The sequence below is a fragment of the Lentzea sp. NPDC051213 genome (assembly GCF_044455585.1).
Taxonomy (GTDB): domain Bacteria; phylum Actinomycetota; class Actinomycetes; order Mycobacteriales; family Pseudonocardiaceae; genus Lentzea.
The window spans coordinates 903,737-961,407 of sequence record NZ_JBITEX010000001.1 but is presented as its reverse complement, the minus strand read 5'-3'; the positions used below and the strand labels follow the sequence as shown (position 1 = coordinate 961,407).

Genomic DNA, 57,671 nt, shown 5'->3' with positions numbered 1-57,671 from the left:
GGTCACAACGCTCCTCCCCCGGGACTGAGGCCAGATGCGCTGGGCTCCGAAGCCCAGCGCATCCCGCCGCCGCGTCTTAGACCGGCTTGACGTTGTACTGCGAACACGCGGCCGCCGTGAGGCGAACCGGGCCCACCTTGCGAATCGTGATCTTCTTCATCTTCGGGGTCGTCTTCTCCATGATTGATCCTCCTCCCTAGTGCGATACCAACACCGGAGAGTCTGCCCGCGCCCTCCAACAAATCTCCAAAGGCGTTCCAAAATCAATTCGAGACGCCAATTTAATGACAATCAGGGGAATTCCGCTTTCACGGCACGGTGATGACGACCTTGCCGACCACGCCGTGGCGCTGGTGGTGAGCGAACGCCTTGGGCGCGTCATCGAAGTCGTGGACGCTGTCCAGGATCGGGTGGATGTCGTGCCGCTCCAGGTACGCCACCAGGTCGCGGTGGTGCGCCGCGGTGCCGACCGCCACGCCGCGCAGCGAGCCACCGGAGAGGAACAGTGGCATCGGGTCGAGTGGTTGCGGCTCCTGCGTGAACAGGCCGACCAGGGCGACTTCTCCCTGCCACGCCAAGGACTTCAGCGACTCGTTGATCGTGGCCGAACCGACGGTGTCGACCACCTTGTGCACCCCGCCGGTCTGCTCCCGCACCGTCGCACCCCACTGCGGGAAGTCCGCGCTGTTGACCACTCCGGCCGCCCCGGCGCCGAGAAGTCGCTGTGCGGACGAGGGACGGCGCACGATCCCGATGTACTCGGCACCCGCCGCCACGGCGAGCTGCATCGCGTACATGGCCACGCCGCCCGTGCCCAGGGAGGCCACCTTCTGGCCCGCCACCACCTCGTGATCACCGAACAGGGCGTTCCAGGCCGTCACCCCGGCGACCGGCAGCGTCGCGGACTCGGCGTGGTCCAGGTGTGCGGGCGCGCGGACGACCTGGTTCACCGGCAGGACGACGTGCGTGCTGAGCACTCCGGGTGCGTCCAGCGCGCCGAGCCCCAGCGGCGGGGTGGGCACGGGGGCGTCCTGCCAGTGCAGGTTGGTCACGGCCGCACCCGGTGCGAACGCGTCCACGCCGGGGCCGACGGCGTCCACGACCCCGGCCACGTCCGACAGCGGCACGAGCTCGCGGCCGGGGATCCGGCCGAACGGCCCGCGCAGCACCATCTGGTCGCGGCCGTTGAGCGATACGGCGTGCACGCGGACACGCACCTGGCCCGGACCGGGTTCCGGCACCGGAACCTCGCGCAGTTCCATGGCTTCCGCGGTGCCCGCGTCGGCGGGAATCACCCATTGGCGCATCATCGGTTCCACTCCAGACGGGTCGTGCCGATGCCGCCGTCGACGGCGATGGTGGTGCCGTGGACGAACGCCGCGGCGGGGGAAGCGAGCCACACGACCGCGTTGGCGATGGCGTCGGTGGTGGCCGGGCGGCCCGCGGGCGTTCCGGCGGTGATGCGGGCGGCGACCCCGTCGCTGTCGTCGTCACGGGTGACACCGGGCGCGATGCCGGCCACGCGGACGCCGTGCGGCCCGAACTCGGCCGCCCAGCTGCGCGTCAACTGCTCCTCGGCCGCTTTCGACGCGCTGTAGAGCCCGGCGAACGGGGTGCCGGTCGAGGCCATCCACGACCCGATGGTGATCACCGTGCCCGACCCTCGCTCGATCATGCCGGGAACCGTCGCGGCCACAAGGACATGCGGGGCACGGACGTTGACCGCCAGCGTCGCGTCCAGCGCCTCGTCGGACAGATCGGGAGTCGTGGTCGGCGGGCAGATGGCCGCGTTGTTGACCAGCAGGTCGATGCGCCCGTCGAGCGCGTCGTGGGCGCGGCCGGCGAACGCCCGCAGGTCGGCGGGCGGTGCGGTGAGGTCGCAGGGCAGGAAGACGGCGCCGATCTCCTCGGCCAGCGCGGTCCCCCTGGTCCCGTCGCGGCCGGTGATCACCAGGCGGGCACCGGACGCGGCGAGCGCTCGTGCGGTGGCCGCGCCGATCCCCGAGGTGGAACCGGTGATGAGTGCGTGTGTTGCCATGCCTTCAGCTCACCGGTCCGCCGGCACCACAACCAGTGCACGTCCACCCTGGGCACGGCATGACCAGGTTGTCCGGCGCCCGCGCCCTTACGCTGACGACGTGAGCCGAGACCGTGCCGCGCTGGGAGCGTTCCTGCGCGCCTGCCGCGACCGCCTGACCCCGGCCGAGGCGGGCATCGCCGCCTTTCCTGGCCGGCGCCGGGTGCCGGGGCTGCGCAAGGAGGAGGCGGCGCTGCTCGCGGGCCTGAGCACGGACCACTACAGCCGCCTGGAACAGGGCCGCCAGTCCCGCGTCTCCGAGGACGTGGTCGACGCGCTGGCCAGGGCTCTGCGTCTCACCGAGGTCGAGCACGAGCACCTGCGTGACCTGGCCGCGCCGACGTCGCGCAGGACCACGGGCGCCTGGTCGTCGGCCCAACGCCCGGAACCGGGTCTGCTGCGGGTGATGACGAGCCTGGACCACCTGCCCGCACTCCTGCTCGGCAGACGGTCGGAAGTGCTGGCCCGCAACGCCCTGCTCGTCGAGGTGCTGGGCCACGACATGCCCGCGGGCACGTCGTTCCCGAGATACCTGTTCACCGACCCCGATGCCCGCGAACGCATCACGAACTGGCACGACTTCGCCGCGGCGGCGGTCGGCGGCCTGCGCCTGGAACTGGGCAGGAATCCCGACGACAGGCTGCTGACCGCCCTCGTCGGCGAACTGCGGGCGGCCGATCCCCAGGTGACGCGGTGGTGGGACGAGCAGGGCGTGGCGGACCGCACGTCCCTGCTCAAGCAGATCGCCCACCCGGTGGCGGGCCCACTGCGATTCCACATCGAGGCGGTCACCGTCCCGCAGGCTCCGCACCAACGTCTGGTGATCTACACGGTCGAGCCGGGTTCCCACACCGCGCAGGTGCTGCCGATGCTCGCGTCCTGGAGTTCTCCCGCGGGGTCGGTTCGCTGAACCGGTCATGCCCGACTCGTCACGGCCGGCTGCCCCTTCGAACATTCCACACTGGACAGGGAAAATTGTCAGAGCGTGTCATCGTTCTGCTGCCGTAAACTCCGCCGTGGTCGCGCTCTCACAGCGACCCGTCCAGCACGAAGTTCCTTGGCACGCCGGACCGGCGTGTTCCCCTGCACCAAGGAGAAAACGTGATGACACCAACCACTCGGCTCTCCTCGATAATCGCCGCCGCCCTGCTCGGCGCCGCGGTCGCACCGATGCCCGCACTGGCCTCGGACACCGCGACCGACACCGCCCAGCTCGCCTCGACGCTCAGTGACCAGTTGGGCGACCGCACCGCGGGTGCTTATCAGGACGCCACAACGGGCAAGTTCATCGTCAACGTGACCGATGCAGCCACCGCCCGCGAAGTGCGCGAGGCCGGCGGCACGCCTCGGTTCGTCGCCCGCAGCGCGGCCGTCCTGCAGGCCGCGACCGACGAACTGAGCCGCGAGGCGACCATCCCCGGCACCACCTGGTCGGTCGACCCGGTCACCAACCAGGTCAAGGTCTCCGCCGACAGCACGGTGACCGGTGCGAAACTCGCGCAGATCCAGGGCGTCGTGACGAAGCTCGGCGACGCCGCCAGGCTCGAGCGCCTGTCCGGCACGCTGAGCACGACGATCACCGGTGGCGACGCGATCTACGGTGGCCCGTACCGGTGCTCGCTCGGCTTCAACGTCAACCGCCCCGGCACCAGCGAAGCCTTCTTCCTGACCGCGGGCCACTGCGCGAACGCGGCCGCAACCTGGTCCGCGGGCGGCGGGCAGGTCATCGGCTCCCGCGTCGGCAGCAGCTTCCCCGACAACGACTACGCGCTGATCCGCTACACCTCGTCCATCGCGCGCCCCGGTGCGGTGAACCTCTACAACGGCACCACGCGCGACATCGCCAACTCCGGCAACGCTTTCGTCGGCCAGAACGTGAATCGCAGCGGTAGCACCACCGGGTGGCGCACCGGCAGGGTGACCGCGCTCAACGTCACCGTGAACTACAGCGACGGCACGACGGTCCGCGGCATGATCGGCACCAACGTGTGCGCCGAGGGCGGCGACAGCGGCGGCTCGCTGTTCTCCGGCAACACCGCACTCGGGCTCACGTCGGGTGGCAGCGGCAACTGCTCCAGCGGCGGGCAGACCTTCTTCCAGCCCGTCGTCGAGGCGCTGAACGCTTACAACGTCCGCATCTACTAGTTGTTGGGTGAGTGGTGCCGTCCCTCGGGGCGGCACCATCGCGGTCAGGAACCGGTCAGGAACTGATCAGGCCTCAACGGGCGGGCGACGATGCGGGTGTCACCGATCCCGCCGTAGAAGCCCTGCCCGTACCGCAGAGCGAACTGAGTAGCACCGATCACGAACGGCCTGCCGAGCGTCGTGATGCCCCTGGACTCCTCGGCGGCGTTGCGCGCGATCTTCGCGCCGTCGACGTACATGATCGTGCGGCGCCCGTCGTTCACCACGGCGACGTGGGTCCACCGGCCGATCGGGATCGCGTGGCTCCACGACGTCGGGTCGGCGTCGACCGGTACGGGGTAGACGACGAACTGCAGGAACCGCTCCCCCGAGACGTTCAGGCTGCACGTCGGTTCCTCCGGCGACCAGCCGCTCTTCTTGCCCGCGTCCCCGCTGCGGCCCTCCCAGCTCAGCACACCCATGAAGGCGTGGTCGCCGACGAACGGGTCGGGCAGCCGGAGGAACGTCTCGATGGTGTAGCCGGACTCGAACTTCATGGCGTTGATCGGCGCGTTGGCGGACGTGCGCAGGATCGCCCCGCGGTCGGGCCCCTTGCCACCGGCGAACGACAGGCTGGCGTGTGCGGGTGCCGCGTCGTGGTGCTCGCGCGACCAGGTCAGCACGTCGGGCGCGCTGTTGTTCAGGTGCTGCACGGTGAGGTCGTTGCCACGGCCGCTGAGGTCGCGGGCGACGGTACCGGCCGGCACCGCTCCCCCACCCGCGGCCGGCAGCCCTTCGGCGTCGAAACGCCAGTACGCCACCGTGTCCCTGACCAGCACGGCACTCGCGGGCCGTGGTGCGGGCAGGACCGGCGGCGCGAACCCGGCGAACCGGCGGCGAAAGTCGATCTCAACGGTGAACCTGTCGATCTCCCCGCTCAGCTGGGCCGTTTCCGCCTCCGGCACCGTGCCGCGGCGGGTCAGCAGCCACGGTGAGAAGGTCTCCACGTCGATCACGCCGCGCACCAGGTCGAACGAGTAGAACCGGACCATGCCCGCGCCACCGTAGTAGCGCTCCTGGTAGTTGGTGATGTGCAGGTGCACGTCGTTGCCGTGGTCGTTGGTGAGCGTCGTGCGCCCGGCCGGCCAGTAGTGGCCGTTGAGCGTGAGGAAGATCTGGTCGTTTCGCCGGATCAGCCTGTCCCACAGGCGCTTCCCGTGCTCCGACAGCGCTGCCTGCGGAGAGCCGCCGACCAGGTCGTGCGTGGTGAGGATCGCCGGCAGGGTCCGATGGTCGTCGAGAACCCGTTGTGCCCACTGGATTCCCTTGTCCGACACCCGCCAGTCCAGCGCGAGCAGCAGCCATCGCCGGCCACCCGCGGTGATGACGTGAAAGCTGTTGTAGCCCTCGGGCGCGAAGCCGCCGAACGTCTTCATCCTGGCGAACCGGTCCGGCCCGAACGTCCGCGAGTACGGCGTGGGACCGCGCTGGTCGTCGGTCCTGGACGGGATGTCGTGGTTGCCCGCCAGCACGCTGTAGGGCAGAGCGTTCCCGAGAGCACCGAAGACCGAGCCGGCGAGGCTCATCTCCCGCTCGGTGCCGTGCTCCGTCACGTCACCCAGGTGCGCCATGAACACGATGTTCGCCTCAGCGCGGCGTTTCGCGAGTGCGCGCAACGCTTCCCGCACCGGCTCCGGGTCCGAACCGCCTTCGTCGAGCAGGTACTGCGTGTCGGGCAGCACCGCGATCGTGAAGCGGGGACTGCCCGTGTCCGCGGAAGCCCCGGCCGCGGCCTCCGGTGTGCCGAGCAACGCGGCCGCGGCAGGTGCCGCGAACGCCGCCTGCAGCAACGTGCGGCGCCCCAGCCCGGCTGCCTCGAAGTCCTCTGCCATCTCGTCCTGCCTCCCGCTGCCCGACGACCTGCGCCAGCATGCCGAATCCGGGCGGGCTCGATGTTGAACAGTCACTGCACAGGGGTTGAAGGTTTGAGAGCGCTCTCACCGGGCTTGTGCCGCTCGGCGTCGCAAACCGTCACGAGGGTCTCCGCCAACGGCCCGGCCGGCACGAAGTGGCCGAAGGTGTCGTTGGCGAAGAAGGACACCCCGTCGACGAACGCCGCCAGCCCGGGCAGGATCTCCCGCTGGTACAGGTAGGTCCGCCGATCGTCGAGGTGCGTGCGGTACCAGTACCAGGGGTCCACGAAATCCAGCCCGAACAACAACTTCGGGTCCAGCCCGGCCTTGCCGCGCACGTTCGGCTCGATCTCGGTGCGTTCCACGAGGACGGCGAAGGTCGAGATCAGAATCGCGTCCAGGGTGGCGTAGCAGGCGTCGGACATGGCCCACCGGTCGCGTTCGACGTCCGCGCGCCAATAGGTGTCCATCCAGTACACCAGCCCCTCCCCCATGGCCGAGCGCAGCTGGGTGAAGAACCGCTCGACCCCGGCGGCACGCGATGGAGTGGGTGGCGGGGCGTTGTCGGGATGCCAGAAGCCCACGAGCCCGAACTGGTTGCCCAGGAAGATGCCGTCGAGCTCGAAGTCGGCCACGAACGCGGCGGCCTGCCTGGCCACGAAGTCACCGGCGGCAAGTCCGGCTGGGATGCCGCTGGGATACGCCGCGTACCGGTGCGGGTCGCCGGCCAGCGGCAGCGTCACGTCGATGACGCCGGGCACGACGTGGCCGCCCGCGTCGGCCGCGGCCGCGGAGACCTCGGGATGGCGGGTGGTCTTCCAGTCGCTGCGGCAGAACTCGGGGCCGGGTTCGAGATATTCCAGCAGGGTCAACGCAATCCCGCGCGCCTCGGCCACGGACCTCAGCGCCGCGTAGATCCCAGCGAGCAGGTCGTAGTCCATCTCCTGCTCGCTGAGCACGAACATCGGGCCCGCCGAGTACGGGTTGTACGAGCGCTCGCCGCCTTCGCGGACCCGGCTCAGCCAGTCGAGGTTGTGCCGGCGGGCCAGCGCGTCCGGGCCGCCGTCGCCGAGCGCGAAGCAGTTGTAGCGCGCCCAGTCGAAGCGGTCCGCGCGGTGTGCCCGGCCCGCGTAGTTCAGCACGTGGTCACCGTTGGACGCGGCGAAGACCAGGGTCAACGGGCGCCCCTCGCACCACTCGCGGTGGTGGTCGAGGAACGCTTCCACCGCGGGCACGGGGTCGGCGAGATCGTCGAAGATCTTCGGCGTGAGCCAGAGACAGGCTTCGAGACCGGTCACCTGGCGGCCAGGTCCAGACCGCGTTCGAGGAGCTTCTCCAGCCGTGCCACGTGCTCCGGCGCCGGGTCCAGCAGGGGTGCGCGGACCCCGCCGACGGCGAGGCCGCGCAGCCGGACGCCGGCCTTGATCAGCGACACGGCGAATCCGGGGCTGATGTCCCGCAGTTCGACCAGCGGTATGAAGAACTCGTCGAGCAGCACGCCGGTCGTCGCGGTGTCCCCCTCGTCGAGCGCGCGGTGGAAGCGCTGGGAGATCTCCGGCGCGAACGCGAACACCGCCGACGAGTACAGCGGGATGCCGATGCCCCGGTACGCGTGCGCGGTGAGCTCGGCGGTCGGCAGGCCGTTGAAGAACTCGAAGTCCGGCCGGACGGCACGGATCCGCCGCACGATCCGGTGCAGCCGCTCGAGGTCGCCGACACCGTCCTTGAGCCCGGCGACACCGGGGATCGTCGCCAGCACCCCGGCCGTTTCCGGGGTGAGCACGGCGTTCCCGCGCTGGTAGAAGATCACCGGCAGGTCCACCGCGTCGGTGATCGCGCGGACGTAGGAGAGCAACCCGGCCTGCGCGGCGCCGACGAGGTACGGCGGCAGCAGGAGCAGGCCGTCGGCACCGGCCTCCGCGATCACGTGCGCCTGTTCGAGCGCGAGCGGCAACGGTCCGCCCGCCGCCCCGAACACCGGCACCCGTCCGGCGGCGGCCTTCACCGCCACCTGCGCGCAGCTACCCACCTCAGCCACGGACAACGCGTGGAACTCGCCCGTGCCGCAGCCCGCGAAGACCCCGCCCGCACCCGCCGCGACGCCCCGCGCGATGTGCTCCGCGAGGACGCCCTCGTCGAGCGAGCCGTCCGCGGCGAACGGAGTGACCGGGAAGAAGAGCACCCCTTCGAAACGCTTCAACATCCACCCTTCGTCGCGTAGTCGGCCGGGCCCGACGGGCCGAACACCTCGAACTCCCAGATCGAGTAGCCGTAGCCGGTCCCCCGCTGCAGACCGTTCATGCGGACGTACCTGGCACTCGCGCGCGGAAAGTTGATCTGGTCGGTACCGCCGTCGCCCGCGGTCGTCGAGAACGCCGTTCGCCAGTCGGTTCCGTTGTCGGACAGGAGGATCTCGTAGGACCTGCCGTACGCGGCCTCCCAGCCGATCTTCGCGCCGTACACCACCCGGCGATAACCGAGATCGACCTGGAGCCACTCGCGTTCGGTGCGCTCGGATCCCCAGCGGGTGTCCGGCCTTCCGTCGAACGCGTTGGCCACCGGGCGGGGCTCGGTGGAGGCCGATCCGGGCTTGCGCAGGGCCAGGTTCGCCGAACCGTAGACGTGCAAGCCCACGACCTCGTACCCGCCGGCGGTTTCGCGGCCGCTCGCGGCGAGACGGATGTAGCGCCCGCTGACGGTGTCGAAGTTGGCCTCGTCACGGCCGCCGTCACCGGTCGTGGCCGAGTGGACCGTGCGCCAGTCGGTGCCGTTGTCGGACAGGCGCACCTGGTAGGCGCGGCCGAACCCGGCGCCCCAGTCGATCCGGATCCCGTTCACGGCTCGGCTCGTCCCGAGATCGGCCTGCAGCCATTGGGCGTCGCTCGCGTTCGAGGTCCACGCGGTGGCATCGTCGCCGTCGAACGCCCCGGACGCCGTCCCGCTGGAGGCCGAGCCGGGACGGCCCGCCGCGAGATCGGCCGACTCGTAGACCTCGAACTCCCAGATCGAGTAGCCGTACTTCGTGCCGCGTTGGGTGGCCGTCATCCGCACGTACCGGGCGGCCACCGTGCTGAAGTCGATCTCGTCGATCCCGCCGTCCCCGGTCGAGGTGCCGTAGACGTCACGCCACGACGTGCCGTCGGCCGACACCTGCATCTTGAAAGCCTTGGCGTAGGCCACTTCCCAGTAGATCTTGACCCCGTTGACCGCACGGACGGCGCCGAGGTCGACCTGGAGCCATTCGTTGTCGGTCCGCGCGGATCCCCAGCGGGTGTTCAGCTTGCCGTCGAAGGCGTTGGCCACCGGGCCGGCCGCGGTCGAGGCCGAACCGCTCTTGCCCAGCGCGAGGTTGGGCCGTTGCTCGGGTTCCGGGCGCTGCACCGGCAGGATGCGGACGGGGGTGTGGTTCGCCCGGTCGATGACGTTCAGCTCGACGAGCGTCGACGCGGGCTGGGCGAGGCCGGGCATGCGGACGTTGTCGAAGGTGACGTTGCGCATGGGCTGCTCGGGCTTGAGGCCACGCATGACCGCGTAGCTCTTTCCCTTGTCCCGCACGGTGATGTTCTTGACCGTGACCCCGTCGACCGTGCCACCGCCGGACTGCTGCGGATCCTCCGCGATCAGGCGGAGCCAGGTCTGGTCGCCGACCAGGTTGTGCGAGATGCGCTCGATGTCGATGTTCTCGAACCGGATGTTGCGCGCCGTGGCGCGGCCGTAGCGGTGATGCACACCGAGCCCGACGGCCGCGTCGTAGACCACGCCGTTGCGGAAGGTCACGTTCGACTGGTCCTGCAGAACCCCTTGCCCCACCTTGAATCCGTAGCACACCGTCCATGAGACGAGGTCGTCGAAGGTCACGGTGTCGAGCGGCTGCGGCTGGCCGGGCCAGCTGCGCGCGATGTCGGTGTCGGCCGCCCAGGTCTTCGTCGAGAACGGGTCGTCGAGCGCGATGCCGATGGCGTTGCGCACGTTCACCCGTTGCGACTCCATGACGTCGATGCCGTCGTCCTCGCCGGTGTCGAACCGGTTGAAGATCTTGAGGTTGGTCAGGGTCGCGTCCTGGGAGCGGATCGGCGTGATCGCCCAGGAGCCGGAGTCGCGCACGGTGAGCCCGTCGAGCACGAACCCGCTCGTGGCGATCGGCACGATCAGGTTGTTCGCGATCTTGCCGACGCTGGTCGACTCGTGGCCGTAGCCGTCCAGCACGCCCCGGCCGAAGAACTTGACGTTGGTGGAACCGAAGGCGGTCCGCACCCACCAGGTGACGTCGAGGTTGATGGAGTTCTTGTGCCAGTGGGTGAGGTAGTCGGCTTTCCTGCCGGTGAACCGGAACACCGCGCCGGGTTCGAGGTACAGCGCCACGTTGCTCTTCAGTTCGAGATTGCCCATCAGGTACAACCCCGCGGGAACGTAGACGGTGCCTCGCCGCGACGCTGTGCCGAACGCCGCCGCGTCGTCGATCGCGCGCTGCAACGCGGTGGTGGCCAGGGACGCGCCGGTGTTGTCCGCGCGGTACTCCTCGGAGAGGACGTTGAAGATCCCGGTGCCGGACGAGGCGGGGCGGTCGGTCTCCGGCGGGTCGGCGGCGATCACTAGCTCCTTCTTCTGGTCCACCTTGACGATCAGGTACTCGTCGCGCTGGATCTGGAAGGTGAGCCGGTTGCCGGAGACCGTGCCGGTGATGCCGAGCTTTCTGGGGCTGACCTGGTAGGCCGTGATCGCCGACTGACCGAGCGCGGTCACCTCGACCGTCCGCGTGCCCGCCGCGACGGCGAGGTTCGCGTAGTCGTAGCCGGTGTAGCGGACGACCGGCACGTCGACGGTCTCCACCCGGAGCGCGAAGTCGGTGGAGCGCGGATAGAAGGCCGGCACGGGATAGGCCGTGACGTCGCCCGGAGCCGGTGCGGCGCTCGCGGCCACGACCGGCGTCGCGACGCCGAAGACGGTCAGGAGTGCACAGACCAGGGTCAGCGCCTTTGTCAACGTTGACAGAGCAGCTCTGGACATCGCGTTCCTCCACGGCGAACGGGCCGCACAGCAGTTGCAGAGACTGTGCGGCCCGTTGTGCCAACAGGGTTTAGAACGGAGTGAGGATGACTCGCGCGGAACGCGGGTTCGGGTCGTACACGAGCGACTCGAAGCCACCGACGTCGTCGAATGCGAAGCCGTACGCCTTGCCGTCCACCATTTGCGCGTGGATCTTGCGCGAGTAGTGGTCGGTGATCCCCCTGGTGTAGAACTCGGCAGGGTTGTAGGTCGGCGCGGTGTGGATGTAGCCCAGCGTGGACCGGTGCAACGCGGCACACAGCGACCGCGCGATCTCACCGACCACACCGTCCGGGGCCGCCAGCCGGCCGTCACAGCCGAAGACGTCCCTGGTCGACGGCCGCTGGAACGACGCGACCTGGGCACCGGAGGAGTTGGTGAACCGCATGACTCCCGAGCCGTCGACCCGGCCGGTGTACTTCTTGTTCGGCTCGTCCCGGATCGGCACGACGGTCAGCGTGGTGTTCTTGTACGTGTTCCACACCTGCGTCGTGTAGCCGTCGAAGTAGGTGTTGCTGAACGAACCCGACTCGATGCCCAGCCGGGGCGCGAAGGCCCGCAGCACCGTCCCGTCGGAGCGGGTGTTGATCAGCTTCGCCCAGTCGCCGGGCTGGTTGCGCAACGCGTTGAAGAAGTTGTTGCGCCCGTTGGACTTCAGCTCACCGGTCCGCTTGGTCGAGCCACCGCTGGTGGTGACCTCGACGGCGTGCGGCACGCTGAACATGTCGACCTGCGAGGAGTTCAGCCAGATACCGAGGCTGTTGTAGGAGAACTCGCTCCAGTCGAACAGGATGTTGCGGTTCGGGTCGCTGGGGTTCCACGGCGCGGGCTGCACGAGCCCGTTGGGCGTGAGGAAGAACTTCAGCTTCTCCCCGAACGACATGTACAGCCGTCCGCTGCCGAACCCGATCGGGATGTTGAGCTGCCGGGAGGCACCTCCGCCGGGCCCCGGGATGGACACGTCCGGTGCGGGAGTCGGCGGATTGCCCCCGCCGGGCCACGCGGCGAACTGCCCGGAGGCGTTGAGGTAGCCCATCCGGCCGTTGTACTGGCCGAGGACGTACAGGTGGACCTGTTCGCCGCGACCGGAGTTGTTCGTGACCGTCAACGGCAGCATTGCCGGGCCGGCGGCCTCGGCCGGAGCAGCGGCCGCCGGGATCAGGATGACGGGAACGGCTGCCACGATCGCGGCAAGCCAAGACAGCAACTTCTTACGCACTGGCGGCTCCTCGTTGAGCCCTGACGCCTGACGCAGGGTTGGAATGTGCAGGGTGTGCTCTCACAAGCAGGGGGTGTGAGAGCGCTCTCATCCTGAGTGGACTTCCGGCGGGTTGTCAATAGTTGAAACGTCTCAAGCCATTCGGTCCGCTAGACCGTAACTCCGTTCTTGACCATTCGACCCGAGCAGGTACTTTCGGGCACACCGCGAAGTCGAACGGGCACATTTCCTGGTTGACGCTCGCCCTAAAACGTTCTAATCATCGGCCTGGGCCCGAGCGTCACCACGGGATGACGCCTGACATCGTTGTCAGCAAAGGAAGTGCTCCAATGAGGATCTCGTCGGCCAAGAAGGCGGCAACCGCCCTTTCCGTGCTGCTCCTGGCCGGAACGGTGAGCGCCTGCGCGGGCAAGGACAGCGGCGCCGACGACGGCACACCGCTGGAGGTCTGGTCGCGCAGTGCGCCCGATCCCGCGAAGACCTACCAGGAGATCATGACGGCCTTCACCAAGAAGACCGGGATCCAGGTCGACTACAAGGGTGTCATCGAGTTCGACACCCAGCTCCAGGCACGTGCCTCGTCGAAGGACATGCCGGACGTCCTGATCAACGACGCGGGCCAGCTGGGCTACTACCAGTCGCAGGGCTACGTGACGAAGGTGGAGAAGGCCGACATCGCCGGCGGTGACCAGATCTCCGACGAGACCTGGGCGCAGAACCAGGGCCTCGACGGCGCGACCTACGGGGTGCCGTTCTCCCGCCAGGCGTTCGCCACCCTGGTCCGGTCGGATTGGCGGAAGAAGCTCGGGCTGCCGCAACCGAAGACCTGGGACGAGCTCGCCGCGCTCGCGAACGCGTTCGCGACGAAGGATCCAGACGGCAACGGCAAGGCCGACACCTACGGCATGGTGGTTCCCGGCTCGAGCAAGCGCGGCTACATCGGCTGGTGGGCCTCGTCCTACATCTGGCAGGCCGGCGGCGACATCATCACGAAGTCCGGTGACGCCGCCTACCGGTCGGTGATCAACTCCCCGCAGACCAGGACCGCGCTGGAGTGGATCCGCACCCAGTTCTGCACGCCGGGCAACGTGGTCCCGGGTTCCCTGAACATGACCACGAGCGACACTCCGTTCTTCGGCGAGGGCACAGCCGGCATCTACCTGACCCTGCCCCACACCATGGCCGGGTACGACAACCAGCTCGGCAAGGACAAGTACGAGGTCATCCCGATGCCGAAGGGCCCGGCGGGCGCGACGGCGCTGGCCGAGGGCGAGAACATCTACTTCGGCGCGGGCTCGAAGAAGGCCGCCCAGCAGAAGGCGCTGGCCGAGTTCATGATCTCGGCGGAGGCACAGCAGATCGGCCTGGCCGTGAACGGGACCACCCCGGTCGTCCGGCTGCCGGTCAACAAGGCGCTCGACGCCGGCACCGCACGCAACGACCCGCGGTGGAAGGTCTTCCAGGACGCCTACAACGGAGACTCCAAGGCGTTCGTCTGGTCGATCAACTTCCAGCCGATCCGCCAGGCGCTCGGCGAGGGCGTCAACAAGATGATGTCGAGCTGCGACAGCGACCTGAACGCGGGCCTGAAGTCGCTCGACGACGCGATCAACGCCGAGCTCAAGTCCCAGGACCTCGCCAAGTGACGTCCGGGCGACGCGGGTCGTCCCTGCTGCCGTGGGCGTTCCTCGCGCTGCCGCTGTTGTTCGCCGTGACGTTCAAGTTCTTCCCGATGCTGGAAGGCGTCCGGATGAGCCTGTACCGCGTCCAGCCGTTGCTCGGCGACGAATGGGTCGGGCTGGGCAACTACACCAAGGTCCTCACCGACCAGCGGTTCCTCGACGCGCTCGGGCACACCCTCCTGCTGGGCGTCGGCCAGACCGCGGGTGCGCTGGTCGTCGGGTCCGGGCTCGCGCTGCTGCTGGAGGGGCAGGCCCGCTCGCTGTGGGTGCTGCGGACCGCGGTGTTCCTGCCGGTGGTCACCGCGGTCGCCGTGATCGGCGAGGTCTGGCGGATCCTCTACTTCCCCACCGAGACCGGGTTCGTCAACGAGGTCCTCGGCGCGGTCGGGATCGGGCCGTTCGGCTACCTGAGCGATCCGGACTCGTCGCTGTGGTCGGTGATGGCGGTCGGCATCTGGACCGGCGCGCCCTACGACATGGTGATCATCCTCGCGGGGCTGGCCGGGATCGACAGGACGCTCTACGAAGCAGCCACAATGGACGGTGTGAGCCGCTGGCAACGGTTGCGCCACATCGTGCTGCCAGGTTTGCGGCCCGCGCTCACCGTCGTGCTGACGCTGGCGGCGATCAGGGGTCTGCGGATCTTCACCGAGGTCTACGTGCTCACCGGCGGCGGTCCCGCCGGATCGACCGAGGTCTGGATGACCAGGGTCTACTCGCTCGGCTTCGAGCGCAACGACCTGGGCGTCGCCTCGGCCGCGTCGATGCTGCTGCTGTTCGTCACCGTGATCCTCACGCTCGGCGTGCGGCTGGCCACCAAGAGCCGGGAGGCACGATGAGCGACCGGACCACGCGTTTCGACACCGCACTCGCCTGGGCACCGCGGTTCGGTCCGGCGATGGCGCTGCGGCTCGTGTTGTGCGCAGTGGTGTTGTTCGTCTTCGCCGCGCCGTTCCTGATCATCATCTCCGGCGCCTTCAACGCGACGACCGACTCCACGCAGGTGAGCGTCATCCCGTCCGACCCGACGCTGCTCGGGTTCAAGATCGCCACGGACCTGGGGATCTGGGGCTACTTCCTCAACTCGCTGCTGATCGTCGGTGGCGGGCTGCTGTTGCAGGTCGCGATGTCCGTGCTCGCGGCGTACGCGTTGGCACGGCTGCGGTTCCGCGGCCGGACGGCCGTGCTGATGCTCTTCCTGCTGACGATGATGCTGCCGGAGGAGGTGATCGCGATCCCGCTCGCGCAGGTCATCGCGAACCTGCCGCTGCTCGGCGTCAGCCTGAAGGGCAGCGTGTTCGGCGTGATCCTGCCGGTGGCGGTCTGGGGGTTCTCGATCCTGGTCATGGCGGAGTTCATGAAGGAGATCCCGGCGGAGATCGAGGAGGCTGCCCGGATCGACGGAGTCGGCGAGATCAGGATGCTGTGGACGATCGTGCTGCCGTTGTGCAAGCCGGTGCTCGGCGTCATCACCATCTTCGGGTTCATGATGATCTGGAACCAGTACCTGCTGCCGTTGATCGCGGCGAACGAACCCAGCGACTACACCCTGACCGTGGCGCTGTCGTTCCTGCGGTCCGACGGCGACGTCGGACCCGGTGTCCTGCTCGCCGGCGCGTTGATCGCGCTGCTGCCGAGCCTGATCGTCTACCTGGTGATGCAGAAGTCGATGATCCGCGGCATCACCTCCGGCGCGATGAAGGGCTGAGAAAGTTGAAGACCACGCTCGTGCGGACCTATCCCCTGCCCTCGATCTACCCCACGTCGGAGGACTTCACCGTCACCGTCGACGGGCAGCCGGTGCCGGTCACCGCGTTCGCGCCGGAGCCGGGCAGCGGAGTCGAGTACCACTACGCGCACTTCTCCTTTGTCGGCAAGGTGACCGTCGAGATCGACACCAGGAACCGGATCTCCACCTACTCCGTCAGCCCGCTTGCGTTCGAGATCCCGGCCTGGGTGCGCGGGAACAGGCTCACGTTCGAACTCGACCGCAGCCGCTACCTGATCGTGAAGATCGACGATCTGCGGGAGCTCGTGATCCTGGCCGACCCGGAGGAGCGAGCCGCGCCGGCGGCGCAGGGGCCCTGGATCTTCAACGTCGCCGCGGACTTCGGCGCGGACCCGACCGGCACGATCCTGGCCACCGAGGCCGTGCAGGCGGCGATCGACGCGGCGTACACGGCCGGCGGTGGCGTCGTCTACGTGCCGGAGGGCGTGTTCAGCATCGGCAGCATCGTGCTGCGGTCACGGGTGCACCTCTACCTTGCCGGTGGGTCCGTGCTGCGGGCCACGGCCGATCCGGCCGACTACCTGACGAAGTTCCACCACGACAGCCTGGGCATGGACGGCACCTGGTTGATCTCGACCGCGCCGGGGTCCTCCGGCATCACCATCTCCGGCCGCGGCACCATCGACGGCCAGGGCGCCAGGATGCGCAAGGAGAGCCGCTACCTGAACCACCTGCTGGTTCCCGTGGGGACCAGGGGTTTCACCGTCAACGGCGTGATCGGCCGCGACTCCGGCTCGTGGGCCTTCCTGCCGAGCCGCTGCTCCGACGTGACCATCACGCACTACAAGGGGTTCCAGACCCAGCTCCAGTTCGAGAACGACGTCATCGACATCAACGAGTGCCAGGACGTGACGGTCCGGCACACCATCGCGATCTGCGAGGACGACCCGTACTCCACCAAGGCGTGGGCCGAGGACGCCAACATCGCGCTGAGCTGGCCCCGTCCGCGGCAACCGGTCGAGCGGGTGCTCTTCGACGACGTGGTCGCCTGGACCCACTGCGCCGCCTTCAAAGTCGGCAACGGCCACTACTCGCACCAGCGCGACATCACCTACCGCAACGGCTACGTCTACAACGCCACCCGCGCGATCGCCGTCGACCCCTGTTACGGCAGCGAACCCTGCACGGACATCCGCTACGAGGACATCGACATCGAGTCGCTCGACCACGACCGCGGCAACCAGAACTGGCTGCTGATCCACACCCGCGAACGCGGCCTCGGCATCGGGCCGGTGTCCGGCGTGCGGATCAGCCGCGTCAACGTCCGCCGTCAGGGCACGATGAAGCCACTCGTCGCCGCGGGCAACGCCGAGGGCGCCATCAGCGACGTCGTGCTGCGAGACGTCGTCATCGAGGGAAGTCCACTGCGGACGTTCGACCAACTCGGCATCACGCTCGATGCGCACGTCGAAGAACCGGTGGTCCAGTACGGTGACGCCTGATCGGCCACCGTCAAGGTGCCACACCGATGCTCGTGCAGAGCCTGCTGCCCACGGCGGTCGCCAGCTCATCCAATGTGGACAGAGCGTCGCCGGGTCCGCGCGTGCCCACGACGACGCCGACGATCCCCGGCTCTCCTTCCGACACCTGCCCGGCCACGGCCGCGGCGAGGTGTCGCGGTTCGCCGGCCCGGCTGTCGACCACGAGTCGGCGCGGCAGTCCGGCGATGTCGAGTCGTGCCAAGGCATCCGTGGTGGCGCATCGATCGAAACCGTTCCACCGCACGACGAGGTGCGCGTCGTGGTTGACCACGCGGTCGCCGAGTTCTGGTCTCCACCTGGCCGCGGCATACCCGATCGCGCCGATCGTCTCCGCGAGGTCGTGCGGGCAGCGGCTCTCGCAGCCGATCGGCAGTCGCGGCCGCGACGCGGTTCGCCCGCAGGGACTCGACAAGCCGTACGCGAGCGCGTCCAAGGGGATCGGCGCATCGGCCAGGCGCGCGACCAGGGGCAGGCCGACGTGTACAGCGCCGAGCCTGGTGTACAAGGCGATCAGCAACTGGTTGCGGTAACCCGCCGCCAGGCTCGCGAGTTCTTCGGCGTGGTCGAGCGCGGCGTTCATGTCCTGGGCCACGCCAGGATCTATGACCACCAAGAGGCGGTGGTCCTGTCCGTCCAGCACCTGCCGGATCGCGGCGCGTTGACGGTTGACGACGCGGCACTCGATCACGCCCTGCCGGTGGTCCACGAGGTGGAAAGGTAGTGGTCGGCCGATGAAGGAACCTTGAAGATGGCGTCAAGTGATCATTGAGCTCGCATCGCGCCAAGGCGAAGCGTTGACCGGGGCCTCTGGAGCCCGCAGTATGAGAGCGTTCTCACAGCCTGCCCTGTGGAGATGACAACGATGTCGAAGTTGTTGGCTGTCCTGGTATTCCTCCTCCCCCTGCTGCCTGCACCAGCGCATGCCGCGCCGGACAGATGGACGGTCTTCGGTCCGTCATCGGTCACCGCGACGGTCCAGCTGGACAACGGCACACCGACCTTCTCCGCCTCACGCGGCGGCCGGGTCGTGCTCGCGCCCGCGCCGATCGGGATCCGCACGACCGCCGCCGACCTCACGCGAGGGTTGCGCGCGATCGGCCGATCCGACCGCGTGGTCACCGAGAACTACTCGATGACCACGGGCAAACGGCTGCAGCGGTCCGCGGTGATGACCGAGAGCACGTTCACGTTCGAGGGCGCGAACAGCGTGCGGTTCGACGTGGTCGTGCGCGTCGCGCCGGACGGTGTCGCCTTCCGCTACGTGCTGCGCGCTCCGGCGACGGTGACCGGTGAGGCGTCGTCGTTCCGGCTGCCCGCCGACGCACCGGCCTGGCTGTTGCCCTACAACGCCTGGTACGAGGCGAATCGGGTGCGCACAACGGCGGGCGCGGCCAACGGCGAGTTCGGTTACCCGTCGCTGTTCCGCGTCGGCACGGACTACGCACTGCTCACCGAGTCCGATGTAGATGGACGGTACTCGGGCAGCAGGCTGCGGCACTCCACCGGCGACTACCAGGTCGTGCTGGCCGACGCGCAGGTCGGGGCCGTGACCAGGACGTCGTGGCGCACGGCGATCATCGGCGATCTCGCCACCGTCAGCACCTCGACGCTCGTGGACGACCTCGCCACTCCCTCGCGGCTGACGGACACGTCGTGGATCAAGCCCGGCAAGGTCGCGTGGTCGTGGTTGAGCGAGCACTCGAGCCCGAGCGACTTCGAGCGGCAGAAGCAGTACGTCGACTTCGCCGCCCGCAACGGGTGGTCGTACTCGCTGGTCGACGAGGGCTGGAGCTCGGCCTGGGTGCCGGAGCTGATCCGGTACGCCCGCGCGAAGGGCGTGGAGATCCTGCTGTGGGTGCACTGGAACAACCTCGACACGCCGGCCGAACGGGACGCGCTGCTGCCGAGGATCAAGCAGTGGGGCGCCAAGGGCGTGAAGATCGACTTCATGGAGTCCGACTCCCAGGCGCGTTACCAGTGGTACGACGCGGTGCTCGCCAGGACGGCCGAGCTGAAGCTGATGGTCAACTTCCACGGCTCGACGATTCCGCACGGCCTCGCCCGCACGTGGCCGCACGTCATGACCATGGAGGGCGTGCGCGGCGCGGAGAACTCCCCGCCCGCCGCGAACAACCCCGTGCAGTTCTTCACCCGCAACGTCGCCGGGTCGATGGACTACACCCCGGTGTCGCTGGAGGTCGGGCCGAAGCAGGCGTCGATCGGCCACGAGGTCGCGCTGCCGGTGGTCTACGAGTCCGGCTGGACCCACTTCGCCGACAAACCCGAGGCCTATGAACGGCATCCGCAGGCGTTGCGCTATCTGAACCAGGTGCCGACGACGTGGGACGAAACCCGCCTGCTGAGCGGTGATCCCGACGCGCACGCCGTGGTGGCGCGCCGCAGCGGCGACCGGTGGTTCCTCGGTGCGATCGCCACGGGGCAGGCACGCACCATCCAGGTGCCGCTGAGCTTCCTGGGCACCGGTCAGTGGCTCGTCGAGACCGTCCGCGACGATCTCTCGCAGGCACGCGCGGACGTGAAGCGAGACGCCCAGACTCTCTCCACGTCGCAGACGCTGTCGGTGGCCGTGCCGCGCGACGGTGGTTTCGCCGCGATCATCTGCCGGCCCAGGACGACCTGCGACCAGCCGATCCCCAAGGTGCCGGCGACCACCCTCAACGTCACGCCTGCCGGGCTCGACGCGGCGAAGGGCACGTCGTTCGAGGTCAGCGGCACGTTCAGCAGCAGCGCGGACGTCTCCGACGTCGTGCTGACAGTGGCACCGCCCGCGGGCTGGACGGTGACCGGCGCCCCCGTCCGGCGCACGACGCTCCGGGCCGGCGAGACGATCACCGGCCGGTGGCAGGTACGGGTGAGCAGCACCAGCCCCGCCGGAGTCGTGGACGTGCCGGTGTTCGCCGAGTTCCGCGCCCACCAGGTCGTGCACGTCGAACGCGCGGTGCAGGCGTTCGTACCGCCGCCCGTCCCGACCGGCACACCGTTCGCGAGCGACCTGCCGTTCATCAGCGAGACGAACGGCTGGGGGCCGATCGAACGGGACCGGGCCAACGGTGAGACCTCCTCGGGTGACGGCGCGCCGTTGCGCATCGGCGGTGTCGCCTACGCCAAGGGGATCGGGACGCACGCACCCTCGGAGGTCACGATCTACCTCGGCCGCAATTGCCGCGCCTTCACGGCGTCGATCGGCCTGGACGACGAGACGATCGCACCCGGCTCGGTCGTCTTCCAGGTGTTCGGTGACGGCAGGTCGTTGTACGACAGCGGTGTCGTGCGCGGTGGCGAGCCCGCCAGGGCGATCTCCGCGGACACCACGGGCGTGCGCATGCTCAGCCTGCGGGTGACCGACGGTGGCGATGGCCGCAACTACGACCACGCCGACTGGGCGCAGGCAGCCCTGAGGTGCTGAAGTACTGAGCAGTCCTCAGTGGACGTGACAAATCGGACATAGCGGTGGCCGCTGGGGACAACCTCGGCGGCTCCTGCTGGTGTCCGCGTTCTCCGTGTCTGACGATGACCGCCATGCGAGACGAACAGCGAGCACGCACACCGAAGGCGAGACTGGTCGACACGGCCAATCCCTCCGAGACGCTGACCACGGCCACCACCAGCAAGTGGCCGGACGAGCCCGGAGACGAACCGGCCACACGTCCGAGTGATGTCCACTCAGGATCGACGGCCTAGCCGGGATTCAAAGGCAACTTCATCGTTCCTTCACAGCTCACGGCCCGGTGGTCAGGCACAATCCGTGCCGTGACAGCGCGCATCCTGGTGGCCGAGGACGACCCGAAGCAGTCCAAACTGCTCCAGGCGTATCTGGAACGTGAGGGACACAGCGTGCTGGCGACCGACAACGGTCGCGCGGCGCTGGAACTCGCGCGGGCGCGCCGGCCCGACCTCATCGTGCTGGACGTGATGATGCCCGAGGTCGACGGCCTCGACGTGTGCCGCGTGCTGCGCGCGGAGTCGTCCGTGCCGATCCTGCTGCTCACGGCGCGGTCCACCGAGGCGGATCTCCTGCTCGGCCTCGACCTCGGTGCCGACGACTACGTCACCAAGCCCTACAGCCCGCGGGAGCTGACAGCCAGGGTTCGCGTGCTGCTGCGGCGGGCGGGGACGAGCCACACGCCGTCCGGCCCCATCCGCGTGCTCGACGTCGAGATCGACACCGTCCGGTACGAAGCGCGTATCGCCGGGCAGCAGGTCGCGCTGACCGTCAAGGAGTTCGACCTGCTCAGGGTGCTCGCGGCGGCACCGGGCCGGGTGTTCACCAGGGCGCAGCTGATCGAGCAGGTGTTCGGCTTCGACAACCACGTGCAGGAACGCACGGTCGACGCGCACATCATGAACCTGCGGCGCAAGATCGAACCGGATCCCGCCCGGCCGGGCTACGTGCTCACCGTGCCCGGTCGCGGCTACCGGTTCGCCGAGCCCGAGCCCGGAACGTGACCAGGACGAGCTTTCGCGCACGGGTGTTCCTGCTCGTGATCGTGGTCGCCGCGGTGGCGGCGGGCGCCACGGCGTGGCTGACCGTCTGGCAGGCCTCCCAGCAGCTCACGCGGGCGAGCACGATCGCGCACAAGGACGTCGACCGCGTCGTCTCCGAGATCACCACCTTCGGGTTGTTGCAGGGAAGCTGGCACAACGCGGACACATTGGTCCGTGAGCAGGCGGCACGCATCGGCGAGCGCGTGCGGCTGATGACGACCGACGGCGAGCAGCTCGCGGACAGCGACCCGTCAGCCAGCGCCACACCGCCCCATCAGACCGTCACGATCGACACGCACCGGGCTCCCCCGCTCACCGGCTTTCATCCCGAGAACCGCTCACTCGCCGCTGCCTACGCACTGAGCCGCTACAGGTCCATTTTGGACTACGCGAGGTGCTGGCAGCGGCACGGGTTCGAGGTCGTGGCGGTGCCAGACCCCGATGGCTCCTACGACTTCGTCCAGCCACCGCAGGTGAGCACCGGGGAGGCGTGCACGACGGAGGCGTTGATCACGCCCACGGACTTCGAAGAAGTGTTCGCCACCGCGTGTGGACCCGATCAAGAGATCGCGTGCCTGCGCGACGCGTACGTCGAGCAGGTCTCCACGATCACGCCGCCGCCCGTACTCGTCCTGATCGGAGCGCTCGACCAGCCGAAACCCGCCGAGATCCCGCTCAGGCCCGCGCTGGCCGCCGCCGCGTTCGTCGCGTTGATCGTCATGGCGGTCTCGTTGCTGATCAGCCGGCGGGTGCTGCGGCCCATCGGCGCACTCGCGTCGGCGTCCCGCCGGCTCGGCGAAGGCGATCTGACCGAACGCGTGCCGGAACGGGGCCGCGACGAGCTCACCCAGCTCACCCGGTCGTTCAACCGCATGGCGGAGTCCTTGCAGCGCAGCAAGGACCAGCAGCACAACATGATCGCCGACATCGCCCACGAACTGCGCACACCACTCGCGAACATCCGCGGTTACCTGGAGGCGTTCAAGGACGGCGTGTTCCCGCCCGATCCGGAGTCCCTCGCGTCCCTGTACGAGGAGGCCATGCTGCAGCAACGCCTCCTCGACGACCTGCAGGAGCTCGCGCTCGCCGAGTCGGGCTCGCTCGTCTACCACCCGAGCCGCACCGATCTGACCGAACTCCTGCAGGCCTGCCGCACCGCGCACGCGTCCTCGGCGGCCGTGCGCGAGGTCGTGATCGATGTGAGCGCTCCCAGCACGGTCGTCGCGGTCATCGACCCCGAACGGATCCGGCAGGTGCTCGGCAACCTCGTCACCAACGCGCTGCGTGCCACCCCGGTGGGCGGCCGGATCACGCTGAGCCTGCGCGCGGAGCGCGGGTTCGCGGTGATCGAGGTGGCCGACACCGGCAGCGGCATCGCGGCAGACGACCTGCCGCACGTCTTCGACCGGTTCTGGCGCGCCGACACCGCACGTGGCCGGGAAACCGGGGGCCGGGGTCTCGGCCTGGCGATCGCGCGCGAGATCATCGCCGCCCACCGGGGCACGATCAGCGTGACCAGCACCCCGGGGACCGGCACGGTGTTCACCGTACGCCTGCCCCTGGATCAGTCCACTTCGGACGACGCCGCGCGTGCCGTTGTCAGATGACGCCGGCGCGCAGTGCGTACGCCACCGCGTGCGGCCGGTTGCGGAGCTTCAGCCGCTGCAGGAGAACCGTGATCACGTTCTTCACCGTGCGCTCGGAGTAGCAGAGCTCGGCCGCGACCTCCGCCGTCCCCCGCCCGTCTGCTATCAGGCGCAGGACGTCCACCTCGCGGGTGCTCATCCCGGCCGCGTTCATCGCCTTGCGGGCGGGCTGGTCGTACTGGAGGCGCTCCACGTGCAGCAGCACCTCGCCGAGCATCGCCGCGGGCAGCACGCCGCCACCAGCGGCGGCCGTGCGGATCGTGTCCAGCAGGACGTCGACCGTCGCGACCGCCCTCGGCAGGACCGCGACCACGCTGGACTCGATGGCGGCCAGCAGCTGAGCCTCGTGCAGCCGCTGCACCACCAGGACCACCGGCACCCGCTTGGTCACCGCGGCGCGGCGCAGCAGGGACAGCAGGTCCGGGGTCACCGCGTCGGCCACGACCACCCGCACGTCGGCGTCCTCCTGCACGATCTCGATGCCGTCGAGGGCGCCAAGCAGGCTGGTCAGGCCGGCGTAGGTGAGCGGATCCGCTGCGTGCAACACGACGTGAAGTGCCGCTGAAGCGTTTTCCCCGATCGGACTCACCACCGCTGATCCCTTGTTCCGGAATTTCACGCTGAAGCTAGAAGCAGGCCTGTGAAGGAACGACGAAGAAGCCGTGCGAAACCCGTGGAACCGAAACCGGCCGTCGATTCGAGAATCGGTCGGCGATGCGGCAAGATGCGCGCGGTGCAGCGACGTGCCTCGCCCCTGGTCGGCTTTCGCGCCAGGGTGTTCCTGCTCGTGGTCGCGGTCGCGGCGACCACGGCGGTCGCGACCGCGTTCCTCATCGTGGTGCTGGCGACCAGCGCGGCCACCAGCCCCACCGCCCCGTTGCTGACCTCAGAGGACCTCGATCGGGTCACGCAGAAGGTCACCGTGCACGGCATGGTGCACCGGAACTGGGACGACACGGCCGGCCTCGTCCAGGAGCTGGCGGCCGAGACCGGCCAGCGGATCCGTCTCCAGTCGGCCGACCGGACGCTCGGGGACAGCGAGCCCACCGCTGGTGACGTCCCGGCCCAGCAGACCGCGGTGATCGAGACCCGCCCGGCCCTGCGGCTCGAGGGCATCCCCCAGAGCCAGTACCCCGGCGCGGCGGTCGAGGCGCTGTGGGCCTACCGCGACAACCTGCGGCTCGCGGGCTGCTGGCAGAGCCGCGGCGCCACGCTGAACGTCACCACCACACCCCTCGGCATCCGGCTGTTGTCCCCCACCCCGCAGCCCGCGGACACCTGCGTCGCAGAGGCGTTGGACGGCCGAGTCCTGGCCGACGAGGTCAACGGGATCGCGCAGCTCTGCGCCACCGCGACGGACAGCGGCTGCGTGCAGAACGCCTTCACCCAGCGGTTCATCGCCCTCACGCCACCTCCGGCCGTCCTGCTCGTCGGCATCGCCGCGGAGCCCGCGCCACCCGCGGGAGTGGAGCTGACACCCGCACTGATCGCCGCCGGGGTGGTCGCGCTCATCGTCGTGGCGGCGTCGCTGCTGATCAGCCGCCGGGTGCTGCGTCCCATCCGCGCACTCGCCACCGCGTCACAGCAACTCGGCCGCGGCGATCTCTCCGGTCGCGTGCCGGAGCGGGGCCGCGACGAGCTGACCGACCTCAGCCGCACGTTCAACCGCATGGCGGAGTCGTTGCAGCGCAGCAAGGAGCAGCAGCACAACCTCATCGCGGACATCACCCACGAGCTGCGCACCCCGACCACCACCATCCGCGGCTACCTGGAAGCGCTGCAGGACGGTGTGTTCCCGCCGGACCAGGAGCTGTTCCGCTCGCTGTGCGAGGAGGCGGTGCTGCAGGAACGCCTGATCAACGACCTGCAGGACCTCGCGCTGGCCGAGGCGGGCGACCTGGTCTACCACCACGACGTCGCCGACCTCACCGACCTCCTGCGGGCCGTCCGCACCGCCCACAGCTCCGCGGCCGCCGAGCGCGAGGTCAGCCTGGAACTCGACGCCCCGGCCCCGGTGCCCGCCGTAGTCGACGCCGACCGCCTCAGGCAGGTGATCACCAACCTGATGACGAACGCCCTGCGCGCCACCCCGGCCGGTGGCGTGATCACCCTGCGTGCCTACACGGCAGGCGGCGCCGTCATCGAGGTCTCCGACACCGGCTGCGGCATCGCGGGCGACGACCTGGAGCACGTCTTCGACCGGTTCTGGCGCGCCGACGGCGCTCGCGGCCGGCACACCGGCGGGCGCGGCCTCGGGCTCGCCATCGCACGCGAGATCATCGCCGCGCACCACGGCACCATCACGGTCGCCAGCACCGTCGGCGCCGGCACCACGTTCACCGTGAAGCTGCCGCTCGAACAGCCCTCCTGATCGCCTCGGCGCATTCTTCTCGTATAGCCGATCGCCCCTTCATCGCACCTTCACTCCGATCGCCACGAAATTGGGCAGCATGCGATCAAGCCCCATTTCACGGAATCGAGAGGACAACGATGAACAGGACGGCAACGCTGTCGTCGGCCGGAGCCGCACTCGTGCTCACCGGAGCCGCACTGCTCGCCGGCCCGGCGTTCTCGGCGGACGACCCGGCCTCGAACGCGAGCCCGCGGACCGTCACGTCGAGCTCCACCCCGGTGCCCGCCGACGTACCGCCCGTGCCCGCGACAGTCGGGCACGCCGCCGAGCTCACCCAGCAGCTCGCCAAGGTGAAGGACGTTCTCGCCGCCTACCAGCTCACACCCGCCGTGATGACCGGCAAGGAAGGGCGGCAGGCGGGACCGCTGGAGTTCTACCCCATCGGAGAGAACAGCGCCGAGGGCTACAAGGCGACCACCGTCCTCGCCGACGGCGCGGGACGGGCCACGCTGTCGGTGTACGTGCGGTCCGCCACCAAGCCGATCGAGTGCACGCCGGCGAACAACTGCGTCATGGGAACTCCGGTGCCCCACGGGGACGGAGCCACGTCCTCCGACTCGACCGTGCGTGCTGCTGACGGAACCGAGGTCCTGGTGACGCGCGGCGTCAGCGCGAACGGCAAGGTCACGTTGCTGGCCGCCCAGGCGAAGCTCGCCGACGGCACGGTCGTGACGGCCAACGTGCGGGCCGAGGTCGATGCGGCCACCGGCAGTGTGACTACGCGGGACAGCGTTCCGCTCAGCGAGCAGCAGCTCGTGGACGTGGTGGTGCGGCCGGGATTCCGCCACTGACACACCCCTGAGCGACTGGGCACCAGCGGGTTCAGCGACTGCTGCTGAGTCTTCGAGGTGCAAGGCGTGCTGTGTCGCGGACACGTCGTGACCAGGCGAGCAGGGAGCAACCATGACGACCGCCGGCGAACAGGTCCACGAGTTCCCCATGGCCCGCACGTGCCCGTTCGCGCCGCCCGCCTCCTACGCCGAGATCAGGGAGCAACGTCCGATCGCCCCGGTGCGGTTGCCGGGCGGCGGGCAGGCGTGGGTGGTGAGCCGGCACGAGGACGTGCGGGTGGTGCTCAGCGATCCGCGGTTCAGCGCCGACCGGCGGCAGCCGGGGTTCCCGCACCTGATGCCGGGAGGCCAGGTGCTGCCGGAGGAGGACGCGGAGCCGTCGATGGTCTCGATGGACGGGGCCGAGCACGGGCAGGCACGCAGGTCGGTGCTGAGCGAGTTCGGCTTCCGCCGGATGGAGGCGTTGCGGCCGTCGATCCAGGAGATCGTGGACGCCCGGATCGACGCGCTGCTCGCCGGGCCACGGCCCGGCGACCTCGTCGAGACGGTGTCGGTTCCGGTGGCGTCACTGGTGATCTGCGAGATTCTCGGGGTCCCGTACGCCGACCGCGACGTCTTCCAGGCGGACCCCGGGAAACTCGCCCGGATGTCCACTCCGCTGGAGGAACGGCGCGCGGCGAACGAGGCGGTCTGCGCGTACCTGAGCGGTCTCATCGCGGACAAGGAGGCGAACCCACCGGATGATCTGCTCGGGCGGCAGATCATCCGGCTGCGGGACGAGGGAACCTATCGGCGGGAAGCACTTGCCGCGCTTGCTGTTCTGCTGCTCTTCGCGGGATACGGGACGACCGCGAACATGATCTCGCTGGGCGCGCTCGCCCTGCTGCGCAACCCGGAGCAGCTCGCCGCGCTGGCGGCCGATCCGAGCCGCACGCCCGGTGCCGTCGAAGAACTGTTGCGGTACTTCACGATCAGCGACCTGTCGATCCAGCGGTTGTGCGTCGAGGACGTCACCCTCGGCGGGCAGCTGATCCGGGCCGGGGAGGGCGTGCTTCCGCTGACCTATGCGGCCAACCGCGATCCACGTGTCTTCGACGACCCGGACGCGTTGGACATCGGCCGCGGCAAGCTCACCCACCTCGCGTTCGGCTACGGGCCGCACCAGTGCCTCGGCTCCAGCCTGGCCCGGCTGGAACTGCAGGTCGTGTTCGACACGCTGTTCCGCCGGGTTCCCGGGCTCGCGCTCGCCTGTGCTGTCGACGAGTTGCCGTTCAAGGACGGCGGGATGGTGTACGGCCTGCACCGGCTGCCGGTCACCTGGTGACGGTCAGTCCCACTTCGCCAGGAACGACGCGATCGTGCGCATGTAGTCCTGCCGGTCCTCCCACATCGACATGTGCGCACTGTTGGGGAATTCGGCCCTCTCGGCGCGGGGAAGGTGCTGCTGCAACGTGTCCGTGCAGTCCACAGTGAACTCGTCGTAGCGGCCGCGGGTCAACAGCACCGGGTTGCGGATCTGACACACCTGCGCCGTGCGGTCCCACGACTTCAGGTTCCCGGTCATCACGAACTCGTTGGGCCCGTTCATCGTGGCGTACACCTGGTTGCCCTCGACGTTGGCGGCACTGCGCAACAGCGCCTCCGGGTACGGGTCCAACCGGCAGAAGTAGTTCATGTAGAACACTCCCACCGCCTCCAGGTACTCCGGCGCCGTGTACTCGCCCCGCGCCTCGTAGTAGTCCAGGACGCGCTGCACCTCGGCCGGCAGCAGCGAGCGCAGCTGCCGGGTGCCCGCGACGAACTGCGGTGCGCCGGCCGAGGTGCTGGCCAGCACGACGGCGCTCGCCGCACGCGGGTGGCGCAGCAGGTACTCGATCGCGAGCCAGCCGCCCCACGAGTGCCCGTACAGGTGGAAGTTCCGCAAGCCGAGAGCGCGCCGGACCGTCTCGACCTCGGTGACGAACCGGTCGACCCGCCACAACGAGGGGTTGTCGGGCTTGTCCGAACGGCCGCAGCCCAGCTGGTCGAAGAACACCACGGGTCGGTCGGCGGCCAGGTCGCCCAGGGACTCGAGGTAGTCGTGCCCGGCACCCGGTCCGCCGTGCAGCACCAGCAACGGGGTCCGGCTGCCGCCACCGACGACGTTGGTCCAGACCCGGCCGCCGGGGACGTCGACGAACCGCTCACCGGGCCGCAACACGGGTCCGGCCGACGCTGTCGCGGGCAGGAGCAAGGGACTCAAGCCGGCGACCGCCTTCAGCACACTACGACGGTTGATCATCGTGACAGAACCCTCTCGTGGATGGAGCGATCGACCGGTCAGCCACCGGTGATGACGTCGACGCGCAGCTGTCGCGAGCTGCTGATCTCGCCCGGCGTGTAGCGCTCGGACACCCACTGCTTGCGGGCGAACAGCCGCGTCTGGTCGTTGTGGTGCGGCGAGGTCGGGTCGGTGGACTGCGAGTAGGTGAGCAGCGTCGCGGTGCGAGGGCCGGTCGCGGTCAGTTCGGTCGCCATCACGAAACTCGCCCCGAACGTCACCGGCGGGAAGCGGCCGTCCGCGCCCAACGGGCCGGTCGGCAGGCTCCCGACGACGTTGTAGCAGCCCTCCTCGCCCGTGCAGCCCGGCACGGGCAGCGGCGTCCCGCCGATCTCCGTCCGTTGCGCGGCGGACAGCGGTGCATCGAAAGGCAGGCCGAGGTCCGTCATGCGCTGCACCGATGCCACGAGGGCCTGCCGGACGCCGGCGGTGTTCAGGGTGTTCGGTGTGGTGGCCGGACGCGCGGGATCGAACGGCACCGTCCACAGGCCGGGTGTCTTCACCGCGCGAAGCCAGAACTCCCGCCACAGCACGGCACCACGGCTGTCCGGGTCGGCGCGCAGATCCCAGCCGGCGAGCGCCGCACAGGCCGAGGCAGGCAAGGGCTCCGTCCGGCACAGCGCCACGACCGCGTCCCGCGCCTGCTCAGCGCTGTGGTTGCGGTCGCCGTAAAAGAGCCGCTGCATGCTGTTGAGATCGAACTTCGCGGGGCCGAGCCCGTCCGTGCCCTGGAGGCGGCCGGTGATCTGGTCGAGGCCCAGACGGGTCCGCAGGGTTCGCGCGGTGGCGACGTCGCCGTAGATGCGGGGGTAGGTCAGCGGCGCGGCCGGGTTCGTCAGCCACAGGCTGTCGTTGCTGTTCGTGGTGAAGTCCCTGCGCGTGAGCGAGGGAGTCGCGCGCGGGCCGAAGATCCCCGGCTCGATCGCGTCAGGATCGCTCCCCCAGGCGCAGGCCGACGCCGAGCCGTCGAGCACGGTCTGGGCCGGGTACAGGGCTTTCCCCAGCGGTGAGTTGACGCACCGGGCGGCGTGCTCGTCGGTCACGTGCGGGACGACCGACGCGTCAGCGGTGTAGGCGACGCCGGCCGAGTCCACCGCGACCGTGTTCAGGAACGGCACACCCTGGTACCGCTCCTGCGCCGACCGCAGCTGGGCCACGCTGTTCGCCTGGCCCATCTCGAGCCATTCGTTGAGCGCGCGGACGTTGCCGGTGTTGGCGCCCTTGAACGCGAGCGCGCTCGTCGCCGTCCAGTTCGAGGCGACGAGCGGGCCGTACCGCGACGAGTACAGCACTCGGGTCACGGTCGACTGCCCGCCCACGGGCACCGTGATCTCCTTGCGCGTCATGGCTTCCGGCTTGCCGTCGACCAGGTAGGTGGTCGGGTCCCCCGGCGTGAGCGAGAGCTGGAACATCGTGAACCGCTGCGCCGTCGAGACGGTGTGCGACCAGGCGAGGTGGCGCGTGTGACCCATGCCGACCAGCGGCGAGCCGTAGAGGCTCCCGCCGCTGACGTCCATCTTGCCGGGGATGGTCAGCTGCACCTGGTAGAACCGGGCGTCGCCGGCCCACGGGAAGTGCGGGTTGGCGAGCAGCACACCGTTGCCCGCCTTGGTGCCGGCACTGCCCACGGCGATCGCGTTGCTCCCGGCGCTCGCGGATTCCGGCAGTGCCGGCGGCGGCGCGGTCGTACCTGGCGCCGCGTTCGCGATCAACGGCTTCACCGCACCCGTGCCGCCGAACTGGACGAACGCGTAGGCGAGGCGGTACACGTCGAGCTCGGTGATCGGGCGCACCCACGGCTTCGCCCGGCACGCCGGATCGCTGAGGTTCGCCACACCGGTGTCGTGCAGGAACCGGTTCACACCGGCGACGTACCCGCTCACGAGCTGCCGGACGTCCTGCGTCGGCCCCAGCGGCGCGGGCTGCGCGATGAGTTGCGTGATGCGCTGGTCGTCCGCGATCGCCCGGTGGTAGATGTCGCTGTCGAGGTTCTTCACGGGCATCGGCGACAGCGCGTCACCGGCGTCCGCGTCCGGTCCGAACACCGCCGACCGCCCGCCGGACACGGTGAGCAGGCTCTGCTCCAGCGAGCACAGGTTGTCACGCGCGAAAGCGTGCCCATAGCCGTAGCCGAGTCCGCCGAAGTCGGCAGCGAGGACGTGCGGAATCCCGAACTCCGTCCACCGCACGACAGCCGAGTACCGCGCGTCCTGCGTCGTCGCCGCGGTGGGCACCTGTGACAGCACCACCAGTCCGGCAGCCGCCGCGATCGCCAGCAGACCACGCATGTCCCGCCTCATCCTCCGTTGCTCCGCCCGGCTCCGGTGAGCCGCCGCTCGATCAGGTCCGGCCGGAGCACCCACAGGCACGCGAGGCTGCCGCCGAGCGCGGCCACCCCGATCGCAGGTCGCAGGCCGATCCCGGTACCGACGACGCCCCCAAGCAGCGCACCGGCACTGCGCGCACCCGCGCTGACCGCCTGAAACGCACCTCTGGCGCGGGACCGCAGTTCGTCGGGGACGATCATGGCGGACACCGTACCGATGTTGATGTTCTGCACGGCCCGTCCAACGCCGGACCAATAGAAAGCCGACAGGATCAGCACCGGCGCCGGGCCGGCCAGATCCGTCGGCACGGCGACCGTCCTGCTCCGTTTCCTCAGCGCGCTCGCGGTACCGGCGGAGCGGCAACCGGAGTCGGTCGAAGAACTCACGCTCGCCTTCCGCAGCGACGTCGCCGACCTGAGGAGCTCAGCAGCCGGTCGGTCCACTCAGGACGGACGGCGCGCTCACCCGTGCTCGGCACCGCGGCACGACTTCCCCTCACCCCGGCCGCAGAACGAAGTGCGTCATGACGACCGCGCACCGTCCCAGCTGAGCTCGCCCGTACCGCGGACGCGAAGGCCATCCGGGCCCAGCACCTCGACGGCCCCGGCGGACTTCAGCCTGCCGGAGCCATCGGCTCGCACGGTGAGCGTCCGGCTCTCGAAGTGCCCACCACCCACGCAGCGCAGCTGTCCGCCGGCGGCGGGTTCCACGCCGAGCAACCGCAGGTAGCCGAGCAACGGTTGGGCATGGCTGTGCAGGTTGGCGACGGGATAAGCCTGCATCGCCACGCCGAGGTCGGGCAGTGCCCAGGTCTCACCCGGCCGGTCGCTGTCCGGCGCGAGGTAGCAGTCCGGGCCGGACAACGTGCCCGTCCACGTGCCGGGGTAGGCGGCTGTGTGCGCGTGCAGGGTCATCCGCCGCCACTCGTCCCACGCCAGGTCCGGGTCGTGCCAGGCGGCCGCCCAGACCAGCGTCATGTTGATCGACGGCCACACCTGTCCGGGCGCGCCGGGCCACCTGATCCGCGCACCGAGCGGTGATCCGGCGCGGCACGTTTCGTCGATCGTGGCCAGCAGCGCCCGCGCCTGTTCAGATGTCGCCGCACCGCAGAGGATCGCCCACGGCTGCACTTCCAGCCACAGATCGTTCTCGCCCACGGGATCGGCGCCGGGTGCGTGGGCGCGGCGAAACCACCGTCCGTTCCACTCGGCCGCGACGCGAGCGCGCAGGTCCGCCGCGCGTTCCCGGGCCTGCGCCGCGGTGGCCTGATCTCCGAGCCGTTCGGCGAGACCCGCGTACATCGGCAGCACCCACGCGGCCATCGCCGAGTTGAGCACGGACTCACCGCGCTCGATCATCAGCTCACGGTCCACTCCGGACTCTTTGACGGCGAGGTCGTTCCAGTCGGCGTTGAGAATGCGCACGTGCCCGTGCTCGCCGACGCCGACCTCGTCGACGAAGAACCTGAACTGCCGCCTGAGGTTCTCGGCCAACGGCACCGGATCGGCGCCGTGGCACGGGTGGTACGGCACCGGCTCGGCGAACGCGGCGAGATCACCGGTGGCCGCGGCGTACTCGGCGGCGAGCCACAGCGCCCACAGGTTCTGGTCGGACGGCCGGAACAGCTGGGTCCACGGCTGTTTCTGGCCGTCGAGCGCGTACGGCAGGTCACCGTCCGGGCTCCCCCACGCGCAGGTGTTGCGCAGCACTGACAGCGCCAGGTCCGGTTCCAGGTACACCAGCGGCAGCGCGTGTTGCAGTGGATCCCTTGCGGCGCCGTTGAAACCGTGCCGGAACGAGTAGGCCGACCCCTGGTCGAGGGTGTGGCCACCTAACACGCCGTCTGCGCAGGCACCTCCCGTGAGCAGGGCGGCGTGCCAGGGAATCTCGGTGGCGGCCTCGGGCGCTCTCGCCGCCCGCGCGGATGGCAACCGTTCCCGGAGCCCGGCCAGGCTGCCCTCGTACAGCGCCGCGGGGTCTTCGGAAACCGTGGCCTCAAGCCCGAACCGGAACCAGATCCTCGTGCGATCGCCCGGCGGCAGCTCGAGCGGGACCGCGACCCTGAGCTGGCCCGCAGTAGTCGCCACCCGCTCACCGCCGAACACTTCCAGGACGACGACAGGGGCGTCCGCCGGGACTTCCTCCCGCGAAGGACCGAACTCAAGATTCACCAGGCGCGGCCGTACCTCCCACTCCTCGGTCAACGCCCCCCGCAACGCCACATCGCCCCGGTTCACGACGTCGACCCGGATCAGCACCCACGGCGCCTCCCCTTCCGGGCACAGCACCGTCCGCTCGACCTCAATACCCTCACCGGCCACCGCGACCCGGAAGAACGTCGGCCCGAACACCTTCGTGGCCGCGGAGTCGGTCGACAGCCCGCCAAGCCGGCTCACGCCGGTGCGTTCGGCGATCCACCGGCACCCGAGGTGCTCGTCCCAGAGCCCGGTCAGCCCGTCGCTGTCGGCCACCAGGGTGATCCGCCGGTTGCCAACGTGCGACCAGTGCCGGGAACTCGGCGGATCGATGATCGGATCCCACGTCACCGGACCGGCCCGGTAGACGAACGCGGGAAGTCCCTCGGCTGTCGACCATTCCCCGAACACGCCCGCCGCCTCCTCCAGTTCGACTGAAGTGATGGCTATCGGAGAACGACGGGCTCGGGTACCGCCGTCAGAGCAGGTCGGCGAGCAACGCGGCGGCGCGGGACGCACCGTCGGTCTCGACCGGCCGGTAGCCGACCTCGCGCCCGATCTCCTCGGCCATGGCGGTGGCCAGGACTTCGGGCTCGACGACGTCGTCGTAGGTCATGCACCGGCCTGCTCCGTACCGCTCGAGCCGGTGCCGGACGTGGAAGTTCTGCTCGAAGTGGTGGCGCAGCGGCACGAAGATGAACGGGCGCCTGGAAGCAGTCAGCTCCATGCAGGTGGTCAGGCCGCCCTGCACCACTGCCAGATCGCAGGCGGCGAGCACGCGGTGCAGGTCCGGCAGGTAGCCGAGGATCGACACGTCGTCGTGTCTTGGAAGGGAAGCGGGATCGATGCGTGGTCCGGTGACGACGAGGACCCTCAGACCTGGCACCAGCCTGCGTGCGGCGGGCACCGCGTCGAGCACTCGGCGGAGCAGGGCCTCCCCCACCCCGGAACCGCCCACCGTGACCACGCACAGCTTCTCGTCCTGGCGGATGCCGAGTTTCCGGCGCAACGCCGCGCGCTCGCTGTCGTCCGGCGGGTCGAACCCGGTGACGTAGCCGGAGAAGTCGAAGTTCTCCTCAGTCCACTCGCGGATGGCGGGCAGGCCCTCGCCGAAGTGCAGCGGGACCACGTCGTCCGGGTTGCCGACGAACACCGACCGGTCGCGGACGCGGCGCAGGCGTGCTCGCTGCTCGATCATCTCCAGGTTGTAGTCGGCGGTCAGGCGCTCCTCGCGGGCGCCGCCGCCGGGCATCGGGAGCCAGCCGACGAAGTCGGTCAGCCAGGCGAAGGCACTCCGCTTCAACCGCGGGTTCTCGTGCAGGAAGTAGTCGACCTCCCACGCCTCGTCACCGATGACGAGGTCGTACGGCTCGGCGTCGAGGACGTCGTTGAACACCATGAAGTTGTTCACCAGCAGCGCGTCCAGCCGGCGGAACGTCTCGAACACGTGCAGGTCGTGCTCTCCCGCGTCGTCCTCGACGTGGGCCGACTCGGTGGCGAGCCACGCGGACGCCGGGTGGATCCGCTCCCCCGCCGGGCCGAGCACCTCGGTGACCGGGTGCTGTGCGAGCCAGTCGATCTGCAGGTCCGGGCGCAGCTTGCGCAGCTCGGAGGCGATGGCCAGGTCGCGCCTGGCGTGCCCGAGCCCGATCGGTGAGCTCAGGTACAGCGCCCGCGGCGGCCGGGTGATCGCCCTGGACGCCCTGGTCTTCCGCACCACGGGATGCACCCGGTCGACGAACTCCTTGATCAGCAGGTTGATCCGCACCGGGTCCCGCGCGTGCACCCCGTGCCCGGAGCCGTCCAGCAGCACCAGCGACCCGCCGGTCAGCTCGGCGAGCCGTTCGCCGATCGCGTGCGGGCGGATCCGGTCGTCGGTTCCGTGGATCACCAGCACCGGGCACCGCACCGCGCGGCAACTGTCCTCAATGGACTCAGAACCGAGGCGACCGGCGGTGGTGTCCACCAGCGTGGCGGGCTCGATCTGGTGAGCCCAGCGCACGGCGTCCTCGATCTGCTTGGTGGAGTGCGGTTCGGGGAACATCCTGGCGAAGAACCAGTCGACGAAGTCGTCGTACCCGCCCTCCAGCCAGTGGCGCCGGTTGTACTTCCCCCCGCCTTCGGCCGACTCCCAGGCGAGCTTCTCCGGGACGCCCTCGCCGATGAGCGATCCGCTGGCGGGGCCGATGGCCACGATGCCGGTGACGCGATCCGGGTGGTGCGCGGCCACGAGCACCGACCAGGCGTCCCCGCGGGACAACGCGACCAGCACGGCGCGATCGGTCGACGTGGCGTCCATGACCGCGATCGCGTCGGCAGCGCACTCGATGTCCACATAGGACTCACCGCCGACCGGGCGGTCCGAGTCGCCGGAACCACGGCCGTCGAAGGTGACCACCCGGAAGTGCCTCGCCAGGTAGGGCACCTGCGGCTTCCAGAACGTCGACGGCACGATCGACCAGGTCGGCATCAGCAGAACCGTCGGCCTGCCGGGATTGTCGTAGACCCGGAACGCGAGCCGCACACCGGCGCGCTCGGCGAACCCGGTCTGGTCCGCCTCGCGGACCGGGCGCGGCTCGGCTTTCACGGCCGGACTTCGAGGACCTGGTTGAACGGCGTCTGGGCCACCCCGGCGAACCGGGTGAACCCGCCGGCGACCGTCACGTCGCGGATGCGCGCGGGCCCGGCCTGGGTGCCGAGTGCGAGCCCGACGTCCTGCGACAGGGAGGCCGGCGTGCACAGCAGGGTGGAGAAGCCGTAATAGGCGCGGCCGACCGGGTTGAGGTTGTCCTCCACGTGGTCGCCCGACATCGGTTCGACGATCATCCACGTGCCGTCGGCCGCCACCGCGTCCCGCACGTGACGCGCTGCCCCGACCGGGTCACCCATGTCGTGCAGGCAGTCGAACATGGTCACCAGGTCGTAGTCCGTGCCGCTGAAGTCCTTGGCGGAGGCCACTTCGAACGTCACGCGGTCACCCACACCGGCGGCGGCCGCCCGTTCGCGTGCGATCTCGATCGACTCGGGGTGGTAGTCGGAACCGGTGAACGTCGAGTTCGGGAACGCCCGCGCCATCAGGATCGTCGACGCGCCGTGACCGCAACCGACGTCGGCGACCTTGGCACCGGCGCCGAGCTTCGCGGCCACGCCGTCGAGCGCCGGCAACCAGCTCTCGATCAGGTTCGCCTCGTAGTTCGGCCGGAAGAACCGCTCACAACCGAGGTGCACGTCGGAGTTGTGCTCGTGCCAGCCGACACCGGAGCCGCTGCGGGCAGCGTCCAGCACCCGCCCGGCGTCGTGCACCGTGCCCAGCGCGATCTGGAACATCCCCGGCAGGAACGCGGGGCTGTCCTCGACCGTCAGCGCCACCGCGTGCTCGATCGGGAGGACGTACCGCCCGGTGGCGGGGTCGTAGGTGACGTAACCACCGGCGGCCTGGGCGTTGAGCCACTCCCGCGCGTAGGGCTCCGCGGTGCCGCTGCGATCGGCGAGCTCGGTGGGGCTGATCGGGTCACCGGACGCCATGATCCGGTAGTAGCCGAGCTTGTCGCCCATGACGACGAGCGCGGCGTTCAGCGTCGCACCCACCTCGTCGACGGCGCGGAACACGAACTGCATGAGCTTGTCGGTGTCGACCTCGGGTCTTGTCGTGGTCATCTGCTCTTCCCTCCTACGAGGGAACGGAACCTAGGCGCGCCTCCCGAACGTCCGCATCAGGTGCCCCACCTAGTGCCGCTCAGGCCCCCACGGGGTCGAGTCGCTTCATCGCGTGCTCGATCACGCCGACCAGCACCGACTTGCACGATTCGCGGTCACGAGCGTCGCACAGCATCAGCGGCACCGCCGGGCCGACGTCGAGCGCGTGCCGGACCTCGTCCGCGGTGTAGGAGTGGCTGCCGTCGAAGCAGTTCACGGCGATGATGAACGGGATCTTCCGGCGTTCGAAGAAGTCGATCGCCGCGAAGCTCCCGTCGAGCCGGCGGGTGTCGACCAGGACGACGGCGCCGATGGCACCGTAGGCCAGCTCGTCCCACATGAACCAGAAGCGGTCCTGGCCGGGCGTGCCGAACAGGTAGAGGACGACCTGGGGGTTGATCGTGATGCGCCCGAAGTCCAGCGCGACCGTCGTCGTGGTCTTGGCCTCGATACCGACCAAGTCGTCGACCTGGGCACCGGCCTCGGTGAGCAGTTCCTCGGTCCGCAGCGGGATGATCTCGCTGACCGAGCCGACCATCGTGGTCTTGCCGGCACCGAACCCGCCCGCGATCACGATCTTGACCGACGTGGGGACGAGCAGCTCGTCGCCCTGTTGCTTAGAGTCCACGGACACCTTCGAGCACCATCTGCAGTAGGTTTCGGTCAGGTACTTCCACCGTCCGCGACGGGTCGCGGGTGATGACGTCGCCGCGCTGGATCAGGTCGCTCAGCAGCACCTTCACCACGATCAGCGGTGCGCCCAGATACGCGGCGACCTCCGCGACCGACAACGCCCGGCGGCACAGCTTCATGATCTCAAGGTGCTCCACCGACAGCGAATCGGTGTCGGACGACGTGCGGATCGACCGCACCTGCGTCGCGACGTCCAGTTCGAACCTCGCCGGCCGGGTGCGGCCGCTCACCATCGCGTAGGGACGGACCAGAGGGCCCGCCGCCTCGTCGTACCACGCGTCCCCCGCGTGGGGCGTCACAGCGAACCACGCGCGATGGGCAACACCGGCGCCGTGGCCACTCGTGGCGCCGACGACAGGTAGGCGCCGACTCGCTTCACCAGCATGTTCATCTCGTAGGCGATCACGCCCAGGTCGGCTTCCTCCTCACCGACCACGGCGAGGCACGCACCCTGCCCGGCGGCGGTGACGAAGAGGTGCGCGTGCTCCATCTCGACGATGGTCTGCCGGACCTGCCCGCCGCCGAAGTGCCGTCCCGTGCCACGAGCGAGGCTCTGGAACGCCGACGCCATCGCCGAGAGGTGGTCGGAGTCGTCTTTGGACAGTTCAGAGGATCGCGCGAGCAGCAGCCCGTCCGCGGAGAGCACCACCGCGTGCCGCGCACCGGTCACGCGGCCGACCAGGTCGTCCAGCAGCCAGTTGAGCTCGTTGGGCTGGTTGGTCATGTTGTCCATGGGAAATCGCCCCTTTCGGTTCCAGTCGTCAGCCCACGAGTCACGGTTCCAGGGCATCAGGTGCCCGGCGGGCGTCGTGGGTGCCCTGCTGGAAGGCGGACAGTCCACTGCGGGATCGTTCGGCCTGCTGGTCGGAGTCGTGCACGGCCATGTCGTGCACGGAATGGAAGTCGTCGTTCGCCAGCTGCGGCGCGAGGTGTTCCTGGCGCCGCCGGCGTGGCAGTTGCGGCCGGTCGTCCTGCTCGACGACACCGCTCATCGAATCCCTTGCCGGGAACGAGGAGTCGGCGGGCCTGGCCTCCAGCACGAAGCCTTCCTGGTTCGGGAAGCCGCTCTGCTGCTGGTGATTCGTGCGGAACGAGTTCTGGTGCATCTGCGCGGTCTCCGCGCCGTCGATCGCGGTCGCGTCGCCGACGATCAGATCCGATGGGATGAGGACCAGCGCGATCGTTCCGCCATAAGAACAATCGCGCAGTTCGACCCGGATGCCGCGGCGGGCGGCGAGCCGGGCGACGACGAACAGGCCGAGGCGCGACTCGCCGCGCAACCTCATCGCCTCGAAGTCGGGCGGTGAGGCCAGCATCTTGTTGTGCTGCTCGCGGTCTTCCGGCTTGATGCCGAGGCCGTGGTCCTCGATCTCCACGACGACGCCCTGTGGCACCTCGCTGCAGTGCACCTGGACCTGCGAGCGCGGCGGGGAGAACGAGGTCGCGTTGTCGACGAGCTCGGCGATCAGGTGGATCGTGTCCGCGACGGCGGCGCCGGCCAGTGCCATCTCGGGCATCGGCTTCACCAGCACCCGCGCGTACTGCTCGGTCTCCGCGACACCGGCGCGCACCACGTCGAGCATCCGCACCGGCTTGCGCCACCGGCGTCCCGGCTGCTCGCCCGCCAGGATGATCAGGTTCTCGGCGTTGCGCCTGGCCCTGGTGGCGAGGTGGTCGAGCTGGAAGAACGCGTCGAGCTGGTCGGGGTTCTCCTCCTCGTGCTGCAGCTTGTCGAGGATCTTCAGCTGCCGGTGCACGAGCCCCTGGTTGCGGTGCGCGATGTCGAGGAAGACCCGGTTCACGCCTTCGCGGGCCTGGCTCTCCTTCACCGCCGCGGCGACCGCGGTGTACTGCGCGGCGTTGAACGCGTCGGCCACCTGACCGATCTCGTCGTTGCCGTAGTCCAGCGCGGGCACCTCGGCTGCCACGTCGACGTGCTTGCCCTCGCGCAACCGGCCGACGATGTCCGGCAGCCGTTCGTGCGCGAGCTGGAGCGAGTCGCTGCGCAGCCTGGCCAGTCGCGTGATCAACGCCTTGTTCACCAGGCGGCGGGAGATGCGCACGGCGACCGCGATGCCGATGAGCACCGCGATCAGCGCGACCACGCTGCCGATGAGGACGGTGGTCAGCTTGTCCTCACCGTTGCCCAGCGCGACGTTCACCGCGCCGGTGGACTGCTCGTCGACCAGCTCGATCAGCTCGGCGTTCACCGAGTCGCCCGCCTGCTGCCAGTCCGCCAGCCGGACGGTGTCGCGGATGGGCCGTTCCGCGTTCTGCACCAGGCGGTTCTCGAGTTCGGCCAGCTGCTGCCACGCCTGACCGCTGGTGAGGCGCTTGTAGTGCTCGCGCACGTCCGGCAGGGCGTAGGGCTCGATCGAGTTGAGCGAGGAGCGGTACGCGCCGACGAGGGTGACGAACTCGCGGTGCGTCTCCGGCGTGAACTTCCCGGCCGCCACCGCGCCGGCGGCGACCGAACCCGCCCGTGACATGGAGTCCGCGGCCTGGAAGTACTGGACCGCGGCCAGCGCGCCCTGCACCGTCTCGACGTCGGGCACGATGCGGGCCTGCGTGTTGAACAGCGCGGCACCGGAGTCCAGCACGCTGTTGTAGTAGTTGTAGATCTCGGCCCTGGCCTTCTCGCCCGACTCGAGCAACGCCCGGTGGCGCGAAAGCTGGTCGAGCAACCCGTTGAGCGAGTTGATCCCGCTGACGATCTCCGGGGGCGCCTGGGCGGCGAGCACACCGAACGCCGTCTTCATCGTCGCCAGCGACTCGTCCGTGGCCTGGCGCTGCTTCAGCAGTGCCGCCGTGCCCGATCCCGGCTGACTCAGGCTCGTCATGCTCAGCTCGCGCTCCTTCTGCAGCGCGGCGAACGACTTCACAGCTGGAATCGACGCGTCTCTCACGCCGGAGGCGACCAGGCGAAGATAGAGACCGTCGAACACCGTGTACGACGAGAACAGGGCCCACATCACCAGAAGCACGATGCTGGGAACCACCACGACACCAGTGAGCCGAGACCGAATCGTCTTGTAATTCGTGTCCGGCACGTTCTTCAGCTTCACAGCGCTCCACGTCGGCCCGAATTGGTGCCGGAAAGGTATCATCGCAAGATCATCTTGATCAAGAACGAGCGCTCGAAGCAGGGTCCCCGCCTGCGGTTTTGCCAAAAAAGTGATCTGCGCTACATCGCACTCGACAGACCGGCGCGTCCACAGATGAATTCGCTATCGAAAGACTCACATAGCTGTTCGACAATCTCACCGATTGTGATGCGACTGAACAGCGAGTAACTGCAAACGCTGTTCAGCACGATTCGCGGACTACTCCGCTCGCGCTACCCAGCCGCGTTCGGCCCCCAGATCGATCAGCTGTTTTGCATAAGTCCACAGCTCAGCCGACGCGTCACCGATCACGGACTTCCTGGCGCGCACGTCCTCGTCGGTGACGCCGGGCGTCTGCCAGGTCCCGCCCTTGTTGTTGAAGTTCAGCAACAGCGGCTGGAGCCGGTCCATCGCCTTCGCGAAGCGGGCTTCCGGGGTCTGCCGGGCCTCGAACTCGTCCCACAGCGCGCGGAACTCGGCGGCCTGACCCTCCGGCAACATCGCGAACAGCCGATCGGCGGCGGCCTGCTCGCGTTCCTCCTGGTCGTTCTCCGCGACGGTGTCGTAGAGGAACGTGTCCCCCGCGTAGATCTCGACAAGGTCGTGCACCAGCACCAGCTTGATCGTGTGCCCGACGTCGATCGGCTCGTCGGCGTGCTCAGCGAGCACCGGGACCATGAGCGCGAGGTGCCAGGAGTGCTCGGCGTCGTTCTCCCTGCGCTGCTCGGCGATCAGGGGGCTGCGCCGCAGCACGGACTTGAGCCGGTCGACCTCGACGATGAACGCGATCTGCGCGGCGAGCCGTGGTGGCGTGCCCGCGGGCTGTTCCACCCGTTCGATCAGCGGGGCCTGGTCGTCCATGGTCACGTTCTACCAGGCGGCTCGGCTGAGGTCAGGCATGCACCTGACCTCAGCCGTGGAGCTACCTGGTCGGTGGCGCCTGCTGCTGGCCCTGGCCGCGCTGGCCGGGTTCGACGACGCTCGACGCCACCGTCTTGCCGTCCTCGGTGGTGGCCGTGACGGTGACGGTGTCGCCCTGCTGGACTCCTTCGATCACGGTCTCGGCGTCGATCACGTAGGTCTTCGTGTAGCCGTCGGTCGACTTCACCTCCAACGACGAGTCGCTGATCGACGTGACCTGACCGCTCTGGAACTCGCCGTGCGTGAGGGAGCCGAAAGCGGAGCCGTTCATGCGCATGCCGCCACCGTCCGGTGGTCCGCCCATGCCGCCGGGACCGCCCATCCCTGTGGTCTGCTGGTTGGTGCCGCTGGCTGCGTAGATCGCGACGCCGCCCGCGGCGGTGACGCCTAGCGCGATGGCCGCGGCGGCGATGGTCTTCTTCGCGTTCCACGGCGTGCGCGGCGCGGGTTGAGGCTCGGCTGCGCCCCACTCCGGGGGCTGTTGTTCGGTCATGCCAGCCACCGTGCAGATGCTGTCTGTGCTCAGCCTGTGTGCTGTGTGGGCACGAGCTGTGAGCGTCCCACAGCTGGCGCACAGGAACACCGGCCACGATACGAGCCATGTCCTCAGGCCTTCTGCCTAGAACGCTGCGCGCCAAGCTCATCTCCGGCCAGATCGCGCTGCTCACCGCGTTGTGCCTGGTGATCGGCGGGATCGGTGCGTTGGCACTACACAAGGTTCTCGACGACAACCTCGACCGCGAGGTCACCATGCTCAAGCAGCCGCCGCCCGGATCGTCCGGACCAGGCCGCGGTATCAACGCCCTGATCCTCCCCAACGGATCGATCGCCGGCACGATCGAGCTGCAGAGCGACGACTCGCCGCGTCTGCTCACCGCGGCCGAGATCAGCGCGCTGGAGAGCCTGCCGGGCGGCCTGCAGACCGTCGACCTCGGGGACGCCGGCGAGTTCCGCGTGGTCACCGACCGGATGCGGATCAAGGGCCTGCCGACGGCGCCGGTGAACGACGTCATGTGGAACATGATCTGGTTGCTGCTGGTCCTGATCGTCGCCGGTGCCGGCACCGCGGCCGTGGTGGGCAGGGTGATCGTCCGGCGGGCGCTGGTCCCGCTGGACCGGGTGGTCGAGACCGCGACCCGCGTGTCCGAACTTCCGCTGCACGAAGGAGAAGTAGCGCTCGCCGAACGCGTGCAGGAGGAGGACACCGATCCGCGCACCGAGGTCGGCAAGGTCGGCCTGGCGCTGAACCGGATGCTCGGGCACGTCGGTGACGCGCTGAAGGCCAGGCACGACACCGAAAAGCGGGTGCGGCAGTTCGTCGCGGACGCCTCGCACGAGCTGAGGACGCCGCTCGCCGCGATCCGCGGGTACGCCGAGCTCACCCGGCGCTCCGGCGAGGACGTGCCACCGCAGATCGCCCACGCGATGGGCCGCGTGGAGTCCGAGGCGCGCCGGATGACGTTCCTGGTGGAGGACTTGCTGCTGCTGGCCAGGCTCGATGCCGGTCGTCCGCTGGAACGCGAGCCCGTCGATCTGTCCCGGCTGGTCCTGGACGTGGTCGGTGACGCCAGGATCGCGGGCGCCGGCCACAGCTGGCGGATCGCGTTGCCCGCAGACCCCGTGGTGATCACCGGAGACGCGCAACGGCTGCACCAGGTGATCGGCAACCTGCTGTCCAACGCCCGCACGCACACCCCGCCAGGTACCTCCGTCACCACCGGGCTGTCCGTCCACAACGGACGGGTCGACCTGACCGTCACGGACGACGGCCCCGGCATCCCCGCTGGTCTGGAGGTCTTCGAGCGGTTCGCGCGCGGGGACGGCTCGCGCTCGCGGGCGGCCGGCAGCACGGGCCTCGGCCTGTCGATCGTGGCCGCCGTGGTGGGTGCGCACGATGGTGAGGTGTCCGTGGCGAGCCAGACGGGGCGCACGACGTTCACCGTCTCGCTGCACACAGCTCGTTCACAGCGGACGCACACGACCGACCCAGGCTAGGCCGCCAGTCTCGTCCGCATGAGACGAGAACGCCTGGTTCTGGCCGCTCTTCTGGGTGCGACGGCGGTGCTTTACCTGTGGCGGCTGGGTGACTCGGGCTGGGCAAACGCCTACTACTCCGCCGCCGCGCAGGCCGGTGCGACGAGCTGGAAGGCCTGGTTCTTCGGCTCCACCGACGCGTCGAACTCGATCACCGTCGACAAGACGCCCGCCTCGCTGTGGGTGATGGGCCTGTCCGCGCGGCTGTTCGGCGTCAACGCGTGGAGCATCCTGGTACCGCAGGCGTTGATGGGCGTCGGCAGTGTGTGGCTGCTGTACGCGACGGTGCGCCGCTGGTTCTCCCCCGCCGCCGCGCTGATCTCCGGCGCCGTGCTGGCACTGACCCCGGTCGCGGTGCTGATGTTCCGCTTCAACAACCCGGACGCACTGCTGGTGTTGCTGCTGGTCGCGGGCGCCTACTGCGTGACCAGAGCGGTCGAGCACGCGAGCCCGGCCTGGCTGGCGCTGGCCGGGGCGGCCGTCGGGTTCGGGTTCCTCACCAAGATGCTGCAGGCGTTCCTCGTGCTGCCCGCGTTCGCGCTGGTCTACCTGATCATGGCGCCGGCCTCGGTCGGCAAGCGCGTCCTGCACCTGTTCGGCGCGCTGGGCGCGATGGTCGTGGCGGGTGGCTGGTGGATCGTCGCCGTCGAGCTGACGCCCGACCGGCCGTACATCGGCGGATCGCAGACGAACAGCGTGCTGGAGCTCGCCCTCGGCTACAACGGGCTCGGCCGCCTCACCGGTGACGAGGTCGGCAGCGTCGGCGGTGGCCGCGGCAGGGACAGCACCGGCTGGAGCCGCCTGCTGAGCGCGGAGATGGGCAGTCAGATCGCGTGGCTGCTGCCGACCGCCGTGGTGCTGCTGATCGCCGGCCTCTGGCTGACGCGCGGCCGCACCCGCACGGCGCTCGCGCTGTGGGGTGGCTGGCTCGTCGTCACTGGCGGGGTCTTCAGCTTCATGAACGGGATCATCCACTCCTACTACACCGTGGCACTCGCGCCCGCGATCGCCGCCATCGTCGGCATCGGCGCCACCGCGCTCTGGGAACGCAGAGACGAACCTATCGCAGCGGCAGTGCTTTCCGGCTCGGTCGCGGTCAGCGCACTGCAGTGCTACCTGCTGATCAACGGGTTCTCCCCGGCCGTGGCGGTGATCGTGCTGGTCGGCGGGCTGATCGCGGCCGTGGGGCTGGTGCTGTCGATGCGCGCCGCCATCCCCATCGCCCTCGTCGCCGCGTTGCTCGGCCCCACCACGTACTCGTTCGCCACCGTCAACACGCCGCACACCGGCGCGTTGCCCGTCGCCGGTCCGTCAAGCGGGCGGATGGGCGGCGGTGGCGGTGGGCTGCTCAGCGCTTCAACGCCGACCGCCGAAGTCGTGTCTCTCTTGCAGGACAACGCGAGCAGTTACAAGTGGGTCGCGGCGACGATCGGCTCCAACAACGCGGCCGGGCTGCAACTCGCGAGCGGGCAGCCGGTGATGGCGCTCGGCGGGTTCAACGGCACGGACCCAGCGCCGACTCTGGCCCAGTTCCAGGAAATGGTCCGAAATGGACAGATCCACTACTACGCCGCCGCCCAGATGATGCGCGGTGAGAGCGGCAGCGACGCCGCGTACGAGATCGCCGAGTGGGTCACCCAGAACTACATCGCGACCACTGTCGGCGGTGCCACTCTCTACGAACTGGATGCGTCATGACGACTCTCGACGTGGTGATCCCGGTCCACAACGAGGAACGCGACCTGCCGAGGTGCGTCGACCGGCTGCTCGCCGAACTGCCGTCGCTCTTCCCGCACTCGTTCCGCATCACCATCGCGGACAACGCGAGCACCGACCGCACACCGGTGATCGCGGAAGAGCTGGCACGCACACACGACCAGGTGCGCAACGTGTACCTCCCGCGCAAGGGCCGCGGCGGTGCGTTGAAGGAGGTCTGGTCGATCTCGGACGCGGAGGTGCTGGCCTACATGGACGTCGACCTGTCGACGGACCTGAAAGCGTTGGCACCACTGGTCGCGCCGCTGCTGTCCGGTCACTCCGACCTGGCCATCGGCACCAGGCTCGCCCACGGCGCGCGGGTCACCCGCGGCCTCAAGCGCGAGGTGATCTCCCGCTGCTACAACGTGCTGCTGCACGCAACGCTCGCCACCCACTTCACCGACGCGCAGTGCGGATTCAAGGCGATCCACAGGCGCACCGCACGCGCGTTGCTGCCGTTCGTCGCGGACGAAGGCTGGTTCTTCGACACCGAACTGCTCGTGCTCGCCGAACGCGCGGGCCTGCGCATCCACGAGGTGCCCGTCGACTGGGTGGACGACCCCGACTCGAGCGTCGACATCCTCGCCACCGCCCTGGCTGATCTGCGCGGCATCGCCAGGTTGCGCCGCACGCTGCCGGCTCTGCCGGTCACCGAACTCCGAAAGGTCCCGGCATGACCGCCACCCTCACCCCGTCGCCCGTCGCGGCACCGCCACTCAACGACCGGAAGATCAGCCCGAACGCGTTGCACCGCATCGCATTCCTCGGCCTGCTGGCGGGCACCGCCGTGCTGTACCTGTGGAATCTCACCGCGTCCGGCTACGGCAACGAGTTCTACGCCGCGGCGACCCAGGCGGCGTCGCAGAGCTGGAAGGCGTTGCTCTTCGGCTCCCTCGATCCCGGCAACGTGATCACCGTGGACAAACCCCCTGCCTTCCTCTGGGTCAGCGGACTCTTCGCCAAAGCTTTCGGGTTCTCCAGCTGGTCGGTGCTCGCCCCGCAGGCGCTGGAGGGCGTGGCAGCCGTAGGTTTGCTGTACGCAACGGTGAAGCGCACGTCCGGCCCCGGCGCGGGCCTGGTCGCCGGCGCGGCCCTCGCGCTGACGCCGGTGGCCACCCTGATGTTCCGCTTCAACCTGCCGGACGCGCTGCTGGTGCTGCTGATGGTCGCGGCCGCCTACGCCACGGTCCGCGCGATCGAGTCCGCGAACGCCTGGTGGCTGGCGCTAGCCGGTTCGGCCATCGGTTTCGCGTTCCTCACCAAGATGCTGCAGGCATTCCTGGTGCTGCCCGCACTAGCGCTGGCATACCTGCTCGCCGCACCAACCTCGTTGCCGAAGCGGCTTTTGCACCTGCTCGGCGCCGGCGTCAGCCTGGTCGTCTCGGCCGGGTGGTACATCGCGCTGGTCGAGCTGTGGCCGGCGGACAGCCGCCCGTACATCGGCGGGTCGACCAACAACTCGTTGTGGGAGCTGGCGATCGGCTACAACGGCCTGGGCCGCATCTTCGGCAACGAGGGCGGCGGGCGGGGCGGAGGCGGCACGGGCGGCAACATCGGTTTCGGTGGCGAGACGGGCATCGGCCGGTTGTTCGGCGCCAGCATGGGCCCGGAGATCTCCTGGCTGCTGCCCGCGGCCCTGATCGGCCTGGTCGCCGGACTGTGGTTCACCCGCCGGGCCCCGCGAACCGACCGCACCCGCGCGGCGCTGGTGCTGTGGGGCGGCTGGGTGCTGGTGAGCGGCCTGGTGTTCAGCTTCATGAGCGGTATCACCCACCCCTACTACACCGTCGCACTGGCACCAGGAATCGCCGCACTGGTCGGCGTCGCCGGCCGCGGCCTCTGGCAAGGCCGTGCCCACTTCCCGGTGCGGATGTCGCTGGTGGCGATGGTCGCGGCGACCGGCGTGTGGAGCTTCATCCTGCTGGACCGCACGCCGACCTGGTTGCCGTGGCTGCGCTGGACCGTGCTGGCCGCGACCGCCATCGCCGTCTTCGCACTGCTGCTGGGCCTGAGCGCGCGCCGCTGGCTGGCGGGCGTGCTGGTGGCGGCAGCGCTGCTCGGCACCTCCGGCTACTCGCTGGCGACGGCGGCCACCACCCACAGCGGTTCGATCCCGTTGTCCGGCCCGCGCACCTCGCAGGGCGGCATGCGGGAAGGCGGCGAGGCGACCAGCGAGGTAGTGCAGCTGCTGAAGGGCGCCGACACGTCGTGGGCCGCCGCAACGGTCGGCGCCCAGAGCGCCGCATCGCTCCAGCTCGCGTCGGGCCGGCCGGTCATCGCGATCGGCGGCTGGAACGGCAGTGATCCCGCGCCCACGCTGGAGGAGTTCAAAGCCCTTGTCGCGGAAGGGAAGGTGCGCTACTTCGTCGCTGGTGGGCGTGGCGGCAACAGCTCGATCGGCGAATGGGTCGCGTCCGAGTTCACGGCCACGGTCGTCGGTGGGCAGACCGTCTACGACCTCGGTGCATGACCAGTCATGCTGAGGTGGTGTCGTCGGACGTGAGCCGTGCGGAGCGGGCGCTCCACCGCAGAGCCGCTTGGGCGTGCTCGGCGGCGGTCGAGGCCGGTGTGCCAGGCAACTTCCGCGCGTGGGAGCAAGCGGGCGTGCTGGCAGTGCTGGCCACGGACCCAGCGTTGAGCTTCCTGTCCACGGTCTCCGGGGTGACAGCGGAGACCGTGCGCGCGGCGATCGACCTGGCGAACATGCCGATCTGGGGCGACGTCCGGCCGACGGTGGTGGTACCGGCCTCGCTCAGTGAGGCAGCGATGAGGCCGTTGCGGGCGGCCGGGCTCGCGCAGGCAGAAGATCGGCTCCTGGCGGTCAAACGACTGGAAGCCTCGCCCGTGGTGCCTGGCCTGACCATCGTCGACGCCGATTCGGACGGCAGGTTCGTGGACACGTTGCTGGCCGGGTACGAGGTGGACGGAGCGGTCGCCGCGTTCATCCGCGCGGAGCACCAGCTCCCGATGATGCACCGGTTCTTGGCCGTGCAGCGAGGTACTCCTTTTGGCGCTGCGGCCATGACGATCCACGACGACGTCGCTGTACTCGGGGGTGCCTCGACCTTGCGTGCGCATCGGGGACGGGGTGCGCAGTCGGGGTTGCTGCACCACCGACTCCGCGCTGCGGCTGAAGCCGGCTGCGTGCTGGCGGTCGCGACCGCTCGTCCGGGATCGGTGAGTGCGTCCAATCTGCGGAGAGCAGGTTTCCTCCTTGAGCCTCGAGTGGTGTGGCGGTGAGCGACCCCACAGATCATCGGGAAACACCGGGACCGTTGTTGCCGTTGTACAGAACGGTCGGTGCGGTCCGTGTCCCCCGGGCTCACCCAGAATCGCCTTCGCGGAAGACCGTTCGGCTGGAGCCGCGTTGTGCCCACCGCCGAGAGGCGACCGCCGCGCCGACCTTCACACTCGCCCTCAGGCCGGACTCTCCCCCGACGACCGGCCTGAGGGCGTCCTTCTCGCCTGGCCTGCCGGTGCGGATCAAGTTCTTCTGCGCGCGGTGCGATGACTCACTCAGAACGGCGGCGGGTCGCCGAGGACTGGTTCGGGGTCGCGTCGGTAGGTCCTTCCTGCTGGGCTGCGGAAGCAGAACGTGCCGGGTGTCGGCTGGGTGACTTCCCAGGCGGTGCGGTGTTTGACCCGGTGGTGTCTCTTGCAGAACGGCCCCATGTTGGCCTCGGACGTATCGCCGAGTGGGAACGGTTCGGTGTGGTCCAGCTCGGACTTCTGGGCCGGGCGCATGCAGCCTGGGTGGCGGCAGGTGCGGTCGCGCGCCCAGATGAACCTGCGCAGCGCGGCCGGTGGCCGGTAGGTGCTGGTGCCGAACTCCAACGCCGCACCGGTCACCGGCTCAGTCAGCAGCCGTCGCCACGTCGAATCCCCAGCCAACTCACGCGCCAGATCAGCGGTGATCGGGCCATATCCGGCGAGTTCACCGGGCTGCTCGGACAGGCCCATCACCGTCGCCGCCGAGATGGCGACGTACAGCTCGACCTTCACCGCGCTGGCCCCGTCCGGCGTCGCCAGCAGCAGGTCGGCGAACACATCGGCCCGGATCTGGTCCAGCGTCCGAGGATCGGCCGGCGTCTTCACCTGGCGGGCGATCGCGTCGACACGGGCATAGCAAGCGGTCGCCAGGTGCGCGGGCAGGAACGCCCACACCCGCGCCACGTCATCCTCGAGCGCGTCGATTCCCATGCAGCGCTGGGCTTTGCGCTGCTCGGCCCGCTCCCTCTGACCTTCGGGATCAACCCGCATCACGACCCGGTTGGTGAGCTGCCGCATCTGCGCACTGGTCAGGTCCGGTGCCTTCACCAGCACCCGTTCCTCAACCTGCGCTGCCAAGTCGGCCGTGAGTGGCATGGTCTTGTCGTAGAGCACGCGCGCCTTGTAGAGGTCGATCTCGCCCTTCTCCAAGGCATCCAACGTCGAGGGAAGCTTGCTGGCGAGGTCGAGTGCCATCGCTACCTGGTCACTGGTCCACCGCGAGGTCCACCGCATCGCAGCGGCGATCTCAGCATCGAAGAATTCCTCACCCTCACACGCAATGGCGTAATCGGCGAGGGTCCGCATGAGCTGCGCTTGATGATAGGCGATCTGTTTGTCGTGATACGCGAGAGCGTCCAGAAACGAGACGACTTCCATGCCGCAATTCTATTAGCCCGCCCAAGATCACTAGACCAGAAGGTGTCACCCACACGAGCGAACTAGCAGGTCAGACCCCATAAGCACCGTGCGCGCTCTTCTCTCTCGACACGCAACCACTAGCAACCACCTACGCAACCGGAACCCAAACAAAGAAACAACACCACGCCCCGCAACCACCCACGAAACGCAACCACAGAAATTCGTTCCGGCACACGCCCGACGAAGGAGGGCATGTGCCGGCTCGCCGCAGGCGTGCCCTCCCATCACCGATGCGTCAGGTCAACGCGAACCGGCATCCGCAGGCGATCTCAAGGCGGGGCCGCCGCAAAGAACTACGAGAACTTCAAACAGCTCATGGGATATCCCTGACCCACGAACAACTCACGCGATCCCGGCAGCGATCAGCTTGCTCCAGATCTCCCCCTGATCCACCACCTCGACACCGAGCTTCTCCGCCTTAGTCAGCTTGCTAGCGCCCACCCCAGCCCCCGTGATGAGCAGATCCGTAGTCGCCGAAACCGAGGACGCAGCAGCAGCGCCAGCACGTTCGCACATCTTCTGGAAAGTAGGGCGGGTCACCTTTTCGCCGGAGCGCGGGTCGCTGATCGAGCCGGTGATCACGACGGTCTTGCCCTCCAGCGGGGCGCCGGCGACGACCTTCGGCGGCAGGTCCTCCTCGCGGACCTCCAGGGAGACGCCGCGTGAGCGGAGGCGGTCGATCTCCGGGCGCAGGCGGGACAGGTGGAAGTTGATCGACTCGGCCACCTTCTGGCCGATGTCCTCCACGGCCACCAGCTTTTCGACGCCGGCGTCGGCGACCTCTTCCAGGGAACCGAAGCCTGCTCGGCAGAGGCGGGCGGCGGTGCCTTCGGAGGCCATCGGGATCGAGAGGCCGATCATGGCTCGGCGCAGGCCCACGGAGCGGCTGCGGTCGATCGACTCGATCATGCGGGTCGCGGAGATCTCGCCCACGCGGTCGAACTCCAGCAGGCGTTCCTTGGTGAGGGTGTAGAAGTCCGACGGGTTCACGAGGTCGCCGGTCTCGGCGAGGCGTTCGATCCACACCTGGCCGATGGCGTCGATGTCCGCGGCCGCGCGCGAAGACCAGTGGATGAGGCGGCGCACGGTCTGGGCGGGGCAGACCGCGTTGGTGCAGAACAGTTCGCGGCTGTTGCCCTGTTCGGTCAGCGGCTGGGCGCACGACGGGCATTCGGTGGGCGGGATGATCTCGCGCTCGGCGCCGGTGCGCTTGGCGGCGTCGAGGACGCCCGCCACGAACGGGATCACGTCGCCGGCTCGGCGGACCAGGACGGTGTCGCCGATCTTGATGCCGCGGGCGCGGATCACCTCCTGGTTGGCCAGGGTCGCGCGAGTCACGGTGGTGCCACCGACGAAGACCGGCTCCAGCCAGGCGACCGGGGCGATCTTGCCGGTCTTGCCGACGTCCCAGACGACGTCCTGGAGCACCGTCGTCTTCTCCTCGGCGGCGAACTTGTAGGCGATGGCGCCGCGCGGTGAGCTGGAGCGGGTGCCGGCGGCGGCGAACGCGTCGCGGTTGGCCAGGCGCAGGACGGCGCCGTCCAGGTCGTAGTCGATGTCGTTGCGCTGCCGTTCGATCTCGCCGATGACCTCCTGGGCTTCGGCGGCGGTGTCGCAGTGCCGCATCTCGGCGACGCTGAAGCCCAGTTTGCGCAGGCCCGCGTCCAGATCGGAGTCGGCGCTCTCCGGCTCGGTGGTGAGGTCGAAGGCGAAGAACTGCATGCGCCTGCCCTCGACGGCCTTCGGGTCCTTGGCGCGCAGCGTGCCTGCGGCGGCGTTGCGGGGGTTGATCAGCGGCTTGTCCGGGTGCGCCTTGTTGTACGCGTCGAAGGTCGAGCGCAGCATCACGCACTCGCCGCGCACCTCGACGCGGCCCGGCGCGTCCACCTTGTCCGGCACGCCATCGGTCAGCGCGCGCGTCAGGAACGTGACGTCGTCGCCCGTCGTGCCGTCGCCACGGGTGACCGCGCGGGCCAGCCGGCCGTTCTCGTAGACCAGCGCGAGCGAGAGGCCGTCCAGCTTCGGCATGACCACCACGGGCTGGCCGGGGAACCGGCCGAAGAAGGTCTCCACCTGCTCGGGCTTGTTCGCCTTCTCCAGCGACAGCATCGGCCGGGAGTGCCGGACCGGGGCGTGCAGCACCGCGGGGGCGCCCACCGAGTCGAGCGGGTTCGGGTCAGGCGTCAGCTCGGGGTGCGCCGCGATCAACGACCGCAGTTCGTCCTCCACCACGTCGTACTCCGCGTCGGCCACCAGCGGCGCGCCCTGGTAGTACGCGTCGCGCAGCTCCACGATCCGCGCCGCCAGCTCCTGAATCCGGTCCCCAGCACTCATGGGATGGACGGTACCGGGCGGCACCGACAATTCCGGGGCAGTCGCGATCGAGCGCCGCTCAAGCCGCGCTCACGCGCTCCCAGAGCCACCCGAACCGGTCGATCCGCCACAGCTGCGCGCCCACGACCAGCGTCGCACCGAACACGGTCGGCCACAGCTGCAGCGCCACCAGGCCCCAGATGGTCAACGCGAACCCGACGGAACCCGCCGCCACCAGGAGCCGCAGCACGGCGCGGTGGTCCGGCGGCACCGCGGCCCGGTCCTTCAACCACGCCCGTTCGCCGTAGATGCCCCGCTCCGTCCAGCTGCGCGGCTCGTCGACCGGCGGGAACACCTTCACGTTCAGCACCAGCCACACCACCACCAGCGCGATCGGCAGCAGGCACCACCAGCCGATCCACGTGCGGCTCCAGATCGCCAGCAACATCGCCGGGATCGCCGCGAACCGGGTCCACACGCTCCACGGGTTCGCGTGCCGGCGCCAGGCCTCGTCGTCCATCCGGAACGCCTTGGCCACCACCTCAACGTCCATTTTGGTCTCCCACGGCAGTGAAAGCGGACAAGAACCGGTCATCGGCGAACAGCCCGTGCGTGAGCATCTCCAGCCCGGCCCGTGCACCCCGCACGGCCACAGCGGTCTCCGCCGGATCACCACCGAGCAACCGCCCGACCTGCTGCCCGAGCACCAACGGCGCCAACAACCACGACACATATGTCACGGCACGAGCGCGCGCGTCCGAACACGGCCGCACCCACCCCTCGGCCTCTCCCCCGGCGAGCCATTCCTCGGTGCGCGCCACGATCGAGTCGAACAGCGCCGACGCACTCTCCGTCCCGTCCAGCAACGCCCGCGCGAGATACCGGCGGACCGGCGTGGCTGCCTCCAGCAGCTCTGCCAACGCCCCGAGATCGCCCGAATCAGCGCTGAGCACGTACTCGTCGCACGCCTGCCGCAGCCCTTCCTTGGAACCGAAGTGGTGCAGCACCAACGCAGCCGACACCCCGGCATCGGCCGCGACCGCACGCACCGACGTGCCCGCGACGCCGTCCGCACCGAACCGGGCCAGCGCCGCGTCCCGGATCCGGGCACGTGCCGTCAGGTCTGAACGCATGTTCAGAGTATTGAACAAACGTTCAGCGCCCGTCAAGGCTCGTCGCGCGGCCCCCGCAAGGTCAGCACCACGCGCAGGACGTGCTCCACCGCGGCCGGGAACAACGCCCCGCGCAGCTCGTCACGATGAGCCAGGGTGTGGCCCGCGAACTCGACCATGTGCTCCGGACCGACCCGGCGGACCACCAGCGCGGCGATCTCCTCGAGGTCGAGGCCGGGGTTGTCGAGGCGCGTCAGCGCGAACTCGACGATCAGCTCTTCATCGGTCACCGGCACCTCCTCGCGGGCGATCGGTCGAATTCTCCCACCGATACAGATCGAAAACATGCGCTGGACCGCAGATCGGAGCCACTATCACGCTGTGCCCATGACGTTCCTGCGACCGGCCGCCCGCGACTGGCGATGCCCGCCCGCATCCGGCGAGGTGCGGGACTTCCACGCGGGACTCCCCGCCTACGCGCCCACCCCGTTGACCGAACTCCCAGCGCTCGCAACGGAAACCGGCGTCGAGCGACTGTTCGTCAAGGACGAGTCGCAACGGCTCGGCCTGCCCGCGTTCAAGGCTCTCGGCGCGTCCTGGGCGGTGCACCGGGTCCTCGACGGCCAGACAGGACCGGTCACGATCACCACCGCGACAGACGGAAATCACGGCCGCGCGGTGGCCCGCTTCGCGCGAATGTTCGGGCAACGGGCGCACGTGTTCGTTCCACGCAACGTGCACCCGCAAGCGATCGAGGCCATCAAAGCCGAGCAGGCCGAGGTGACCGTGGTCGACGGCACGTACGACGACGCGGTGCGCCGAGCCGACGAGGCGGACGGAATCCTCGTCCAGGACATGGGCTGGCCGGGCTACGAGGAGATTCCGAACTGGATCGTCGAGGGCTACGGCACGCTCTGCGCCGAGATCGACGAGCAGCTGCCGGAAGAACCGGACCTCGTCGTCATCCCGGTCGGCGTCGGCTCGTTCGCCCAGGCAGTGATCACCCACTACCGCTGCCGCGACTCCCGCACGAGGCTCCTCGCGGTCGAACCCGACACCGCCGCCTGCGTCCTGCACAGCCTGGAAGCCGGAGAACTCAGGACCACACCCACGGGCAGCACGATCATGGCGGGACTGAACTGCGGCACCCCGTCCGCCACCGCGTGGCCGTTCCTGCACAACGGCCTGGACGCCGCGGTCGCCATCACCGACGCCGAATGTGGCCAGGCCATCAGAGATCTCCACGCCGAGGGTGTCCACTCCGGACCGTGTGGCGCCGCTCCGCTCGCAGGCCTGCGCGCGATCAAGAACGAGCTCGGCCCGCTCGGCACCGTCGTGCTGATCAGCACCGAAGGACAGGCCGCCAACCCTCAGGGAGCCTGATGAACCCGCGTGACCTGCTGGCCGAGCTGATCGCGATCGACTCGGTCAATCCCGACCTCGTGCCCGGCGGCAACGGCGAGTCCGCCATCGTCGCCTTCTGCGCCGAATGGTTCAGCGCCAACGGCTTCGAGGTCCACCGCCTGGAGCAACGGCCGGGCAGACCCTCGCTGGTCGCGGTCGCAAAAGGCACCGGCGGCGGAAAATCGTTGATGCTCAACGGACACATCGACACGGTCGGCACCGCGGGCTACGACGGCGATCCGCTCGCGCCGGAGATCCGCGACGGCAAGATGTTCGGCCGCGGCACGTTCGACATGAAAGGCGGCGTCGCGGCCATGATGGTCGCCGCGGCGAAAGCCACCCAACGACCGCTGCGCGGTGACGTGATCGTCGCGTGCGTCGCCGACGAGGAGCACGGCAGCTTCGGCACCGAGGAGGTGCTGACGAGGTTCACCGCCGACGCGGCGATCGTCACCGAGCCCAGCCACCTCGAAGTCACGCTGGCGCACAAGGGTTTCGTCTGGTTCGACGTGGAGATCGAAGGAAAAGCGGCACACGGCTCACGCCCCGAGCTGGGTGTCGACGCGATCGCCAAGGCCGGCCACTTCCTGGTGGCACTGGAACAACTCGGCCAGCGCCTCAAGCACGAGCACCACCTCCTGGGCACCGGCACCGTCCACGCCTCGCTGATCAGCGGCGGCGAGGAGGCCTCCACCTACCCGTCGAGCTGCCGCATCACGCTCGAACGCCGCACGGTCCCCGGCGAGACCCCCGAGAGCGTCGAAGCAGAACTCGCCGCCGTGCTCGACCACCTCACCGCCACCGTCCCTGACTTCCGCGCCACGCTCACCCGAGGCCTGTCCCGGGAACCATTCGAAGCCGATCCGCAGTCCGAGATCGTCCGCACGCTCATCGAGAACCTCGGCGCACCACCGATCATCAGGGCCGAGCCGTTCTGGACCGACTGCGCCCTGCTCGACGCGGCCGGCATCCCGGGCGTGCTGTTCGGCGTCGACGGCGCTGGCGCCCACGCCGCCACCGAGTACGTCGACCTCGCCTCCCTCGACCGGCTCACCGACGTCCTGACGAGGACGATCACCGGTTTCTGCGGCTGAGAGAACCGAGACAGCCGGACGAGACCGCGCCCGGCTACCTTTGCCCCGCTGGCAGTTCGATCGCAGGGGGACCAGAGGGATGCCACGCAAGGAACGCCCGCTCGACTCGGGCGACACAGCGGTGCTGACGTTCGCGCGTGAGCTCAGATCGTTGCGGGAGAAAGCGGGCAGGCCCACCTACCGCGAGCTGAGCTCACTGACGCACTACTCGGAGGCGGCCCTGTCACAGGCCGCCGGCGGGCGCAAACTGCCGACGTTGCAGGTCACTCTGGCCTACGTGCGCGCGTGCGGCGGATCCGAGGAGGAGTGGGAACGCCGCTGGTACGCGACGTCCGCGGCGGAAGAACCGGAGCAGGAACCGGAAACCGGCTCGCCGTACACCGGGCTCGCCGCGTTCCAGCCGGAGGACGCCGACCGGTTCTTCGGCCGCGACCGGCTCGTCGGCGACCTGGCCGAGCGGGTCTCCCAGCACCGCGTCGTCGTGGTCGTCGGCGCCTCCGGTGCGGGCAAGTCGTCGTTGCTCAGAGCCGGACTCATGCCGCGGCTGGGAAACCGCGCGGTGCTGTTCACGCCGGGCCCGCGCCCGCTTGACGAGTGCGCCAGGGTCATCGCGAACGCCAAGTCCGACACGGTGTTCGTGGTCGACCAGTTCGAGGAGATCTTCACGCTCTGCGAGGACCGCGACGTGCGGCGGCGCTTCGTCGATCTGCTGACCGGGCGCAAGGTCGTGCTCGGGGTGCGGGCCGACTTCTACGGGCACTGCACGGACTTCCCCGCGCTCGTCGAGGCCATGGGCGACGCCCAGGTCACCGTCGGCCCGATGTCCACCGACGAACTGCGGGCCGCGATCATCCAGCCCGCCCGCCGGACCGGGCACGCGGTCGAGACCGCGCTGGTCGCCGAGTTGGTGGCGAACTGCGCCGAACAAGCCGGTGCGCTGCCGTTGCTCTCGCACGCGCTGTTGGAAACGTGGCACCGGCGCAAGGGCAACACGTTGACGCTGCAGGGTTTCCGGGCCGCAGGCGGGTTCGAGGGCGCGCTGACCCGAACGGCCGAGTCGGTGTTCGCCCGGTTCACCGAACGGCAGCAGGAGCTCGTCCGCTCGTTGTTCATCCGGCTCACCGCGGTCGGTGACGGCACGGAGGACACCAAACGGCGGATCTGCCGCAACGAGCTGGACGACGACCCGGACGCCGTGCTGGTGCTGGAAGCGTTGACCACGCACCGGCTGGTGACCGTCGACCAGGAGCGCGTCGAGATCACCCACGAGGCGCTGATCCGCTGCTGGCCACGGCTGCGCGAGTGGCTGGCGGCCGACCGGGAC

Annotated in this window: 46 protein-coding genes and 1 pseudogene (2 of these 47 running past the window's edge); 20 read left to right on the top strand and 27 right to left on the bottom strand. The window is 69.3% G+C overall.

All coding sequences use genetic code 11. The features are described from left to right. The 3 genes from ACIA8G_RS04235 to ACIA8G_RS04225 form a co-directional block, all read right to left on the bottom strand. Window positions 1–6, bottom strand: partial view of a hypothetical protein gene (locus ACIA8G_RS04235; RefSeq protein ID WP_396416793.1) — the beginning only. The gene continues 1,200 nt to the left of window position 1, outside the view; the window shows 6 of its 1,206 coding nt (coding positions 1–6); its start codon is at window positions 4–6; its stop codon lies beyond the left edge, outside the window. A 302-nt stretch (window positions 7–308) separates the two neighbouring features. Beyond that, complete coding sequence (locus ACIA8G_RS04230; protein WP_396416792.1) at window positions 309–1,310, bottom strand: NAD(P)-dependent alcohol dehydrogenase; 1,002 nt, start codon at window positions 1,308–1,310, stop codon at window positions 309–311. Next, window positions 1,307–2,038, bottom strand: a complete 732-nt coding sequence (locus tag ACIA8G_RS04225; RefSeq protein WP_396416791.1) for an SDR family NAD(P)-dependent oxidoreductase — start codon at window positions 2,036–2,038, stop codon at window positions 1,307–1,309. Before ACIA8G_RS04225 ends, ACIA8G_RS04230 begins: the two co-directional genes overlap by 4 nt. A 100-nt stretch (window positions 2,039–2,138) precedes the next feature. Here ACIA8G_RS04225 and ACIA8G_RS04220 point away from each other — a divergent pair, with 100 nt between their 5' ends. Both ACIA8G_RS04220 and ACIA8G_RS04215 read left to right on the top strand, forming a co-directional pair. Continuing rightward, window positions 2,139–2,987, top strand: a complete 849-nt coding sequence (locus ACIA8G_RS04220) for a helix-turn-helix transcriptional regulator (RefSeq protein WP_396416790.1) — start codon at window positions 2,139–2,141, stop codon at window positions 2,985–2,987. A gap of 194 nt (window positions 2,988–3,181) precedes the next feature. Continuing rightward, window positions 3,182–4,222 carry a S1 family peptidase gene (locus tag ACIA8G_RS04215; RefSeq protein ID WP_396416789.1) on the top strand — a complete coding sequence of 347 codons (1,041 nt, stop codon included), beginning with the start codon at window positions 3,182–3,184 and terminating at the stop codon, window positions 4,220–4,222. 44 nt (window positions 4,223–4,266) lie between these two features. On the opposite strand, the gene ACIA8G_RS04210 is transcribed toward ACIA8G_RS04215, so the two are convergent. The 5 genes from ACIA8G_RS04210 to ACIA8G_RS04190 all read right to left on the bottom strand — a co-directional run bounded on the left by ACIA8G_RS04210 (window position 4,267) and on the right by ACIA8G_RS04190 (window position 12,379). Beyond that, window positions 4,267–6,093, bottom strand: coding sequence for a LamG-like jellyroll fold domain-containing protein (locus tag ACIA8G_RS04210; RefSeq protein WP_396416788.1), 1,827 nt, complete (start codon window positions 6,091–6,093; stop codon window positions 4,267–4,269). Window positions 6,094–6,164: 71 nt separating this feature from the next. After that, on the bottom strand, window positions 6,165–7,412 hold the full coding sequence (locus ACIA8G_RS04205) for a hypothetical protein (protein WP_396416787.1): 1,248 nt from the start codon (window positions 7,410–7,412) through the stop codon (window positions 6,165–6,167). Further along, window positions 7,409–8,317: a 5-dehydro-4-deoxyglucarate dehydratase gene (locus ACIA8G_RS04200; protein WP_396416786.1), complete on the bottom strand. Its 909-nt coding sequence runs from the start codon at window positions 8,315–8,317 to the stop codon at window positions 7,409–7,411. Before ACIA8G_RS04200 ends, ACIA8G_RS04205 begins: the two co-directional genes overlap by 4 nt. Then, window positions 8,311–11,121, bottom strand: a complete 2,811-nt coding sequence (locus ACIA8G_RS04195; protein ID WP_396416785.1) for a discoidin domain-containing protein — start codon at window positions 11,119–11,121, stop codon at window positions 8,311–8,313. Before ACIA8G_RS04195 ends, ACIA8G_RS04200 begins: the two co-directional genes overlap by 7 nt. 70 nt (window positions 11,122–11,191) lie before the next feature. Further along, window positions 11,192–12,379, bottom strand: coding sequence for a beta-1,3-glucanase family protein (locus ACIA8G_RS04190; protein ID WP_396416784.1), 1,188 nt, complete (start codon window positions 12,377–12,379; stop codon window positions 11,192–11,194). Window positions 12,380–12,708: 329 nt separating this feature from the next. Between ACIA8G_RS04190 and ACIA8G_RS04185 the strand changes: the two genes are divergently transcribed. The 4 genes from ACIA8G_RS04185 to ACIA8G_RS04170 are packed head-to-tail and all read left to right on the top strand — an operon-like array spanning window position 12,709 to window position 17,292. After that, a complete protein-coding gene (locus ACIA8G_RS04185; RefSeq protein WP_396416783.1) occupies window positions 12,709–14,025 on the top strand; it encodes an ABC transporter substrate-binding protein in 1,317 nt (438 codons plus the stop codon). Then, on the top strand, window positions 14,022–14,900 hold the full coding sequence (locus ACIA8G_RS04180) for a carbohydrate ABC transporter permease (RefSeq protein ID WP_396416782.1): 879 nt from the start codon (window positions 14,022–14,024) through the stop codon (window positions 14,898–14,900). The genes ACIA8G_RS04185 and ACIA8G_RS04180 overlap by 4 nt, the downstream gene beginning before the upstream one ends. Continuing rightward, the gene (locus ACIA8G_RS04175) at window positions 14,897–15,769 is read left to right on the top strand and encodes a carbohydrate ABC transporter permease (protein WP_396416781.1); all 873 of its coding nucleotides are present in this window, start codon (window positions 14,897–14,899) and stop codon (window positions 15,767–15,769) included. The genes ACIA8G_RS04180 and ACIA8G_RS04175 overlap by 4 nt, the downstream gene beginning before the upstream one ends. A gap of 5 nt (window positions 15,770–15,774) precedes the next feature. Then, a complete protein-coding gene (locus ACIA8G_RS04170) occupies window positions 15,775–17,292 on the top strand; it encodes a glycosyl hydrolase family 28-related protein (protein WP_396416780.1) in 1,518 nt (505 codons plus the stop codon). 10 nt (window positions 17,293–17,302) lie between these two features. Here the strand turns inward: ACIA8G_RS04170 and ACIA8G_RS04165 are convergent, their stop codons facing one another. Continuing rightward, window positions 17,303–18,037: a hypothetical protein gene (locus ACIA8G_RS04165; RefSeq protein WP_396416779.1), complete on the bottom strand. Its 735-nt coding sequence runs from the start codon at window positions 18,035–18,037 to the stop codon at window positions 17,303–17,305. A gap of 156 nt (window positions 18,038–18,193) precedes the next feature. Between ACIA8G_RS04165 and ACIA8G_RS04160 the strand changes: the two genes are divergently transcribed. From ACIA8G_RS04160 to ACIA8G_RS04150, 3 genes are all read left to right on the top strand, one after another. Next, on the top strand, window positions 18,194–20,758 hold the full coding sequence (locus ACIA8G_RS04160; protein WP_396416778.1) for a glycoside hydrolase family 97 catalytic domain-containing protein: 2,565 nt from the start codon (window positions 18,194–18,196) through the stop codon (window positions 20,756–20,758). Between the two features lie 344 nt (window positions 20,759–21,102). Further along, entirely contained in the window at window positions 21,103–21,798 is a 696-nt protein-coding gene (locus tag ACIA8G_RS04155; RefSeq protein WP_396416777.1) for a response regulator transcription factor, read from the top strand. Continuing rightward, a complete protein-coding gene (locus ACIA8G_RS04150; RefSeq protein ID WP_396416776.1) occupies window positions 21,795–23,444 on the top strand; it encodes a sensor histidine kinase in 1,650 nt (549 codons plus the stop codon). Before ACIA8G_RS04155 ends, ACIA8G_RS04150 begins: the two co-directional genes overlap by 4 nt. On the opposite strand, the gene ACIA8G_RS04145 is transcribed toward ACIA8G_RS04150, so the two are convergent. After that, window positions 23,437–24,030 (bottom strand): LuxR C-terminal-related transcriptional regulator, encoded by a 594-nt coding sequence (locus tag ACIA8G_RS04145; RefSeq protein WP_396416775.1) that lies wholly within the window; start codon window positions 24,028–24,030, stop codon window positions 23,437–23,439. The two genes, ACIA8G_RS04150 and ACIA8G_RS04145, sit on opposite strands and share 8 nt — an antisense overlap. A 186-nt stretch (window positions 24,031–24,216) precedes the next feature. Between ACIA8G_RS04145 and ACIA8G_RS04140 the strand changes: the two genes are divergently transcribed. The 3 genes from ACIA8G_RS04140 (at window position 24,217) to ACIA8G_RS04130 (ending at window position 28,011) form a co-directional block, all read left to right on the top strand. Further along, the gene (locus ACIA8G_RS04140; protein WP_396416774.1) at window positions 24,217–25,854 is read left to right on the top strand and encodes a sensor histidine kinase; all 1,638 of its coding nucleotides are present in this window, start codon (window positions 24,217–24,219) and stop codon (window positions 25,852–25,854) included. A 119-nt stretch (window positions 25,855–25,973) separates the two neighbouring features. Next, window positions 25,974–26,687, top strand: coding sequence for a hypothetical protein (locus ACIA8G_RS04135; protein WP_396416773.1), 714 nt, complete (start codon window positions 25,974–25,976; stop codon window positions 26,685–26,687). 112 nt (window positions 26,688–26,799) lie between these two features. Beyond that, a complete protein-coding gene (locus tag ACIA8G_RS04130) occupies window positions 26,800–28,011 on the top strand; it encodes a cytochrome P450 (protein WP_396416772.1) in 1,212 nt (403 codons plus the stop codon). 3 nt (window positions 28,012–28,014) lie between these two features. Here the strand turns inward: ACIA8G_RS04130 and ACIA8G_RS04125 are convergent, their stop codons facing one another. From ACIA8G_RS04125 to ACIA8G_RS04070, 12 genes are all read right to left on the bottom strand, one after another. Continuing rightward, a complete protein-coding gene (locus ACIA8G_RS04125; protein ID WP_396416771.1) occupies window positions 28,015–28,968 on the bottom strand; it encodes a proline iminopeptidase-family hydrolase in 954 nt (317 codons plus the stop codon). A gap of 38 nt (window positions 28,969–29,006) precedes the next feature. After that, window positions 29,007–31,295, bottom strand: a complete 2,289-nt coding sequence (locus ACIA8G_RS04120) for a penicillin acylase family protein (RefSeq protein WP_396416770.1) — start codon at window positions 31,293–31,295, stop codon at window positions 29,007–29,009. Between the two features lie 8 nt (window positions 31,296–31,303). Next, the gene (locus ACIA8G_RS04115) at window positions 31,304–31,720 is read right to left on the bottom strand and encodes a hypothetical protein (RefSeq protein ID WP_396416769.1); all 417 of its coding nucleotides are present in this window, start codon (window positions 31,718–31,720) and stop codon (window positions 31,304–31,306) included. Between the two features lie 135 nt (window positions 31,721–31,855). Next, on the bottom strand, window positions 31,856–33,940 hold the full coding sequence (locus ACIA8G_RS04110) for a GH36-type glycosyl hydrolase domain-containing protein (protein WP_396416768.1): 2,085 nt from the start codon (window positions 33,938–33,940) through the stop codon (window positions 31,856–31,858). A gap of 67 nt (window positions 33,941–34,007) precedes the next feature. Beyond that, window positions 34,008–36,116 carry an alpha/beta fold hydrolase gene (locus tag ACIA8G_RS04105; protein WP_396416767.1) on the bottom strand — a complete coding sequence of 703 codons (2,109 nt, stop codon included), beginning with the start codon at window positions 36,114–36,116 and terminating at the stop codon, window positions 34,008–34,010. Then, the gene (locus ACIA8G_RS04100) at window positions 36,113–37,186 is read right to left on the bottom strand and encodes a class I SAM-dependent methyltransferase (protein WP_396416766.1); all 1,074 of its coding nucleotides are present in this window, start codon (window positions 37,184–37,186) and stop codon (window positions 36,113–36,115) included. Before ACIA8G_RS04100 ends, ACIA8G_RS04105 begins: the two co-directional genes overlap by 4 nt. Before the next feature lie 79 nt (window positions 37,187–37,265). Further along, window positions 37,266–37,859, bottom strand: coding sequence for a GTP-binding protein (locus ACIA8G_RS04095; protein ID WP_396416765.1), 594 nt, complete (start codon window positions 37,857–37,859; stop codon window positions 37,266–37,268). Then, complete coding sequence (locus ACIA8G_RS04090; RefSeq protein WP_396417312.1) at window positions 37,843–38,151, bottom strand: DUF742 domain-containing protein; 309 nt, start codon at window positions 38,149–38,151, stop codon at window positions 37,843–37,845. The genes ACIA8G_RS04095 and ACIA8G_RS04090 overlap by 17 nt, the downstream gene beginning before the upstream one ends. 62 nt (window positions 38,152–38,213) lie before the next feature. Next, entirely contained in the window at window positions 38,214–38,642 is a 429-nt protein-coding gene (locus ACIA8G_RS04085; RefSeq protein WP_396416764.1) for a roadblock/LC7 domain-containing protein, read from the bottom strand. 49 nt (window positions 38,643–38,691) lie between these two features. Continuing rightward, window positions 38,692–40,917 carry a nitrate- and nitrite sensing domain-containing protein gene (locus tag ACIA8G_RS04080; protein ID WP_396416763.1) on the bottom strand — a complete coding sequence of 742 codons (2,226 nt, stop codon included), beginning with the start codon at window positions 40,915–40,917 and terminating at the stop codon, window positions 38,692–38,694. A 324-nt stretch (window positions 40,918–41,241) separates the two neighbouring features. Then, window positions 41,242–41,883: an HD family hydrolase gene (locus ACIA8G_RS04075; RefSeq protein ID WP_396416762.1), complete on the bottom strand. Its 642-nt coding sequence runs from the start codon at window positions 41,881–41,883 to the stop codon at window positions 41,242–41,244. A 61-nt stretch (window positions 41,884–41,944) separates the two neighbouring features. Beyond that, window positions 41,945–42,436, bottom strand: coding sequence for a hypothetical protein (locus ACIA8G_RS04070; protein ID WP_396416761.1), 492 nt, complete (start codon window positions 42,434–42,436; stop codon window positions 41,945–41,947). A gap of 107 nt (window positions 42,437–42,543) precedes the next feature. Here ACIA8G_RS04070 and ACIA8G_RS04065 point away from each other — a divergent pair, with 107 nt between their 5' ends. The 5 genes and pseudogenes from ACIA8G_RS04065 (at window position 42,544) to ACIA8G_RS04045 (ending at window position 48,975) form a co-directional block, all read left to right on the top strand. After that, window positions 42,544–43,938, top strand: coding sequence for a sensor histidine kinase (locus ACIA8G_RS04065; RefSeq protein ID WP_396416760.1), 1,395 nt, complete (start codon window positions 42,544–42,546; stop codon window positions 43,936–43,938). Window positions 43,939–43,956: 18 nt separating this feature from the next. After that, window positions 43,957–45,675 carry an ArnT family glycosyltransferase gene (locus ACIA8G_RS04060; protein WP_396416759.1) on the top strand — a complete coding sequence of 573 codons (1,719 nt, stop codon included), beginning with the start codon at window positions 43,957–43,959 and terminating at the stop codon, window positions 45,673–45,675. Next, window positions 45,672–46,400, top strand: a pseudogene (locus ACIA8G_RS04055) (dolichyl-phosphate beta-glucosyltransferase); the annotation flags it as partial. The gene ACIA8G_RS04060 and the pseudogene ACIA8G_RS04055, both read left to right, overlap by 4 nt. A gap of 8 nt (window positions 46,401–46,408) precedes the next feature. Next, the gene (locus tag ACIA8G_RS04050) at window positions 46,409–48,205 is read left to right on the top strand and encodes an ArnT family glycosyltransferase (RefSeq protein ID WP_396416758.1); all 1,797 of its coding nucleotides are present in this window, start codon (window positions 46,409–46,411) and stop codon (window positions 48,203–48,205) included. Then, window positions 48,202–48,975, top strand: a complete 774-nt coding sequence (locus ACIA8G_RS04045; protein ID WP_396416757.1) for a GNAT family N-acetyltransferase — start codon at window positions 48,202–48,204, stop codon at window positions 48,973–48,975. The genes ACIA8G_RS04050 and ACIA8G_RS04045 overlap by 4 nt, the downstream gene beginning before the upstream one ends. Window positions 48,976–49,251: 276 nt before the next feature. On the opposite strand, the gene ACIA8G_RS04040 is transcribed toward ACIA8G_RS04045, so the two are convergent. The 5 genes from ACIA8G_RS04040 to ACIA8G_RS04020 form a co-directional block, all read right to left on the bottom strand. After that, a complete protein-coding gene (locus tag ACIA8G_RS04040) occupies window positions 49,252–50,382 on the bottom strand; it encodes a DUF222 domain-containing protein (protein ID WP_396416756.1) in 1,131 nt (376 codons plus the stop codon). A gap of 384 nt (window positions 50,383–50,766) precedes the next feature. Then, the gene (gene ligA, locus ACIA8G_RS04035; protein ID WP_396416755.1) at window positions 50,767–52,758 is read right to left on the bottom strand and encodes an NAD-dependent DNA ligase LigA; all 1,992 of its coding nucleotides are present in this window, start codon (window positions 52,756–52,758) and stop codon (window positions 50,767–50,769) included. A gap of 58 nt (window positions 52,759–52,816) precedes the next feature. Further along, complete coding sequence (locus tag ACIA8G_RS04030) at window positions 52,817–53,290, bottom strand: DUF6653 family protein (protein ID WP_396416754.1); 474 nt, start codon at window positions 53,288–53,290, stop codon at window positions 52,817–52,819. Further along, window positions 53,280–53,870 carry a TetR family transcriptional regulator gene (locus ACIA8G_RS04025; protein ID WP_396416753.1) on the bottom strand — a complete coding sequence of 197 codons (591 nt, stop codon included), beginning with the start codon at window positions 53,868–53,870 and terminating at the stop codon, window positions 53,280–53,282. Before ACIA8G_RS04025 ends, ACIA8G_RS04030 begins: the two co-directional genes overlap by 11 nt. A gap of 32 nt (window positions 53,871–53,902) precedes the next feature. Next, the gene (locus tag ACIA8G_RS04020) at window positions 53,903–54,139 is read right to left on the bottom strand and encodes a hypothetical protein (protein ID WP_396416752.1); all 237 of its coding nucleotides are present in this window, start codon (window positions 54,137–54,139) and stop codon (window positions 53,903–53,905) included. A gap of 97 nt (window positions 54,140–54,236) precedes the next feature. Between ACIA8G_RS04020 and ACIA8G_RS04015 the strand changes: the two genes are divergently transcribed. From ACIA8G_RS04015 to ACIA8G_RS04005, 3 genes are all read left to right on the top strand, one after another. After that, window positions 54,237–55,232, top strand: a complete 996-nt coding sequence (locus ACIA8G_RS04015) for a pyridoxal-phosphate dependent enzyme (RefSeq protein ID WP_396416751.1) — start codon at window positions 54,237–54,239, stop codon at window positions 55,230–55,232. Beyond that, complete coding sequence (locus tag ACIA8G_RS04010; protein ID WP_396416750.1) at window positions 55,232–56,347, top strand: ArgE/DapE family deacylase; 1,116 nt, start codon at window positions 55,232–55,234, stop codon at window positions 56,345–56,347. Before ACIA8G_RS04015 ends, ACIA8G_RS04010 begins: the two co-directional genes overlap by 1 nt. Before the next feature lie 79 nt (window positions 56,348–56,426). Next, on the top strand, window positions 56,427–57,671 hold the 5' portion of the coding sequence (locus ACIA8G_RS04005) for a helix-turn-helix domain-containing protein (RefSeq protein WP_396416749.1). 2,298 nt of this gene lie beyond the right edge of the window; the window shows 1,245 of its 3,543 coding nt (coding positions 1–1,245); its start codon is at window positions 56,427–56,429; its stop codon lies beyond the right edge, outside the window.

Excerpts from the sequence above, each read along its gene's own strand:
- ACIA8G_RS04075 (WP_396416762.1), bottom strand. The coding sequence starts at position 41,883 with ATGGACGACCAGGCCCCGCTGATCGAACGGGTGGAACAGCCCGCGGGC.
- ACIA8G_RS04090 (WP_396417312.1), bottom strand. The coding sequence starts at position 38,151 with ATGGTGAGCGGCCGCACCCGGCCGGCGAGGTTCGAACTGGACGTCGCG.
- ACIA8G_RS04065 (WP_396416760.1), top strand. The coding sequence starts at position 42,544 with ATGTCCTCAGGCCTTCTGCCTAGAACGCTGCGCGCCAAGCTCATCTCC.
- ACIA8G_RS04085 (WP_396416764.1), bottom strand. The coding sequence starts at position 38,642 with ATGACCAACCAGCCCAACGAGCTCAACTGGCTGCTGGACGACCTGGTC.
- ACIA8G_RS04050 (WP_396416758.1), top strand. The coding sequence starts at position 46,409 with ATGACCGCCACCCTCACCCCGTCGCCCGTCGCGGCACCGCCACTCAAC.
- ACIA8G_RS04135 (WP_396416773.1), top strand. The coding sequence starts at position 25,974 with ATGAACAGGACGGCAACGCTGTCGTCGGCCGGAGCCGCACTCGTGCTC.
- ACIA8G_RS04120 (WP_396416770.1), bottom strand. The coding sequence starts at position 31,295 with ATGCGTGGTCTGCTGGCGATCGCGGCGGCTGCCGGACTGGTGGTGCTG.
- ACIA8G_RS04125 (WP_396416771.1), bottom strand. The coding sequence starts at position 28,968 with ATGATCAACCGTCGTAGTGTGCTGAAGGCGGTCGCCGGCTTGAGTCCC.
- ACIA8G_RS04160 (WP_396416778.1), top strand. The coding sequence starts at position 18,194 with ATGTCGAAGTTGTTGGCTGTCCTGGTATTCCTCCTCCCCCTGCTGCCT.
- ACIA8G_RS04185 (WP_396416783.1), top strand. The coding sequence starts at position 12,709 with ATGAGGATCTCGTCGGCCAAGAAGGCGGCAACCGCCCTTTCCGTGCTG.
- ACIA8G_RS04025 (WP_396416753.1), bottom strand. The coding sequence starts at position 53,870 with ATGCGTTCAGACCTGACGGCACGTGCCCGGATCCGGGACGCGGCGCTG.
- ACIA8G_RS04175 (WP_396416781.1), top strand. The coding sequence starts at position 14,897 with ATGAGCGACCGGACCACGCGTTTCGACACCGCACTCGCCTGGGCACCG.
- ACIA8G_RS04030 (WP_396416754.1), bottom strand. The coding sequence starts at position 53,290 with ATGGACGTTGAGGTGGTGGCCAAGGCGTTCCGGATGGACGACGAGGCC.
- ACIA8G_RS04060 (WP_396416759.1), top strand. The coding sequence starts at position 43,957 with ATGAGACGAGAACGCCTGGTTCTGGCCGCTCTTCTGGGTGCGACGGCG.
- ACIA8G_RS04100 (WP_396416766.1), bottom strand. The coding sequence starts at position 37,186 with ATGACCACGACAAGACCCGAGGTCGACACCGACAAGCTCATGCAGTTC.
- ACIA8G_RS04040 (WP_396416756.1), bottom strand. The coding sequence starts at position 50,382 with ATGGAAGTCGTCTCGTTTCTGGACGCTCTCGCGTATCACGACAAACAG.
- ACIA8G_RS04200 (WP_396416786.1), bottom strand. The coding sequence starts at position 8,317 with ATGTTGAAGCGTTTCGAAGGGGTGCTCTTCTTCCCGGTCACTCCGTTC.
- ACIA8G_RS04045 (WP_396416757.1), top strand. The coding sequence starts at position 48,202 with ATGACCAGTCATGCTGAGGTGGTGTCGTCGGACGTGAGCCGTGCGGAG.
- ACIA8G_RS04215 (WP_396416789.1), top strand. The coding sequence starts at position 3,182 with ATGACACCAACCACTCGGCTCTCCTCGATAATCGCCGCCGCCCTGCTC.
- ligA (WP_396416755.1), bottom strand. The coding sequence starts at position 52,758 with ATGAGTGCTGGGGACCGGATTCAGGAGCTGGCGGCGCGGATCGTGGAG.
- ACIA8G_RS04225 (WP_396416791.1), bottom strand. The coding sequence starts at position 2,038 with ATGGCAACACACGCACTCATCACCGGTTCCACCTCGGGGATCGGCGCG.
- ACIA8G_RS04195 (WP_396416785.1), bottom strand. The coding sequence starts at position 11,121 with ATGTCCAGAGCTGCTCTGTCAACGTTGACAAAGGCGCTGACCCTGGTC.
- ACIA8G_RS04015 (WP_396416751.1), top strand. The coding sequence starts at position 54,237 with ATGACGTTCCTGCGACCGGCCGCCCGCGACTGGCGATGCCCGCCCGCA.
- ACIA8G_RS04130 (WP_396416772.1), top strand. The coding sequence starts at position 26,800 with ATGACGACCGCCGGCGAACAGGTCCACGAGTTCCCCATGGCCCGCACG.
- ACIA8G_RS04230 (WP_396416792.1), bottom strand. The coding sequence starts at position 1,310 with ATGATGCGCCAATGGGTGATTCCCGCCGACGCGGGCACCGCGGAAGCC.
- ACIA8G_RS04210 (WP_396416788.1), bottom strand. The coding sequence starts at position 6,093 with ATGGCAGAGGACTTCGAGGCAGCCGGGCTGGGGCGCCGCACGTTGCTG.
- ACIA8G_RS04010 (WP_396416750.1), top strand. The coding sequence starts at position 55,232 with ATGAACCCGCGTGACCTGCTGGCCGAGCTGATCGCGATCGACTCGGTC.
- ACIA8G_RS04070 (WP_396416761.1), bottom strand. The coding sequence starts at position 42,436 with ATGACCGAACAACAGCCCCCGGAGTGGGGCGCAGCCGAGCCTCAACCC.